Below are 54,894 nucleotides of genomic sequence, written 5' to 3' on the forward strand. Positions count from 1 at the left end.
GCCAATTTCATGTCGGCGAGATTTGGCGGATTGACGCTGGCGCAAGCGGGCGAAGCCTTGCAGCGCGAACTGGAGCGGGAGCGCCATGCCTTGCAGGGCGCGGCCCGCGAACTGGTGGAACGCGGCATCGCGATCTGGTCGCAGGATGCCGACGAGCGGCCCGTATTGATCGTGCGCGGTCAGGCGCATCTGCTGGACGACGGCACTGCCGCCGATCTGGAACGGGTGCGGCAATTGCTCGAACAGCTTGAAGGCAAGCAGGAGATTTCCCGGCTGCTGGAAAGCGCGCTGGCGGGCAGCGCGACCAAAATCTTCATCGGCTCGGAAAACAAGCTCTTTTCCCTGTCGGGTTCTTCGGTCATAGCCGCGCCTTACCGGGGCGGTGACGGCCGGGTGGTGGGCGTAGTCGGCGTAATCGGCCCGACGCGCTTGAACTATGCGCGGGTGATCCCCATGGTGGACTTCACTGCGCAGACGCTGTCGAGATTGATGAGATGAGCGAAGACAAACAGAATATCGAAAACACCGAACTTGTGGACGAACTGCCCGAGGATGCGGCGCCGGCTGGCGACGCGGCGGCGGAGCGGATCGCCGCTCTCGAAAATGAGCTGGCGACCGCCAAGCAGGACGTGCTTTACGCCCATGCGGAAATGCAGAATGTACGGCGGCGGCTGGAAAAGGAACTGGCCGATGCGCGCGCCTATGCATCGACGGCCTTTGCCCGCGATATGCTGTCGGTGGCGGACAATCTGGGGCGTGCGCTCCAGACGATCCCAGCCGATCTGCGTGAGGATGAGAAGTTCAAGGGGCTGGTCGCAGGCCTGGAAGCCACCGGTCGTGAACTGGAAGCCGTATTCGGCCGCAACGGCATCGAGAAACTCGTGTCGGTCGGCCAGCCGCTCGACCCCAACAAGCATCAGGCGATGATGGAAGTGCCCTCCGCCGAGGCGGAACCCGGTACGGTTCTGGTGGAGATGCAGGCGGGCTATACGATCAAGGATCGGCTGCTGCGCCCGGCGTTGGTCAGCGTGGCGAAGAAACCCGACTGATCACCGCATCGGTTGCAAATGACAAGGCCCGCCGGACCCATGTCCGGCGGGCTTTTTGCTGGGCGGGAGCCCGTCCCCGGCGTTGGAACCAGCGCCACCTTCGCAGGAGCATGTGGCTCTTTCGTCATAAGCGATATTAAAAGATATATCGTAATCCTTGACGAGGTCTGATTTTAAGATATATCTCAATACATCGAAAAACAGTTGAGAGATATATGATGCATTTTCATCATGCGCATCGCGGCTTGCGTGGTTTTGGGCGCGGCCATCATCATTTTGCGGGACCGGACGGCTTCGGCCGGGGCGGTTTTAGCGGTCATGGCGACGGACGCTTCGAAGGCGGGCTGTTCGGTGGCGGCCGAGGCGGGCCTTTTGGCGGAGGACGCGGAGGCGGCCGGCGGCGCCTGTTCGGCAACGACGCGCTGAAACTCATCCTCCTGAAGCTGATCGCGGATAGTCCGCGCCATGGCTATGACCTCATCCGCGAGATCGAGGCATTGTCGGGCGAGGTCTACGCGCCCAGCCCGGGCGTGGTCTATCCGACGCTGACGTTGCTGGCTGACATGGACCTGATCGCCGAGCAGCCGGGCGAAAGCAGCCGCAAGCTCTTTGCCATCACAGAGGCGGGGACCGCCCATTTGGCGGAGCATGAGGCTGGCGTGCGGGAGGTCATGGACCGCCTGGGTTCTCTGGCGAAGAGGGCCGAGCGCACCGACGGCGCGCCGATTCGCCGGGCGATGCACAATCTGGGCATGGCGGTCCGGGCGCGGCTGGAAAAGGAAGGCGCCGATGCCCAGACCATGTTCGACGTCGCTTCGCTGATCGATGAGGCCGCCAGCAAGATCGAAAGGCTATAATCCATGACTTTGACCGCAAACGTACCGACCACCAACGCAAGCCGCTATCTCCAGCAGCTATGCAAGCATTGGAGCCACAAGTTCGAAACCGAATTCGACGCGCAAAAGGGCAGGATCGCCTTCCCCATGGGGTCGATCCGGATGGCGGCGGAGGCCGAGACGCTCACCGTCACCATCGAACCGGAGGAGGGCGCCGATATCGAACGGTTCAAGCAGGTGCTGGCCGATCACCTCGACCGCTTCGCCTTTCGCGAAGCCCCCCTGAGTTTCGATTGGCGGTAGATGGGTGGAAAACGGACGTTCCCCGTCCCGCCTGCGGAGGGGAATGTCTTAGATTGGCCATTTCCTGAAATTCCAAATCATCCGCGCAGCCTATGGCTTCATTCCTCCTCGTCCATATGCGCGATTTCCTTGTCGAGATCGCGCAACACGTCGGCGCGGATCTTGTCCGACATCCTCGCGGCGGCAGCAATCTGCGCGCGGGCGGCGATCAGCCCGGCACGGGCGGCGCGATGCGCCTGCGCCGAAATCTGCGCCTCGCAGATGCGGACACGGATATGGCGGCGGCCGTCCGCATCCACGGTCTCGCGGCGATTGACGCTCCTGCCCTCTTCGCAACCGTTGGCGACATCGACATCCGGCACCGTGCGGCGGATTTCCGCTTCGCTGGGAATGGCATGGGACAGGGCACGGCCGTCTTCATCGCGCAAGCGCATCGGCGGCGCAGGAGGAAGCGGCGGGACCGGTGGGACCATGTCAGCGGCGGGCGCTGGAGGAATTGGCGGGACGGCGGGCACCGACGGAACATTGGCGGCGGTGTCCCCTGTGCGCTCATGGGGCGCAGGCTTGGGCGCGGCGGATGGTTCCGGCACCTGGGGAATCGCGATTTCAGTGGCGGAAGCGGGCTGCGCGACGAGATCGGCCAGCCGGCCGAAATTCATCGAGTCGACCTTTTCAGTGATCGCGGCGACCTGCTGCGCCGCCCGGCTGCCCGACGCGGTCAGCGCCAGACCCGACATGGTGACCAGAGCGACCGCCGCCATGCCCCAACTGATCCGGCGTAGCGACATTTCATGGGCAGAGAGCATTTTCAGCCTCCGTTTGAACACGGTGATGGGATTGAGGTGGCAGGCGCCGGCGAAGGGATGTCCCGCTGCAGCCTTCAATATCGCGCGTCCGTAGACAGGGGCCTGATCCTGTCCGTAAAGCGCCAGCACCCGCGCATCACAGGCCTGTTCCTGGTCGGCGCGATAGGCACGATAAGCGATCCAAGCGACGGGATTGCACCAGTGCAGCCCCAGCAGCAGCAGCGCGATCATATTGGCGGCCAGATCGCCACGCTGATGATGCGCACGCTCATGGGCGATCGCCATGGCCCGTTCCTGCGGATCGAAGCGTAGCGCAAAATCGGCGGGCAGCACGATGAAGGGTCGCAATATGCCGAACGCCAACGGTCCTCCGGCCCGTGGGCTGGAAACGATATGAATACGCCCCTCTTCGCCGACCGGCGTCGCGCCGTTCAGGATGAAGCGGCGGAAGCGCACATAGCCGACCGCCTGCACCGTCAGAAAAATGACCAAGCCGAGCAACCAGAACGACGCCCCGATCTCCAGCCAGGGAATGGTCGCTTCGGCGCGCGCCGGCAGTGCGGCCATCGCCGGTGCGGCGTCCAGCAAGGTCGGCAATCCCGCCCGGTCCACCGCCATCTGCAAGGGTGAGCGATGGACAACCTCCTGCGGCAGGGCGGGCAGCATCATGCGTGCCAGCGGCAGCAGCCACAGACAATAGGCCGTCCCCGCCCCCAACCACCGTGCCACCGGTCGCCGCAACAGCATGACGATAGCCATCAGCAGGGTCGTGGCGATCAGCGTTTCAGCGATCCAGACGCTCATGATTTCAATCCTTTCAGGATTTCCTCAAGCTCGGCGATATCTTCCGCGGTCAGCTGGTCCTGGCTGGCGAGATGGGCCACCAGCGGCGAGACACGCCCGCCAAACAGCCGGTTGACCAGCCGTCCCGACTCGCTGGCAACATACGCCTGCCGGGGGACGAGCGGACGATAATAAAAGCGACGGCCATCCTGATCGGCGGCGATGACATCCTTGGCCATCAGGCGGGAGAGCAGCGTCTTGACCGTCTGGACGCTCCAATCGCGGTCGGCGGCGACGCGATCGGCCACTTCGGCCGCCGTTTGGGGCGCGGATTCCCACAGCGCCTCCATCACCACCAGTTCCGCTTCGCTGATCTTTTCGCTCACGACGGGTTCATCCAACCGGGACTCGACAACTACAAATGTAATCGCATCGATTACGTCTGTAGTCAAGACATGGGGCCGGAGTGTCGGCCTGCCTTACAGGTCCGGCTTCCGGTGGAGCGCTATTAACCCTCACAAGCACGGACATGCGGGCTTTTTATACCCTGGCACGCAGTTTGCGACGCTTTCCACATTCCGTTCAACTATCGGGAGGATACAGGCAACAGTCTCCGCCGTATCCTCCCACCCGGTTGTCTCAGGACAGATCAAGCAAGCCCTGTTCCTGCCTTCGCAGGAATGCATGGACGCGTTGTTCAACCGGCATGAAAAAGGCGGCCCGGAGAACCGAACCGCCTTTCCGACAGTCTTTCGGGAAAAGGCTCAGTTGGCCTGGGCGACGCCCTCATCGGCCATCAACTGCTGCAATTCGCCAGCTTCGTACATTTCCATCATGATGTCGCTGCCGCCGACAAATTCGCCCTTCACATAAAGCTGCGGAATGGTCGGCCAGTCGGAAAAGGTCTTGATCCCCTGACGCACGCCCTGGTCCTGGAGGACGTCCACGCTTTCATAGGCGACGCCCAGATGTTCCAGGATCGCGATGGCGCGGCTGGAAAAGCCGCATTGCGGGAAGAGCGGCGTGCCCTTCATGAAAAGCACGACGTCATTGCCATTGACGATATCGGCGATCCGCTGCTGCACGGCGTCGGTCATCTTTTGGTCCATTCCTGTCAGGCGCCGCAGTCTGGCGCACATATTGTCCGATGGCCGTTAATTGGGAACGGCGGTGGTCAGTTGCAAGGCATGAAGCACGCCGCCCATGCGTCCGCCCAGCGCCGCATAGACTGCCCGCTGCTGCGCGACGCGGTTCATGCCCCGGAAACTCTCCGCAACGACGCGGGCTGCATAATGATCGCCGTCCCCGGCCAGGTCGGTGATCTCGACCTGCGCATCGGGGATTGCGGCGCGGATCATGTCCGCAATGTCTTCGGCAGCCATCGGCACGGTGGAATGATCCTGATGCTTATTGGGCTTCGATGAACATGCGGCGGGCAATCACCTGCTGCTCGTCCAGAGCGGCGCGAACGCCCGCTTCGTCGATCTCGATACCGGCCTGGGTCATGTCGCCCAGCAGCTTGCGGATGACATCCTCGTCGCCCGCTTCCTCGAAATCGGCCTGAACGACCGCCTTGGCATAGGCGTCGGTCTCTTCGGGCGTCAGGCCCATTTTCGCCGCCGCCCATTCGCCGAGCAGCCGGTTGCGCCGCGCCTGGATGCGGAACTGCATCTCCTGGTCGTGCGCGAACATGTTTTCAAAGGCCTTTTCACGGTCGTCGAAGGTGGTCATGCCTGTACCCTGTAAAGAAATGGGATCGTTTCGTCCGAAATAGGAGGATCGCGCCGCTTACGCAACGACGGGAACGAGCCAGGGCCGCGTTCCGGCATCCTTTGCCTCGAACTGGCTGATCGTATCCGCCTGTCCCAGCGTCAGGCCGATTTCGTCCAGCCCACCCAGCAAACAATGCTTGCGGAACGGATCGATCTCGAACTGGAAGCGGTCCTGGAACTGGGTCGTGACGGTCTGATGCTCCAGATCGACATGGATCGGATCGCTCTTGGCGACTTCCATGAGCCGATCGATCGCCTCCTGCGGCAGCACCACGGTCAATATGCCGTTCTTGAAGGCATTGCCCGAGAAGATGTCTGAGAAGCTGGGTGCGATCACCACCTTGATGCCAAGGTCGGCCAGCGCCCAGGCGGCATGTTCGCGGCTGGACCCACAACCGAAATTGTCGCCCGCGATCAGGATCGGACTGCCAGTATATTCGGGATCGTCGAAGACGTTGCCCGGTTCCTTGCGCAGCACTTCGAACGCGCCCTTGCCCAGGCCCGAACGGGAAATGGTCTTGAGCCAATGCGCCGGGATGACGATGTCGGTATCGACATTCTTCATCCCGAACGGATAGGCCCGGCCGTCGACGATATTCAGCTTTTCCATCAATGCGCCTGCTTTTCGCCGGGGTGCGTCTTCGAAGCGGTGAGCGTCTCTTCCGCGCGCCCCAGGGTCGCCGCCATGGCGGCACTGGCCAGCGCGCCCAGCGCCAGCAGCCAGAATACTTTCTTCATGCGACCGCCTCTCCCCTTTTTACGCCCATCAATTCGCGCACGTCGGTCAGATGGCCGGTGATCGCCGCGGCGGCGGCCATGACGGGCGAGACGAGATGCGTCCGCGCGCCGGGACCCTGCCGACCCATGAAGTTGCGGTTGCTGGTGGAAGCGCAACGCTCGCCCGCGGGCACCTTGTCCGGGTTCATGCCCAGGCAGGCCGAACAGCCCGGTTCCCGCCATTCGAAACCCGCATCCAGGAAGACGCGGTCCAGCCCTTCCGCCTCGGCCTGGCGCTTGACCAGGCCCGAACCGGGGACGACCATGGCATGTTTGATGCCAGCCGCGATATGGCGCCCCTTGAGCAGATCGGCGGCGGCGCGCAGGTCCTCTATCCGGCTGTTGGTGCAACTGCCGATGAACACATGCTCGATCGCCACATCCTCCAGCCGCTGTCCGGCGGTGAGACCCATATAATCGAGCGACTTCTGCGCGGCAGCCCGCTTGGAGGCGTCCGCGAAACTCTCGGGATCGGGGACCACGCCCGTGACCGGCACGACGTCCTCTGGGCTGGTGCCCCAGGTGACGTTCGGCGCGATGTCGGCGGCGTCGATCACAACGCTCTTGTCGAACACGGCGCCTTCGTCCGTCACCAACGCCCTCCAATAGGCGATGGCTGCGTCCCATTCCGCACCCTTGGGTGCCATGGGGCGTCCCTCCAGATAGGCGATGGTCTTCTCGTCGGGCGCGAACAGGCCGGAACGCGCGCCCGCCTCGATCGACATGTTGGCGACGGTCAGGCGACCCTCGATCGACATATCGCGGAACACCGAGCCGCGATATTCCATGACATAGCCGGTGCCGCCCGCCGTGCCGATCCGGCCGCAGATCGCCAGCGCCACATCCTTGGGCGTGACGCCCGGGCCCAGTTCGCCCTCCACCACGACTTCCATCGTCTTCGACTGTTTCAGCAGCAGCGTCTGGGTGGCGAGCACATGCTCGACCTCCGACGTGCCGATGCCGAAGGCCAGCGCGCCCAAAGCACCATGCGAACTGGTATGACTGTCGCCGCACACCAGCGTCGTTCCGGGCAGGGTGAAGCCCTGTTCGGGACCCACGACATGGACGATGCCCTGTTCCGCATCCGCATCGCCAATGTAACGGATGCCGAATTCGGGCGCGTTCTTTTCCAGCGCGGCCAATTGCTGTGCGCTTTCGGGATCAGCGATGGGAATGCGGTTGCCGGCCGCATCGCGGCGCGGCGTGGTTGGCAGGTTATGATCGGGCACCGCCAGCGTCAGATCGGCCCGGCGCACCTTGCGGCCTGCGAGCCTTAGCCCCTCGAACGCCTGCGGGCTCGTCACCTCATGCACGAGGTGGCGATCGATATAGATCAGGCAGGTTCCATCGGGACGGCGTTCGACGACGTGCGCGTCCCAAATCTTCTCATAGAGCGTGCGGGGCTGTACCATAGCCCCTTCCCCTAGCCCCAGACAGGACGAGGGAAAAGGGGGAAAGCAGCCAATTTTTGCTGTTGGCGCGGATAGCCATGCCGCGATGATGCAAGGTCGGGCAGTCAGACGGCGCGATGATCCTCGACGATGCGGCCGGCGGCGCCGATTTCCGCTTCATGGCTTTCCTCGCGCCATGTTTCGGCGAGCGCTGCACTTTCCCATTCGCGCATGGCGGACAATGCCAGCATACGGTCGACCCAGGCCTTCGCGGCTGGTCCGACCTCCAGTCCATAGGTCCGCACGCGAAACACCACCGGCGCGTAGAAGGCGTCGACCGCCGTGAAGACCGGTCCGGCGAGAAACGGCCCACCGAAGCGGGACAACCCCTCCCCCCATAGTTCGGCAAGCCGCGCGACGTTCCGGTTGAGCGCGGGCGAGGGCAGATGCGGCTCCACCCGCACGCCGACGTTCATCGGGCAATCGTTGCGCAGCGTGGCAAAGCCGCTGTGCATTTCGGCCACGGCGCATTGCGCCCAGGCCCTCGCCCCCTCCGCCTGTGGCCAGACAGCGGGATGGCGATCCGCCAGATAAAGGGTGATGCCCAGCGAATCCCATATGGCGCGGTCGCCGTCGACCAGAACCGGCACCTGACCCGTGGGCGAGAAATCGCGGAAGGCCGCGTAATTCTCTGCCGCTGCAAACGGTTCCACGCGGTCGGTGAAGGCGATGCCCAGCGCTTTCATCAACACCCAGGGGCGCAGCGACCAACTCGAATAATTCCGGTTGGCGGTGATGAGGGTGTAGGACATGCGGCTTCTCCCCTTGCTGAAAGGCGCGCGGAGGATAGGCGCTCGCTCCTCCGGACAAAAGGCGGAACAGCCGAAGCGTTGACAAGCTGACCTTATGAAAAAACGGCCCGGAGCATGACGCTCCGGGCCGTCCAGTCCTTCCACCCTGATCGCGAAGCTTGCACCTCCGCGATCCGGACTTGTCAGCAGCCTTTCGGCGGCAAACTGGTTGCCCCGCTGCCTTTAGGCCGCAAACTGGTTCCCCCGCGGCCTTTAGGCTGCAAACTGATTCCCCTGCGGCCTTTAGGCCGCAAACTGATTCATCGTGTTGTGGACGCCGCCCGCCTTCAGCGCCGCTTCACCCGCGAAATATTCCTTGTGATCATCACCGATGTCGGAGCCCGACATGTTCTGATGCTTGACGCAAGCGATGCCCTGGCGGATTTCCTTGCGCTGGACGCCCTCGACATAACCCAGCATGCCCGCCTCGCCGAAATATTCCTTGGCCAGATTGTCGGTCGACAAGGCAGCCGTGTGATAGGTCGGCAGGGTGATGAGGTGATGGAAGATGCCGGCCCGGGCCGCCGCATCCTTCTGGAAGGTGCGGATCTTCTCGTCGGCCTCAAGACCCAGTTCGGTCGTGTCATAATCCGCGCTCATCAGCTTCGCCCGGTCATAGCCGCTGACGTCCTTGCCTTCCGCCGCCCAGCGGTCGAACACCTGCTGGCGGAAGTTCAGCGTCCAGTTGAACGACGGCGAGTTGTTGTAGACCAGCTTCGCGTTGGGAACGACTTCGCGGATGCGGTCGACCATGCCGGCGATCTGCTCGATATGGGGCTTTTCCGTTTCGATCCACAGCAGGTCCGCGCCGTTCTGGAGCGAGGTGATGCAGTCGAGAACGCAGCGGTCCTCGCCGGTTCCGGAGCGGAACTGGAAGAGGTTCGACGGCAGGCGCTTGGGACGGAACAGCTTGCCGTCGCGGGCCAGAACAACGTCGCCGCGCAGCGTGTTGATGTCCGTGACCTCCTCGACGTCGAGGAAGCTGTTATACTGGTCGCCCAGGTCGCCATCTTCCTTGCTGTAGGCGATCTGCTTGGTCAGGCCCGCGCCCAGCGAGTCGGTGCGGGCAACGATGATGCCGTCGTCAATGCCGAGTTCGAGGAAGGCGTAACGGACCGCGCGGATCTTCGCGAGGAAGTCCTCATGCGGCACGGTGACCTTGCCGTCCTGGTGGCCGCACTGCTTTTCGTCCGAGACCTGGTTCTCGATCTGGATACAGCAGGCGCCAGCCTCAATGAACTTCTTGGCGAGCAGATAGGTCGCCTCGGCATTGCCGAAGCCCGCGTCGATGTCCGCGACGATCGGGACGACATGGGTTTCATATGTGTCGATGTCGTGCTGGATCTTCTGCGCCTTGACCTCGTCGCCGGCTTCGCGGGCGGCGTCCAGGTCGCGGAACATCATGCCCAGTTCACGGGCATCCGCCTGCTTGAGGAAGGTATAGAGTTCCTCGATCAGCATCGGAACGCTGGTCTTTTCATGCATCGACTGGTCGGGCAGCGGGCCGAATTCGCTGCGCAGCGCGGCGACCATCCAGCCGGACAGGTACAGGTAACGGCCCTTGGTGGTGCCGAAATGCTTCTTGATGCTGATCATCTTCTGCTGGCCGATGAAACCGTGCCAGCAGCCCAGCGACTGGGTGTAGTTGGCCGGATCGGCGTCATAGGCGGCCATGTCGCGGCGCATGATGCCGGCAGTGTAGCGGGCGATGTCGAGGCCGGTGTGGAAGCGGTTCTGGAGACGCATCCGGGCGACCGATTCGGCTGCGATGCCGTCCCAATGGCCCTGACCGCCGATGGTGGTGCCGGCCTTCGTGATTTCCTGGCTGTAGGTCATGACTGCTCGATTCCATGAATGTGGTGGTGAATTGATGGCGCTTTTCTAGAAGGGCTTTCGCGGGTGCGGCAGAGGGCGTGAAGTTCAGTTGTAGAACTTTACAAGAATTGCGTGTAAAGTTGTAAAGGCTGCACAGGAGCGTTTGTCGAGATGGCCAAGGATCGTCCGGTTTACATGGGGCCGCGCCTGCGCAGGCTGCGGCGGGAATTGGGCCTGACGCAGGCGGACATGGCGGCGGACCTGGAGATTTCCGCCAGCTATGTGGCGCTGCTGGAGCGCAACCAGCGCCCGCTGACCGCCGACATGCTGCTGCGCCTTGCCCGCACGTACAAGATGGACATGAGCGAGCTGGCGGGCGACGGCGGCGCGGAGCAGACGGCGCGGTTGCAGGCGGTGCTGAAGGACCCGATGTTCGCGGACATCGACCTGCCGGTGCTGGCGACCGGCGATGTCGCGGTCAATTATCCGGGGATCACCGAGGCCTTGCTGCGGCTGCACACGGCCTATCGCGAGGAGCAACTGGCCCTCGCCGATCAGGGGGCGGAACGGCCCGAGGCCGCGGAGGCGCCCGATCCGGTCGCCGAATCGCGGCGCTTTCTGGGGGCGCGGCGCAACAGTTTCCCCTTGCTCGACGATGCGGGGGAGAAGCTGGCGGCGGAGGCCGAGGCGGCGGGCGGGCTGTCCGCCGGGGGATTGGCCGCATGGCTGAAGGCGAAGCATAATCTGCGGGTGCGGCGGCTGCCGACCGAGGTGATGGCGGGATCGATGCGGCGGCTGGACCGGCATCGCGACGCCGTGCTGCTGGACGATGCGCTGGACGGGGCGAGTACCGCCTTCCAGTTGGCGTTGCAGATCGCCTATCTGGAGATGCGGCGCGATTTCGAGGCGCTGCTGAAGGACGGCCAGTTCGCCGGCGAGAGCGGACGGCGGTTGACCCGGCGGGCGCTGGCCAGCTATGCCGCGGCGGCGATCCTGATGCCCTATGGCGCCTTTGCGAAGGCGGCGGAGGCGCGTCGATACGATGTGGAGGCGCTGGCCCGCCAGTTCGGCACCAGTTTCGAACAGACCGCGCATCGCCTGACCACGCTGCAAAAGCCGGGGCAGGAGCGCGTGCCTTTCTTCTTCCTGCGGGTGGACCAGGCGGGCAATGTCAGCAAGCGGTTGGACAGCGCGGGCTTTCCCTTCGCGCGCCATGGCGGTTCCTGCCCACTCTGGTCGGTGCACCATGCTTTCGAACGGCCGCGCGAAGTGCTGACCCAATGGCTGGAACTGCCGGACGGGCAGCGTTTCTTCTCCATCGCGCGGACGGTGACGGCGGGCGGCGGCGGCTGGGGCGTGCCGAAGATCGAGCGGGCGATCGCGCTGTGCTGCGCGGCGGAGCATGCGCACAAGCTGATTTATGCGGCAGGCGAATCTGCCGGTGAGCCGACCCCGATCGGCGTCACATGCCGGCTGTGCCATCGCAGCCAGTGCATGGCCCGGTCCGCCCCGCCGATCGGCCGCGACATGCTGCCGGAGGATTTCCGGCGGACCCATACGCCCTTCGGCTTTGCGGACGGGTGATGGCGGACGGACGATCATGGCGGGTCCGGCGGAGCTGCGCCGGACCCGTCCGCCCCTTTTTTCCCTCAAAACGGCTTTGCCGTCATTTCTGGGCCGTCAGATGATGCCATCCGAGTGGCCATCAATCTCTGGCCATCGATCTAACGCAGATGGGAGCCGGGCAGGTCATGCCTGGGCATGTCATCCTGCGGCAACCGGGTCACGCGGGGCGCCATGCGGTGATCGACCGGCTCATGCACCAGATCGTCGAACAGCGCGCGATAGTGGATCATTGCCCGGCGGAGGTCTTCGGTATCCGCCTCGCCCCGCGCGTGGCGAACCGCGATGTCGTGGGCGGACCGATAATTCTGCACCACCTCGGGATGGTCGACCGACAGGTCGGCGGAACGCTGTTCGAAATCCGATATGGGATAGCCGCGCACCTCCATCACTTCGGTCAGCAACACGTCCGCGCGCGACACCGCGCCCTGCGGATCGTCGACGAACTGCGCCTGCACCCGCACCCAGGCATCGGTGAAGGCATCGGCCTGCCGCGGCGAAAGCGGACGGATGGTGAAGGCGGCGACGCGCTTCTCGCGTTCCTGCAATTCGGCCTCGGCCTTGCGCTGGCTCCCGGTCATTTCAACCGTCCGGCCATATTCGGGGCCGAATTTGGCGCGCAGATTGGCACGGCGGCGATTGGCGGCGACCATCATCGCGATCGCAACCACCAGGACAAGCGCCAGAAGCGCCAAACCCACTTCCAGCGGGGTCAGAGTGACCATGACATCCTTCTCCTCACGGCCCCTTCAAAGCCGCAATCGACGCCCGCCGCCATTGCGGGAACAACCGGTTTTGGCCGGCTTTGTTCCGGCTATGGCGCGGGGGCGTGGGGGAAGAAAGGCTAACCCTCTATAAGATCGAGATAAGCCACCACATCATTGTCCGTGGCGAGGAACAGGCCGTCCTGCATATCCTGCGGCTGTTGCTCGGCAAGGAGCAGCGCCTCGTTCAAGGGGCCGTAGAACAGGGTTGTCGCCGCGCCGCCGCCATCGGCGTCGCTGAGATGATAGAGGCGGACGGTGGCCGAGTTGTAGGTGGTGCGCATCGCGGGATTATCGGCGCGGTGGCGGGGGGGTGCAAGGGGGGCTTTTTGGGTGGATAGGGGACTGTCCCCTTTAAGTGAAAATATACGGAACCTCGTCAGTGGGTGGTGACGCGAAACGAGCATTGCGGAGCTATCGTATGGAATTTCGGCCACAAGACAGGCAGGACCGTTCACGTCCTATGGACGAATATAGCGTTCCTGATGATGAAGAAATGTTCGCATATCTTGATCTTCCGGTCGAATATCCGTTCTCACCGTTTCCAAAAATCGAAATATATTTTGAAAATGGAGATGAGCCGCAGAGCTTGATAGAGGCGCTTTACGATCTTCGGGATCGGCTGCGTAAAGATTTTCACTCCGCAAAAGAGCATCGATCAAGCGATGCATCAACTGCGGCTGAAAATTTCATAAACATTTCTCGCATAATAGTTCAGCTTCGCAAAATTATCGACAGTAAAGGATCGTAAGCCAGCACCGTCAGCTTCGCGGAGGTAATCGAGTGCGCGCGAACGGCAATAAATGGTCGCCTGCTGCTGAGATGCCATAATTAACGACAGGTCGTCGTGCGCCCCACGAACCTTCCACGCATCTCCGCTGCTTACAGAGACCGCTCTCCAACACATATTGGCGCACAAACGCGATCCGGCCTGATGGAGCGTCGGGTGCAAATTCGATCCACAAACGCCCCGCGCCGACGGGCATCGCCGCATACTGCCGAACGTAACGCACAAATTCAGCATCATCGAGCTTTTGACCGTTCCATTCGATGGTCCCGGAGCGTTGAACTTGCACAACATAGCCGTCGCGAAAACCGGTGCCATGATCAACCGGTATGGTCGCTTCACCTCCATCACACGCGGTGAGCGCCAATAGGATAAAGGGAATAGGGACAATCCGCATCACACTATCCTATGGAAGTGAAGGCATGTCCGCTATGAAGAAAGCACAGGCCGGCCCACAATGGCAATTTCTGGTCGTTTTAAGCCAAAAGCCATTCGTCATGGCGGGCTTGGTCCGGCATCCCGCTTTCTTTTCCACGGTCGGTCCGTGAAGAAGCGGGACCCCGGATCAGGTCCGGGGTGGCGGTTGATTGAGGGTTTGATTGCGGGCGAGGGTCCTTCAGCGGCGGTCGGTGATCTTGATCCCGCTGGCCAGCCGGTTCGGGCCGATCCTTACCGCGTCGTCGGTGAAATTGGCGACGAAGCTGCTGCTGCGTTGCAGGCCCGGCACGAAGGAGGCGCTGTTGCCCGTGATGGTGAGGCCCGCGCTGTCCTGTTCGCGGCCCTCGGGCGCCACGGTGATGAAGGCGCTGTAATTGTCCTTGTCCCGGCCCTGCACCATTTCATTGCCGCTGATCGTGCCGCTGGCGCCATTGGACAGGTCGATCATATAGTTGGTGAGCCGTCCGGCGCTGTCGTCGAAACTGTTGCCGGCGATCGTGACGCGGGGCGTGCGGGTTTTCAGATAATGGCCGCCATCGCCCTGGTCGAAGCGCGAGCGGGTGACGCTGAGGCTGCCGTAGCGGCCCACATAGATGCCGTGGGCGCAGGCGAGATCGCGATCGCAGCGGCCGAGATGGCGGAAGGTGGACTTGTCGATGTTGATGGAATGGCCCGGCGCATCGCCGGTCAATATGCCTTCCTCGCTGTTGCGGAACAGGCTGTTGCTGACGGTGAGGTCGCCGCTTTCCAGGCGGATGCCCGCGCCATTGCCGTCGGGCACGCGCAGATTCTGGAAGATGAGGCCATCGATCGTGCTCGATCGGCCGCGCAGCACCAGCGCCGCCTTCTGTTCGCAGGCAACGCCGTCGAGGATCACGCTGCCGGGCTGCTTCGCCCGGATGGTGACGTCGCCGCCCTGTTGCACCGCGCATTGGGCATAGCTGCCCGGTGCGACGATGACCGTGCCCTTGCCGTTGCCGATGGCCCGGATCGCGTCGTTGAGCGTCGCATAGGCCCGCCCGCTTTCCGCCACGGTGAAGGGCGAGGCGACGCCCTGCGCCAGAGCGGTGGCCGTCACGGCGGCGGACAGCAGCAGGATGGTGGAAAAGGCGCGCATATCCAAAGTTATAGGCGCAGCGTGCGGTTCGGCCAAGGCCAAGTCATGGTTAACGAAAACTTGTTCCGCATTGGGACAGGATGGCGGCGGGACATGAGCGGTTGGCGGCGGCACTCTCCCGGGCTAAGCCTTTACCGGCATGTCCCTGGCCCCGCCCCGTCCCTTTCTCGCCTGCCTTGCCCTGCTGGGGGCGCTTTCCCTGCTGGGGACGCTGAGCGGCTGTTCCGACGAGGGCAGCGGGCCGGTGGCGGTGAGCGTCATCGGCACGCCCGCCGATTTCGCCACGCCGCTCGACTATCTTCCCGATCCGGGATCGAAACTGTATCTGGAGGCGACGGCGCAGGGGCTGGTCGCGTTCGATGCCGGGGGGGAGATATTGCCCGCGCTCGCCCAACGCTGGATCGTGCAGGATGACGGGCGCAGCTATATCTTCCGCCTGCGCCGTGCCTTCTGGCCCGACGGGGCGCGGGTGACGGCGAAGGATGTCGGGCGCATCCTGATGTCCCGCATCGACATGCTGCGGCGGCTGGACCCGTACGGACCGCTGGACGCGGTGCAGGATGTGGTGGCGATGACCGGCGAGGTGATCGAGATCCGGCTGGCCACGCCACGCCCCTATCTGCTCCAGATGCTGGCCCAGCCGCAAATGGCGGTGCTGTCGCGCGAGGGCGGGACCGGCCCCTATCGGCGCGTGGCGCTGGACAAGGCGCTGGGCAAGGCGCTGAAGCTGGTGCCGGTCGAGCGGGCGACCAACGAGTCGGGCGACGAACTGCCGGTGCCCGCCTGGCAGACGCGTATCCTGAGGGCTGAGCGGGCGGCGCTGGCGATCGTGCGGTTCCAGCAGGGCGAGGCGGCGCTGGTGCTGGGCGGGCGCTTTGCCGACCTGCCGCTGCTGGTGCCCGCCGGCGTGGATCGCGACGATGTGCGGATCGATCCGGTGCAGGGGCTGCTGGGGCTGGCGGTGACGGGAAACGGCACGCTGCTGGACGATGACGGCGTGCGGCGGGCGATCGCCATGGCCATCGACCGCAGCCAGTTGCCGGTGATGTTCCCGGTCGGCGGATGGGCCACGACCGAACAGATCGTGCCGGGGCAGATCGACCTGCCGGAACCGCCCGCCGTGCCCGATTGGTCCGGCATGGCGATGGCCGACCGATGGGCGCAGGGACAGGCGGTGATGAAGCGGTGGCGCAGCGAGCATGGCGATCCGCCGACGCTGCGCGTGGCGCTGCCCAAGGGGCCGGGCGCGACGATGCTGTTCGGGCTGGTGCGGCATGACCTCAGCATGATCGGCCTCACTGTCGAGCGGGTGGAGATGGCGGCGGAGGCCGACCTGCGGCTGGTCGACGAGGTTGCTGCCTATGACAGCGTGCTCTGGTATCTGGGGCGGATCGGCTGCGCGCGGAAGGTGCATTGTTCCGCGCAGGCGGAGGCGACGTTGCAGGCGGCGAGCATGGCCGGCAGCCTGGACGAGCGGATGGCGCGGGTGGCGCAGGCCGAGGCGCTGATGCAGGCGCATAACGGCTATATCGCGCTGGGCGCGCCGGTACGCTGGTCACTGGTGGCGCGGCGGCTGACCGGGTTCACGGCCTCGCCCCGGGCGCGGCACCCATTGAACCATCTGTTCCGGAGCACCAACTAGAGCATCGCGCGCAAAAGTGGGAACCGGTTTTGCGAAAAACGCGATGCGGCATCAAAAGCCGGTGGCTGGAGGACAGGATGATGGCGATTTCCCAGGAACAGTTCGACCGGATCGTGCGCGACATGCCGGGTTTCGGCCGCGATCCCGCTTCGGTGCGCAAGCGGATCGAGGCGATGGAGGCGTTGCTGGAGGGGCTGTTCGTCATCCCCGGCACCAACCGGCGGGTCGGGCTGGACAGCCTGGTCGGGCTGATCCCGGTGGTGGGCGATTTCGCCACGGCGGCGATGGGCGCATGGATCGTGTGGGAGGCGCGGAACCTGGGCATGTCGAAATGGCAACTCACCCGCATGGCGGCCAATGTCGGCTTCGACACGCTGGTCGGCGCGATCCCCTTTGCCGGGGATATTTTCGACTTTCTGTTCAAGTCCAACACGAAGAACCTGCAAATCATCCGCAGGCATCTGGACCGGCACCATCCCTCGACGGTGATTGTCGAGGGTTAGGCGGGCGGCGCGATCCGGAGCATCGTGCCGGGCTTTACGCCGCCCTGATGCGCGGGGCAGCGCGTGTAGCGCAGCTTGCGGTCCATGCAGAGCCACACTTCACTCAGCCAATTGTCGCGGGTGGCGGTGACGCGCATCATGTCGGCGGTCAGCCCCTTGTTTTCGGCGGCAAAGGCCTCGGCAAAGGCGCGGGCGGTCAAGGCGGGGCGGCGGGCGAGCACCTTCATGTCCGGATAGCGCAGCGCCTGATAATGGCGGCGCGACAGGGCGAAGAAGCGGTCCGGCGTGGTCGGCATGCAGGTGCCGTGCTTCACCCATTCATGCTGGATCAGTTGCACCGACGGGGTCGAGCAGAGATGCTGCTGGATCAGCTTGCGGGACAGCGGCGCGGCGGGCTTGCAATATTGCGGCCATTGCTTGCCATAGCCGTCGGGCCACAGGCCGTGCAGGGTGAAGCCGAAACGGCCATGGCGGCCGCTGCACTGGAAATCATCCTTCCGTCCCGCAGGCCCGGCGCAATATTGCGGCGACCAGCTGATCGCCAGCGTATAACTGCCGATCGGCAGGACGCGGCGGGGTTCTTCCGCGGTCGGGCCTTCGATGTGCGGGCGGGCGATCTGCGCGGGAAGGCGGCACTCGCTGGCCTGCGCCAGCGCGGCGGCGGGAGTGGCGAGCAGACAGAGCGGCAGCACCAGCTTAAGCATAAGCGAAGTCCAGTCCGATGTCGGCGGCGGGGGCCGACTGGGTGAGGCGGCCGACGCTGATATAGGTGACGCCGGTTGCCGCCCTGGCGCGGATGGTTTCGAGCGTGACGCCGCCCGAAGCCTCCGTCGGTACGCGGCCGCCGACCAGCGTGACCGCGCCGCGCAGGGTGGGCGCGTCCATGTTATCGAGCAGCAGATGGGTGGCCCCGGCGGCGAGCGCGGGTTCGATCTGGTCGACGCGATCCACCTCCACGATGATGCTGGCGATGCCGGCGGCGGCGGCGCGGCGGACGGCCTCCTCCACCGATCCGGCGACGGCGACATGATTGTCCTTGATCATCGCCGCGTCCCAAAGCCCCATGCGGTGATTGGTCGCGCCGCCCATGCGGGTCGCATATTTTTCCAGCACGCGCAGGCCCGGAATGGTCTTGCGCGTGTCGAGCAGCGTCGCCCCCGTGCCCAGGATCGCGTCGACATAGGCGCTGGTCATCGTCGCGATGCCGGTCAGATGCTGGACGGTGTTGAGCGCGGAGCGTTCGGCGGTCAGCATGGCGCGGGCCTTGCCCCGGATGCGCATGATGTCGGTGCCCGCCGCCACGCGGTCGCCATCCTGTTTCAGCAGCTCGATCTCCACATCCGGGTCGAGCGCGCGGAAGAAGGCGGCGGCGATCGGCAGGCCCGCCAGCGTCACGGCGTCGCGGCTGTCCATCACCCCGTCGAAGATCGCGTCGGCGGGGATCACCGCTTCGCTGGTGACGTCGCGGCCGTCGGAGCCGAGATCCTCCGCCAGGGTCGAGGCGATGAAAGCGTCAAGGTCGAAGCCGGGGAGCGAAAAAGGGGAAGAATCAGCGGTCATGGCGAGCGATGTGGCACAGTCGCAGGACGGTTGACAGTCCCTGATTAATTATATAGCCTTTTAGCTATATAGATGGAGAGCGATATTTTGCAGCCTGCCGAGCTTGACCGGATTTTCAGCGCCCTCGCCGATCCCACGCGCCGGGCGATCCTCCACCGCCTGGCCAGGGGCGAAGCGACGGTGAACGCACTGGTCGCGCCGTCCGGCCTTCGCCAGCCGACCGTGTCGAAGCATCTGAAGATATTGGAGGAGGCCGGCCTCGTGTCGCGGGGTCGCGCCGCACAGACCCGGCCGGTGCGGCTGGAACCCGCGCCGCTCAAGGCCGCGGCGCAATGGCTGGGCGATTATGAAGCCTTCTGGAACGCCAGCTACGACCGGCTGGAAGCCTATCTGAAAGGAGAGGAAGCATGAGCGACGAACCCCAATCGGTGCGCGAGATTGTCATCACCCGGCTGATCGATGCGCCCGCGCCTCTGGTCTTTGCCGCCCATGCCGATCCGGTGCATGTGAAGCGCTGGTTCGGGCCGGTCGGCTGGCCGCTGACGAAATGCGAGATGGATTTCCGGGTCGGCGGGCGCTTCCGGTTCCAGATGACCAGCAGCGAGGGGGAATTGGGACCGCCCTTTGGCGGCACCTATCTGGAGATCGTGCCCCATGTGCGGATTCGGTACGACAATGGTTTCGAGGCGCCCGGATCGTCGGTGATGGTGACGACGATCAGCTTTGCCGAGGATGCGGAGGGGCGGACATTGCTGACGCACCACACCCTGTTCGAGAGCAAGGCGATGCGGGACGAATATCTGGGCGTCGGCTTCGAGGAAGGGACGAATTCGGGGCTGGACCAGTTGGAAGGGGTCGTGGCGGAACTGGTGGCGGAGGTCGGTGGGGGTTAGGGCCAATCGACATTTAGATGATGACGAGACGAAAATGGTGGTTTTTCGTGACCCGGAGCGGAGCGTACTAAAAGTACGTGAGCACCGGAAGCACGGAAAAGCGCCATTTGCAGGCCGTCAGGGCTAAATGTCGATTGGCCCTAGCCCCTCTCCCCGAAAGGGAGAGGGAAAGACAGGTCAGCGGTTGCCCAGATCGCCCTGCCCGACCGTGCCGCTCGCCATTTCCAGCATCCGGTCGAGGCTCTTTTTCGCGCCAAGGCGCAGTTCTTCGTCCATCTCGATGCGGGGCTGGAGGTCGCGCAGCGCCAGATACAGCTTTTCCATCGTGTTGAGCGCCATGTACGGGCAGATATTGCAGTTGCAATTGCCGTCCGCGCCGGGCGCGCCGATGAAGGTCTTTTCCGGCACCGCCTTCTGCATCTGGTGGATGATGTGCGGTTCGGTGGCGACGATCAGCGTGTCGCCGGGCATGGTCTTCGAAAATTCCAATATGCCGCTGGTCGAGCCGACATAATCGGCATGGTCGACGATATAGGGCGGGCATTCCGGATGCGCGGCGATCGGCGCGTCCGGGTGCTGGGCCTTCAATTTCAGCAATTCGGTCTCGCTGAACGCCTCATGCACGATGCACACGCCCGGCCAGAGCAGCATGTCCCGGCACAGCTTGCGCTTGAGATAGCCGCCCAGATGCTTGTCGGGGCCGAAGATGATCTTCTGCTCCTTCGGGATCTGCGCAAGGATCTTTTCCGCCGACGAACTGGTGACGATGATGTCGGAAAGCGCCTTCACCTCGGCCGAGCAGTTGATGTAGCTCAAGGCGATATGATCGGGATGGGCTTCGCGGAAGGCCTTGAACTGGGCGGGCGGGCAACTGTCCTCCAGGCTGCAACCGGCGTCCATGTCGGGCAGGACGACGATCTTCTCAGGGCTGAGGATTTTCGCGGTTTCAGCCATGAAGCGCACGCCGCAGAAGGCGATCACGTCCGCGTCCGTCTCCGCCGCCTTGCGCGAGAGTTCGAGGGAGTCGCCGACGAAATCGGACAGGTCCTGGATTTCGGGCTTCTGATAATAATGGCCGAGGATGACGGCGTTGCGTTCCTTGCGCAGCCGGTCGATCTCCGCGCGCAGGTCGATCCCCTGCGGGATGGTGGTCATCGCAGTCATGTGCCTCACTCCTCTCGGCCTCCACGCGCACCCCCTCGAGGGCTGCCCCGGCATGGCGTTCAGATGGTGCCGAGAAGTGTGATTTTCGAGTACCGGAGCGCAGCGTACTTCAGTACGTGAGCACCGGAACGAAGAAAATCGCGCTTCGCAGGCCCGTATGGACGCCATGCCGGGGCAGCCCCTAGCGGGACTGTCGCTTGTTGGCCAGTACCTCGTTGATCGGTGTCGTGACGTCCCATTGGTCGCGATTCCTGTCGGTGCGTTCCGGCGGGAAGGTGACGATCACCCGCGCGTCGCCATAGCCGAGCGCCCCAAGCGGCGCGCCGAGCAGCCTGCCGAGCGCAGCGCGGCCATAATCGCGGGCCTGCGCCATGCGTTCGGGCGAGCGGGCCTCCTTTTCGGCGCGGCCCTGCGCATGGGCCGAGGTGCGGCGGCTGAGTTCCTCGCCCGCCTTGCGGGTGACGATGAGACCGTTGGTCTGGACCAGCGTGCGGCGGCTTTCGTCGATATTGGGGCGGCCCGGCTTCACATCGGGCGCGTTGACGATGAGCGTGCGGGTCTTCCCATTCCATTCCAGGTCGCTGGCGTCGATGCCGCTCACATCGATGAAATAATCCACCGAGAAGGGCATTTTGACGACCTGATCGGACTTGAGCCAGCCGAAGCCGCGCACATCCTGCGCCGTGCTCTGGATCGTGCCGGAGAGTTCGGACACCTTGAGGCTGGCGGCGCCCGCGAAACGCTCCGCAATGAGCTTCGTGACGGCGGTGCCGTCATCCTCCACGCTTACCGCATAGTCGCGCTGATAGCGGTGCCAGCCGACCAGCATGGCCGCGCCGACGATCAGGAGCAGCAGCGCGGCGGCGATGGCCCCCGCATGGCGTTTCAACGCAACTGCCATCGCCCATCCCCCGTCGCGGCGGCGATGCCGCGTCCGTCGAGGTCGATGAGATGCGCGAGGACCGAGCGCCCCGCGGCGCTGTGCAGGCGCGGGTCGACGCCCTTGTACATTTCAACGACCATATCGGGGATTTCCGAGGCGCCGTTGCGTTCGAGGAAGCGCACGATCTGGCCCTCGCGCTGCTTGCGGTGGCCCATCATGCCGCGCACGAGGCGTTGGGGACTTTCCACCGGATCGCCATGCGCCGGATAGTAGATCGCGTCGGTCCGGTCGAGCAGCCGCTGCATCGAGGTCATATAGGCCGCCATGTCGCCGTCCGGGGGCGAAACGATGCTGGTGGACCAGCCCATCACATGGTCGCCGGTGAAGAGGGCCTCTTCCTCCAGCAGGGCGAAGCAGAGATGGTTGGAGGTGTGGCCGGGCGTGGCGACGGCGGCGAGCGTCCAGCCCAGGCCGCCAATCCGTTCGCCATCCTTCAGCACCCGGTCGGGGCGGTAGGCGGCGTCGAACGCCGCGTCGGCGCGGGGGCCGTCATCGTCGAGCGTCAGCGGCGCGCAGCCGATGATCGGGGCGCCGGTCCGGGCACTGAGCGGCGCAGCGGCGGGGCTGTGGTCGCGATGGGTGTGGGTGCACAGGATCGCCGTGACCGGGCGGCCGTCGATCGCGTCGAGCAGCGCGGCGAGATGCGCCGGATCGTCCGGGCCGGGATCGATGACGGCAACCTCTTCCACGCCCACGACATAGGTCTGCGTGCCGGTATAGGTGAAGGGCGAGGGATTGGGCGCCAGCACGCGCGCCACCAGCGGGGACAGCCGCATCAGCGTGCCCGTGGGAAGATCGGCCAGGTCGAAGGGAGTTGCCATGTCCATCCCCATGTGCCCATTTTCGGGCGGTTTTCAAGGGCGATCCCCTGCCCTACAGTGCCGGGATGACGGCTTCAGGCGATCTTTGCGAACAGTGGCGGCGGCATCTGGCGCTCGACCGGCGGCGGTCGGTGCATACGGTGCGGGCCTATATGGCGACCGCCGAGCGGCTGGTCGCCTTCCTGGAGGAGCATCGCGGCGAGGCCGTGACGGCGGCGATGCTGGCGGGGGTCGAGCAGGCGGATTTGCGGGCCTTCCTCACCGCCCGGCGGATGGACGGGATCGGCAATGTGTCGGCGGCGCGGGAATTGTCCGCGGTGCGCGGATTCCTGAAGTTCGTGGGCGGCGAGGATGCGCGGGTGCCGTTGATGAAAGGACCAAGGGTGAAGCGCGGGCTGCCGCGCCCGGTGTCGCCGGACGAGGCTGTCGCGCTGGCGGAGGACATTGCCGAAACGGCGCGCGAGCCGTGGATCGGGGCGCGGGACTGGGCGGTGCTGCTGCTGCTTTACGGCGCGGGACTGCGCATCGGGGAGGCGATGGGGCTGAACGGGGCGGTGCTGCCGCTGGGCGAGACGCTGCGGGTGACGGGCAAGCGGGGCAAGACGCGCATCGTGCCCCTGCTGCCCAGGGTGCGGGAGGCGATCGAGGCCTATGTGGCGCTATGCCCCTTCGGGACGGAGAAAGACGCGCCGCTGTTCCGGGGGACACGGGGCGGGCCGCTGTCGCCCGCGCTGATCCGCCGGGCGGTGCAGGGGGCGCGGGGGCGGCTGGGGCTGTCGGACCGGACGACGCCGCATGCGTTGCGGCACAGCTTCGCCACGCATCTGCTGGGGCGCGGGGCGGATTTGCGGTCGTTGCAGGAATTGCTGGGCCATGCCAGCCTGTCCTCTACCCAGATCTATACGCAGGTGGATGCGGCGCATCTGCTGGACGTCTACCGGAATGCGCATCCCCGGGCTTAGAGCGGCCGATCTGATTGAATCAGATCGGCCGCTCTAAGTCTTTTATTTGCTGCGATTTCTTAACCGTCAGATGATGCCATCTGACTGGAAATCGCTCTAGCCACGCGGTTTCCACGTCGCGAGACGCCAGAGATAGAAGACGACCGCGCCGATCACGCAGGCCGTGGCCGCCGGGCCGACATATTTGTCGATGTCGCGGAAATTCTGGCCAAGGACGAAGCCCGCATAGGCGAGGATGATATTCCAGATGAGGGCGCCCCCGGTCGTCCAGAGCAGGAAGCGGACATGGCCCATCCGGAACAGCCCGGCGGGCAGCGAGATCATCGTGCGGAAGGCGGGCATGAAGCGGAACACGAACACGACGATCTGGCCATATTTGCCGAAGATATGGTCGAGCTTTTCGACGTCATGCCATTCCAGCGTGGCCCAGCGGCCATAGCGGTCGACCAGCGGCTTCAGCCGGCCGAAGCCCAGATAATGGCCGATCAGATACCAGAAATAATTGCCGATGGTTGTGCCCACGGTGCCCGCGAAGAGCAGCAGCCCCATGTCCATGCGCCCCTGTCCGACGCGGATGCCGCCGATCCCCATGATGAGTTCGGAGGGGATTGGCGGGAAGACGTTTTCGATCACCATCAGGGCGAAAATGCCCCAATAGCCGCCCGCGTCGATCAGGCGGAGGACCCAGTCGGTCATGATGCGGCGTGGCGGTTCAGGCGGCCGCCCGCGCCGCCAGCCGGGCGTCGATCGCGTCCCAGATCATGCCGCCGGTGTCGGTGCCGTTGAAGGCGTCGATCGAGACGATGCCCGTCGGGGAGGTCACGTTGATCTCCGTCAGCCACTCGCCGCCGATCACGTCGATGCCGACGAAGAGCAGGCCGCGGCGCTTGAGTTCCGGGCCAAGGGCTTCGCAGATTTCCAGTTCGCGCTCGGTCAGCACGGTCTTCGCCGCCGAACCGCCGACGGCGAGGTTGGACCGGATCTCGCCCGCGCCGGGGATGCGGTTGACCGCGCCCGCGACTTCGCCGTCGACCAGCACGATGCGCTTGTCGCCTTCCGCGACGCCGGGAATGAAGGCCTGGACCATGAAGGGCTCGACCCAGGAGGCGTTGAACAGTTCCACCAGCGCGGACAGATTCGCGCCGGACCGCCCGACATGGAAGACGGCGTTGCCCGCATTGCCGTAGAGCGGCTTCACCACGACTTCACCATGCTGGGCGAGGAAGGATTTCACTTCCTCCAGATCGCGGGTGATCATGGTCGGCGGCATGAAGCGCGCATAATCGAGCACGAACAGCTTTTCCGGCGCGTTGCGGACGGAAGCCGGGTCGTTCACCACCAGCGTTTCGGCTTGCACCCGCTCCAGCAGGTGCGTGGCGGTGATGTAGCTCAGGTCGAAGGGCGGGTCCTGCCGCATCAGCACGACGTCGACATCGCGGCCAAGGTCCAGCATTTCCGGCGCGCCGAAGACATAATGGTCGCCCTCCACCTTCTGCACCTTCACAGGACGCGCCTTCGCCAGCACGCGGCCGTCGCGGTAGGTGAGGTCGGTGGCGAGATAATGATAGAGGCGATGCCCCCGCGCCTGCCCCGCCAGCATGATATGGAAGGTCGAATCGCCGCCGATCCTGATCCCCTCCATCGGGTCCATCTGCACGGCGACGGTGAGCGGGTTGAGCTGGGTCATGGGCGTCTTCAGTTCCTTCCGTTGGCGGCCAAAAAACCGGAAGGCAGCCTTACCCCCCGTGCCAGACATTGGCCAGATGGCGCGGCGGACGGCCCGGCGCAAGGAGCATCACGTCGATTCGCATGTCGTCGCCCGGTTTTGCGAGCTGGTGGAAGAGGATTTCCGCCGCCGCCGCGACGCGGGAGAGGCGGCGTTCGTCGATGGCAAGGTCGAGACCGGCGCTGGTGGCGCGGGCCTTGACCTCGACGAAGGCCAGCATATTGCCGCGCCGGGCGACGAGATCGACTTCCCCTGCCGGCGTGCGCATCCGGCGGCCGACGATCTGCCAGCCCTTGAGGCGCAGCCACCAGCCGGCGATGCGCTCGGCCTGGCGCCCACGCCTTTCGGCGGTCTGTTTCTTCACCCCTTGAGTTCCAGCGCGCGGTCGTAAAGGGCGCGGCGGTCGAGGCCGAGTTTCTTCGCCACCTCCCCCGCCGCCTTGGAGACGGGGAGGCGTTGCATCGCTTCGAGCAAGGCCGCGTCGGCATCCTCGGCGCTGGCGGGGGGTGCTTCGCCGGGCGGGCCGACGGTGACGACGATCTCCCCCCTGGGCGGCGCGTCGGCATAACGGGCGGAAAGTTCGGTGAGCGTGCCGGTGGCGGTTTCCTCGAACGCCTTGCTGATCTCGCGCGAGACGGCGGCTTCGCGGTCGCCCAGATGCTCCGCCATGGCGGCGAGGCTTTCCGACAGGCGCGGGCCGCTTTCGTAGAAGACCAGCGTGGCGCGCAGGGCGGCGACTTCGGCAAGGGCGTCGCCGCGCGCCTTCTGCTTGGAGGGCAGGAAGCCCATGAACAGGAAGCGGTCGGTGGGGAGGCCCGAGAGCGTCAGCGCGGCGATCGCGGCGCTGGGGCCGGGCAGCGTCGTGATCCGGCGTCCGGCGGCGCGGGCGTCGCGCACCAGCTTGTAGCCCGGATCGGAGATCAGCGGGGTTCCGGCGTCGGAAAGCAGCGCGACCGATTCGCTCGCCATCCGTTCGATCAGGCGCAGGCGCACCGCTTCGGCGCTATGGTCGTGATAGGGGACCATCGGCCGGTCGGACCCGGCATGGCGCAGCAGCCGTGCGCTGACCCGTGTATCTTCCACGGCGACCACATCGGCCAGCCGCAGGACTTCGGCCGCGCGAGGGGTTAGGTCTCCAAGGTTGCCGATCGGCCCCGCAACGATGTAAAGCCCAGCCTCAAGACGCATAATATCAGTTTCCATAAGGACGCCAGATGACAGAGACGGATGCCCCCCGGCAAGCGGACTTGTTCGCTTCGATGCAACGCGCCGGGCGGATTTTGTTCGCCGCCACCGCACTGCTGGTCGCCGCCTGTCAGTCGATCGTGCCCAAGGGGCCGGGACCGGGCCAGCCCGCCGGCCCCGTGGAGACCGGCCCCGAAGTGACGCAGGGCCTGCCCACCGACACGCTGCGCCATCGCGTCGCGCTGCTGGTGCCGATGAGCGGCCCCAATGCGGGCGTCGGCCAGTCGATCGCCAATGCGACCACGCTCGCCCTGCTGGACACCAAGGCCGACAAGGTGCGCATCACCACCTATGACACCGGCATCGGCGCGGCGGCGGCGGTGAACAAGGCGCTGGCCGACGGCAACAAGCTGATCCTGGGGCCGTTGCTGGCGGAGGATGCGCGGATCGCGGGACCGATCGCGGCGCGGGCCAATGTGCCGGTGATCAGCTTCTCCAACGACACCAGCGTCGCCGGGAACGGCGTCTACATCATGGGCTATAACCCCAACCAGTCGATCGAGCGGGTGGTGGAATTCGCCAAGGGCAAGGGCCTGTCGCACTTCGCCGCACTGGTGCCCAAGGGCGTCTATGGCGAGCGGTCGGGCACGGCGCTGCTGCGCGCGGTGGAGGGCGTGGGCGGGACCGTGGTGTCGATGCAGACATTCGACCGCAACCCGGCCTCGATCACCGCGGCGGTCCGGAAATTGCAGGCTTCGTCCAGCTATGACGCGCTGCTGATCGCGGACAGCGGCAAGGTGGCGATGCAGGTCGCGCCCATCGTGCGGAAGAATGGCGGCGCGACAGCGCGGCTGCTGGGCACGGAATTGTGGAATACCGACAGTGGCCTGGCATCCAGCCCGGTGCTGCGCGGCGCCTGGTTCGCCAGCGTGTCGGACGGGCTCTACAGCCAGCTCGCGACCAAATATCGGGCGCGCTACGGCAATGCGCCGTTCCGGCTTTCGGCACTGGGCTATGACGCGGTGCTGCTGACCGTGCGGATCGCGCGCGACTGGAAGCCGGGCACCACCTTCCCGGCGGCGCGGCTGCGCGATGCGGGCGGCTTTGCCGGAATCGACGGGGCGTTCCGCTTCGGGCGCGACGGGATTGCCGAGCGCGCGCTGGAAGTGTCGGAGATCGGCGCGGGGACCTTTACCGTGGTCGCGCCCGCGCCGCGGGCCTTTGCCGAATGACGATCAGCCCCTGATCCGCCCCATGGGCAGGATCAGGGGCCGGTCGCCCGCGGTTTCGATGCGGGCGGAAATGCCGTAGACGCGAGCGAGATTCTCCTCCGTCAGCACCTCCAGCGGCGCGCCGTCGGCCACCAGTGACCCGCGATCCATCAGCAGCAGCCGGTCGCAATAGCGCGCCGCCATGCCGAGATCGTGCAGCACGGTGACGACCAGCGACCCGGCCTGCGCTTCGGCCTTGAGCAGGTCCATCACGTCGATCTGATGCCCCGGATCGAGCGCGGCCAGCGGCTCGTCGGCGATCAGGGCGGGAGCGCCGACCGCCAGGGCGCGGGCCAGCAGCACGCGGGCGCGCTCGCCGCCGGAGAGTTCGGTCGCCACCCTGCCCTTCAGATGCAGCACATCGGCGCGAGCCAGCGCCGCGTCGATCTGTGCCTCGTCCTCCGCGGACAGGCGCGACAGGGGGCCGAGATGCGGCATCCGGCCGAGGGCCACGAGCCGTTCGACCGCCAGCGGCCAGTGCAGGGTCTGGCCCTGTGGCAGATAGGCGATGCGCCTTGCAACATCCCGCCGGGTCAGACGCGCGCTGTCGATGCCGTCGATCAGGACGGAGCCGCTCTCCCGCTTCACCAGCCCCAGCAGGGCGCGGATCAGGGTCGATTTGCCCGCGCCATTGGGGCCGATGATGCCGACAAGCCGTCCCGGTTCCAGATGAAGGTCGACGCCGTCCAACGCCGAATGACGGCCAAGACGGACGGACAGGCCCTGCGCGCGGATCGTCACCATAGCCGCCGCTCCCGCATCAGGTGGATCAGGAAGACGGGCACGCCCAGCAGCGCCGTCAGCACGCCGAGCTTGAGTTCGCTGCTGGTGGGAATGAGTCTGACGCCGATGTCCGCCAGCGTCAGCAGTACCGCGCCGCCCAGCATCGAGGGCAGCAGGATCGCGGAGGGCGAACGGTCGGTCAGCGGGCGCACCAGATGCGGCACGATCAGGCCGACAAAGCCGATCGCGCCCGATACCGCGACCGCGCCGCCCACCCCGACCGCGACGCCCAGCATCAGGCGCAGGCGCGCCCGCCGCAGATCGATGCCGAGCGCCTGCGCGCCGTCCTCGCCCAGGGTGAGCGCATCCAAGGTGCGCCCGTCCGCGATCAGCAGCGCCGCGCCAACCGCCACGCAGGGGAGCGCGATCCAGACATGGCTGTAGCTCCGGTTTTCAAGGCTGCCCATCAGCCAGCTCATGATCTCCATCGCCGCGAAGGGATTGGGCGAGAGATTGAGCGACAGGCTGATCCCCGCCCCCGCCAGCGTGGCGATGGCAATCCCGGCGAGGATCAGGGTGAGCGGGCTTTCGGCGGGGCCAGCCAGCAGGAACAGCGCGCCGATGCCGATCAGGCTGGCCGCGATGGCGAGCGCGGGAAGGGCCAGCGGGTGAAGCTCCGCGAGGCCGAAATAAAGCGCGCAGACGGCACCCAAGGCCGCGGCATTGGATGCGCCCAGCACCGAGGGTTCCGCCAGCGGGTTGCGCAGATAGCCCTGGAGCGCCGCGCCCGACAGGCCGAGCATGGCGCCGACGATGAGGCCGAGCAGCATGCGCGGCAGGCGCAGGTCGAGGAGGATGGCGCGGGCGATAGCATCGCCGCCGCCGGTCAGCACCGCGAGGATGCGCGGGGGAGAGAGCGGCACGGCGCCGAGGGTGAGGGAGCCGAGGGCGGCGATCAGGGCGAGCGCGATCAGCGCGGGGATCAGCAGCGGGTGCCGGCGGGCGCTCATGGCTTGCGCGCCTCCCGATGCTTGCTACAGCGTCTCCTCCGGCGCTCCGTGCTCCTGCGAAGGCAGGAGTCCAGGCCCGCCGTTTGAACTGGGCTCCTGCCTTCGCAGGAGCACGGTGGTCTATCGGAGCGAATATCAGAGAAGACATGCGGCGTAGAATAATCACCACGGCGCTCTGCGCGCTTACGCTGACCGGCGCCGCGCCCGCGCCGCCCAAGCGGATCGTGTCGCTCAACGTCTGCGCCGATCAATATGTGCTGGCGCTGGCCGATCCGGGGCAGATCGCGGCGCTCAGCCCCTATGGTCATGATCCGGAAGTGTCGGCGGCGGTCGGCAAGGCGCGGGGTTTCCGGACCCTGAAACGTCCCGCCGAGGAAGTGCTGGCGCTCCGGCCCGATCTGCTGGTCGGCTTTCCCTCCGGAGAGGGCGTGGTGGGCGCACCTCCGGGACAATGGCGGACTTTGGGACTGGCGAGCGCGGACAGCTATGCCATGATTCTGGCGCAGATCCGGCAGGCGGCGGCGGCGGTTGGCCATCCCGAACGCGGCGAGGCGATGATCGCGCGGATGAACCGCGAGCTGGCCGCATTGCCCCGTGCGCGGCGCGGCGGGGTGGCGGCCTATTATCAGCGGCGCGGCTATATGACCGGGACGGGCACGCTGGTCGACGACATGATGAAGCGCGCGGGGCTGGTGAATCTGGCGGGGAAGTTGGGGAAACCGGCGCTCTCGCAAGTCTCGCTGGAAGAGATGATCGCGGCGCGGCCGGACTGGCTGATCGTCGAGAGCGGCAGCGAAAAGGTCGTCGATCAGGGGACGGAAATGCTGCACCATCCGATCCTGCGCGCGATCCCGCGCATCCGCGTGCCGCAGGCGTGGACGGTGTGCGGCGGCCCCGCCTATGTCGAGGCCGTCCGCTCCATCGTGGCGCAGATCGATGGCGCCGCGCACAAAGGCGTGGCGCAGATCGACGGCTCCGCGCACAAAGGCGTGGCGCAGGTGAACGCTGCGCCACGCCGTTAGGTGTCCGTCAGAAGCGGACACGCACGCCGCCATAGGCCGAGCGGCCATAAGTGCCATAGCCATAGACCGTGGCATATTTCTCATCGGTGAGATTGTCGATGCGGCCGTAGATTTCCAGATTCTCCAGGATCGGGAAGGAGGCCCGGACATTGGCCAGGGCATAGCCGTCCAGCCGGACCAGGTTGGTCGCGTCGTTGAAGCTGTCGCCCACCATCGTCACGGTCGCGCCGGTCGTGAGGCCGAAGGGCCAGACATAATCCGCCGAGACGCTGACCGCATTGGCCGCGCGGCGCGGCAGGCGGGCGCCGGTGTCGCGGTCGCGCGCATCGACATAGCTGTAGGCGGCCGTGACGGTCAGCGCGTCGACCGGCTTCAGGGTCAACATCGCCTCCACCCCCTTGGCGCGGGTGCGGTCGATATTGTTGTACCCGCCATAGAGGCCGATCGAATAGTCGTAATTGATCTGGTCCTTCGTGACGCGGCGGAAAGCCGTGACGGAAAGGATCGCCCGGTCGCCGCCCAGCCGCTGGTCGAAACCGATATCATAGCTTTTCGACCGTTCCGGGCGCAGGCCGGCATTGCCGACATCGGTGCCGTAAAGCTGGTAGAGCGAGGGCGCTTTGAACCCTTCGCCATAGCTGGCGCGGAAATTGGTCGCGCCGTTGTTGGGCGTGTAGTTCGCATTGGCGCCGAAGGTCGTCGCGCCGCCGAACTGGCTGTGATCGTCATGCCGCACGCCGCCGGTGACGGCGAGCCCAGTAAAGGGCTTCACGACCGCGAGCGCATAGACGCTGTCGATATCGGCCTTGTGGCTTTCGGTCGAACCGAAGCCGGAGAAGTCATAATCCGGCCGCTCATGTTCATAGCCGAAGATCAGCCTGGCCTGATCGACCGGCTGATAGACGCCTTCATATTCGAAGCGCAGATTGGTGCCCGAATAGCCGTAAGGCCCGAACGCGGACGTATAGTCGCGATCCATGCGGAACCAGGTGACGGCCGCGCGATTGGTGAGCCTGCCGTCGAACAGGGCGAGGTTGAGGCCGGCATAGCCGACATATTGATCCGATTTCGCGGTGTCGGCTGTGCTGTCGATCACGCCATTGTCGGTGTCCAGATCGGTATGGATATAATAGCCGCGCAGGTCGAGGCTGAGCGTGTCGGTGAAGGCCAGCTTCAGCTTGGCGTTGGCGGCGATATTCTCGTATCCGTCCTTTTCCGTGCCGTTGGCGGCGGCGGAAATGCCGTCGGTGTTGAAATAGGCGACGCCCACGCCGCCCGAGGCGATGCCGCTGCTGCCCGAAATATCGGCCTTGGCGTTCAATGTATCGCGATAGCCGTAATCGACCGAGGCGTTGCCCGCGAAACCGGCGGCGGGCGTGCCGGTCATGACGTTGACGACGCCGCCGATCGCCTGGCTGCCGTAGACGATCGAGTTGGAGCCGCGCAATATCTCGATCCGCTGGATATTGCCGGTCAGCAGACCGCCGAAATCATACATGTCGCCGATACCGCTGGTGTCGTTGACCTTGACCCCGTCGATCAGCACCAGCGTCTGCGTCGTTTCCGCGCCGCGTAGCGACACGCCGGTCACGCCGCCCAGGCTGCCGCTGCGGTTGAAGCGGACGCCCGGCGTGGTGGCGAGCAGATCGACGACGCTGACGCTCTGGCGGGTGCGGATGGTGTCGGCGTCGATGACGGTGACGGCCTGGCCGACTTCGTCGCGGGGCTGTTCGATGCCGAGCGCGGTGACGATGATCGCGTCATTATCCGCGTCGTCAGCCGCGAGCGCGGGCGTGGCCGCGAGCAGCGCGGCGAGAGAGATGGTGGCTTTCAACATTATGATGTTTCCCTGAGCGCCGCTGCGACTTCATGGCTCAGGGCATCCGCTCGCGCGGTCGGGACAGGGGACAGCCGACGCCAGTGCCGCCCCCGCACCGATGCGGCCCTGCGCCGCTTCGTCGCTCAGACGGAAAACACCGTGCCTTGGCCAACCCCTGGACCAGGGCAAGAGCGACCATGCGCCGGCAGGTCTCCTGGCTCGCGGGTCAATGCGGCGATGCACGCCTTCCCGGACTTGGCGTCCAGTGGCCGGTCTTGCGACCGAAGTGCATCGCGCTCACCGCTTACAGTTGCAGGGACAGCCGCGGAATTGGACGGTTGCCCGTCCGCACCGCATTCCCGTTTTCAGCCCTTTCGGGCACCGGCGCGATCTTCTTTGCGGTCGAGGCTTTGCCCCGTCCGCGCCGCGCGCCATAAGGGAAAGCAGGGCTTCTGCCAAGCGGGTTGAGGAGGGACGGGATGCGATTGCTGGGCGCGGTGCTGGCCGGAGGGCGCTCCAGCCGCTTCGGTAGCGACAAGGCGCAGGCGATGCTGGCCGGGCGGACCTTGCTGGATCATGCGGTGGCGTCCATCGCTCCCCATGTGGAAAGCGTCGTGATCTGCGGGCGCGAGGGCGGGCTGGCGGATCGCCCGGCGCCGGATATGGGGCCGCTGGGCGGGCTGAATGCGGCGCTGCATCATGCGGCGGCGCGGGGCTATGACGCGGTGCTGACGACCGGGTGCGACGTTCCGGTCTATCCCGAAGGGTTGGCGGGAGCGTTGATCGGGGACGGCGCGGCGGTCCTGAAAGGGCAGCAATTAGCGGGGTTCTGGCCCGTTTCATTGGCGGCAGAACTGGACGCGCATCTGGCCGAGGAGAATAACCGCTCCATTTATGGCTGGCTGGAGCGGATCGGCGCGCGGATCGTCGAGCGGCCGGAGTTCGTGCTGCCCAATATCAACCGGCCCGAGGATCTGGAGAGGTTGATCCTCAAGCCTTGACGGCGACGCCCGCCGCGATGTCCGCCGGAACATGGGTGGATGCCACCGCCTCGCCGATCAGCAGCAGGGTCGGGTGTTCGTCGCTGATCGTTTGCACCAGGAAGGCCAGCGCGGAGAGCTTGCCGCGGATCAGCCGTTCATGAGGCAGCGAGACATTGACCGCCACCATCACCGGCGTTTCGGGATCGCGCCCGGCGGCGATCAGCGAGCGGCTGATTTCTCCGGCGGCGGCGCGGCCCATATAGATGCCGAGCGTGCTGCCCGCGCTGGCCAGCGAAGCCCAATCCAGCTTCAACGGCTCGCCAGCCTTGAGATGCGCCGTCACCAGCGTCAGCCCGCGCGCGACGCCACGCAGGGTGAGCGAGGCATGGCCGCTCGCCGCCGCCGCGCTGGCGGTGGTGATGCCGGGGCAGATGCGGAAGCGGATACCGTCCGCTGCCAGATGCGCCATCTCCTCCGCCGAGCGGCCGAAGACCGAGGGGTCGCCGCCCTTGAGGCGCACGACGCGCTTGCCCGCCTTTGCCGCTGCCAGCAGCAGGTCGTTGATGCTTTCCTGTGCCTTCGAATGGCGGCCCGAGCGCTTGCCGACGCTGACCCGTTCCACGCCTTGCGGGATGAGGTCGAGCACGCCCGGCCCGACCAGCGCATCGTAGAAGACGATTTCGGCCGCCGCGATCAGCTTTTCGGCCTTGCGGGTCAGCAGGTCCGGATCGCCCGGCCCTGCGCCGACCAGCCAGACTTCACCGGGGGCGATCAGGTCATTCGGCTGCATGGAGCGTCTCCTGCTGGGCTTGGGCGAGGATATTGGCGATGGCCGGACGGCAGGACCCGCAATTGGTCCCGGCGCCGAGCGCCTTGCCGACGGCGGCCACGTTGACCAGTTGCTGTTCGCGGATCGCCGCGACGATCTGGTTGAGGCCGATGTCGAAACAGACGCAGACGGTCGCGCCCTTATCCGGCTGGCTGCCGGGGCCGCGCGCCGCGAGGACGGAGCCGCCCACCCCTTCGGTCTCCAGTTGCCGGATCAGCCAGTCGCGCGAGGGCAGCAGGCCGGTGCGGGTCACGAACAGCACGCCGTTCAGCCTGCCTTCGCTGATCGTCGCGATGCGCCGGGTGCCGCGCGAGGCGTCCATCGCCTCGACACGGTCGCCCTTGGGCAGGAAGGCATCGAGCCGCGCCGGGTCGCCATTGCCCGCAATCTCATAGAGCGCGCCGCCGGGCACAGTGATCCGCGTCGACCAGAGGCAGGGCAGCTTCACCGGCTCGTCGCCGCGCAGGATCAGGAAGCCCTTCCATTCGGTCGCCACCTTCTCGACGCTGGCCGGGGTGGACTTGAAGCCGGGCTGGCCCGAATGCGGGTCGACCAGCGGACGCGGGAGCAGGCCGGTGCGGCCGCCGCTCGCCTGTTGGTCGGTCCAGTGGATGGGGGTGAAGATTTCCCCCAGGCGCTGGCCTTCGCTGATCGCGACGCGGAAGAGGCTGTTGCCCTGCGCGGTCTGGACGCGGGCCAGATCGCGGTCGGCGATGCCCAGTAACTCGGCATCCTGCGGGTGGATTTCCACCAGCGGTTCCTCGCGATGGCGGGCGAGTTTCGGGGACAGGCCCGTGCGGCTCATCGTGTGCCACTGGTCGCGATAGCGCCCGGTGTTGAGCGTCATCGGCCACTGTTTCAGCGGCTCCTGAATCTCCATCTGCTTCGTCAGCACCAGCCGCGCCTTGCCGTCCGGCGTCGGGAAGCGGCCGTCGGAGAAGGGCCTTTCGCCACCCCAGCGGAACGGTTCCATGGCGTCATAGGCATCATTGCTGATGGTCGCCTGGCGGCGCAGGTTCAGCACGCGCGCGCCATCATTCTGATAGGCGGTGAGGCGCGCATGTTCGCGCCAGATGTCGGCGGGCCGGTCATAGGCAAAGGCGTTGCGCCAACCCATGCGGCGGCCGACTTCCTTGACGATCCACCAGTCGGGCCTGGCCTCCCCCGGCAGCGCGAGGAAGGGCCGCTGGCGGCTGACGGTGCGGTCCGAATTGGTGACGGTGCCGTCCTTCTCCCCCCAGCCTGCGGCGGGCAGGCGGACATGGGCATGGGTGGAACTGTCGGTGTCCGCCATGATGTCTGACACGACGAGGAAGGGAACCGCCTGCAACGCCTCGCGCACGCGGCCCGCATCGGGCAGCGACACGGCGGGGTTGGTCGCCATCACCCAAAGCGCCTTGATCCGGCCTTCGTTGATCGCGCGGAACAGGTCGACGGCTTTGAGGCCCGGCCTGGTCGCCATGGCCGGCGCGGCCCAGAAGCGGCCGACGCGCTCCACATTGTCCGGGGCGAAGTCCATATGGGCCGCCAGCGTCGAGGCAAGGCCGCCGACCTCGCGCCCGCCCATGGCGTTGGGCTGGCCAGTGATCGAGAAGGGCGCCGCGCCCGGCTTGCCGATGCGACCAGTGGCGAGGTGCACGTTGATGATCGCGTTGACCTGATCGGTGCCGCGGATCGACTGGTTGATGCCCTGGCTGAACATGGTGACGGTGCGCGGGGTCGCGGCGAACAGCTTGTAGAACTGTTCCAGCAGCGCGGGGGCGATGTCGCAGGTTTTCGCGGTGGTCCAGAGGTCGTGGCCGCTCCGGATATGCTCCCAGAAGCCTTCAGGCGCATTGACATGCTCAGCGAGGAAAGCGGGATCGGTGACGCCCTCTGCGTCGCACCATGCCAGCAGGCCGTTCATCAGCGCGACGTCGGTTCCCGGCTTCACCGGCAGATGGAGGTCCGCGCCTTCGCAGGTTTCGGTGCGGCGCGGGTCGATCACCACCAGCCTGGTGCCGCGCGCGGCGCGGGCCGCCTGGATGCGCTGATAGACGATCGGGTGGCACCAGGCGGTGTTGGAGCCGACCAGCACGATCAGGTCCGCTTCCTCCAGATCGTCATAGCTGGCGGGCACGACATCTTCACCGAACGCCCGGTTGTGCCCGGCGACGGCGCTCGACATGCAGAGGCGGCTGTTGGTGTCGATATTGGACGAGCCGATAAAGCCCTTCATCAGCTTGTTGGCGACATAATAATCTTCGGTCATCAACTGGCCGGAGACGTAGAAAGCCACACTGTCGGGGCCGTGGCGTTCGACGGTTTCGCGGAACTTCTTCGCGACAAGGTCCAGCGCCTTGTCCCAGCTTGCCCGCTTGGCGCCGATCATGGGCGCAAGCAGGCGGCCTTGCAGCCCCACAGTCTCGCCCAGATGCGTGCCCTTGGAGCAGAGGCGCCCGCCATTGGCCGGGTGCGCCTCATCGCCCAGAATCGTGACCGACCGCGGGCCGGTCGGCGTGGCCGAGATGCCGCAGCCGACGCCGCAATAGGCGCAGGTGGTGCGGATGGCCTGAGTCATGCCCTTACCTCATCTTCCTTGAGAGAGAATTGGGTGGAGGTGCGTGCCGCAAGGGATGACCAGCACACCCCCTCCACCCTGGCCCCTGCCGGCAAGAGCAGGGACCGGAAGCTCATGCCGCCGCCTTGAGCGAGGCCAGGCGGGCGATCAGGATGCGACCGCCTTCCTGTTTGACCTCTATGGTCGGCGTGCAGCCCTCGTCATTGCCCTGCGCCTCGCCTGTTTTCAGGGCGATGTTCCAGTTGTGCAGCGGACAGGCGACGCTGTGGCCGTGCACGATGCCCTGGCTCAGCGGGCCTTTCTTGTGCGGGCATTCGTTGACCAGCGCGAAGACATGGTCGTCACCGGTGCGGAACACCGCGATTTCCTTCTCGCCTGCAATCTGCACCGTGCGGGCGCCACGCTGGGGAATGTCGGCCAGCGTTCCGATGTCGATCCAATCGGTCATGTCGTTCACTCCGCAGCGATGGCGCCAAAGGGCATTGGGGGTTCAAGCGGCTGGTGCAGTTCGCTGTCCGCACCCGCTGCGCGCTGGGCCCAGGGGTCTTCCTGGCTGAAGCTCTGCGAATAGAGGAAGCGGCTGCGGAGCGCCTCGCGGCCCGCTTCGTCTTCCACGATGCGCTGCTTGATATAGTCCACGCCGACCCGCTCGATCCACGGCGCGGTGCGCTCCAGATAGCGCGCCTCCTCGCGATAGAGCTGGGTGAAGGCGGCGCAATAGTCCATCGCCTCCTGCTCGGTCGCGACCTTGCACAGCAGGTCGGTGGCGCGGACATGGATGCCGCCATTGCCGCCGACATGCAGTTCATAGCCCGAGTCCACGCAGACCACGCCGAAATCCTTGATCGTCGCCTCCGCGCAGTTGCGGGGGCAGCCCGACACCGCGATCTTGAACTTGTGGGGCATCCACGACCCCCAGGTCATCCGCTCGATCTTGACGCCAAGGCCGGTCGAGTCCTGCGTGCCGAAGCGGCACCATTCGCTGCCGACGCAGGTCTTCACCGTGCGCAGCGACTTGCCGTATGCGTGACCCGACACCATGCCCGCGGCATTGAGGTCGGCCCAGACGGCGGGCAGGTCTTCCTTCCTGATGCCGAAAATGTCGAGGCGCTGGCCGCCGGTGACCTTCACCATCGGCGCATCATATTTCTCGACCACATCGGCAATGGCGCGCAATTCACGCGGGTTGGTAAGACCACCCCACATGCGCGGAACGACCGAATAAGTGCCGTCCTTCTGGATATTGGCGTGCATGCGCTCATTCACGAAGCGGCTCTGCTGGTCGTCCTGATATTCGCCGGGCAGCGCGCAGAGCAGATAATAGTTCAGCGCTGGGCGGCAGGAGGAACAGCCGTCCGGGGTTGACCAGTGCAGCAACTGCATCACCTCGGGGATGGAGCGCATATTCTGCGCCACGATCTCGCGGCGGACGTCGTCGTGGGTGAAGCTGGTGCATTTGCACATCGTCTTCGGCCCGGACTGGACGTCATCGCCCAGCACCACCGCCAGCAGATTTTCGACCAGACCCGTGCAGCTTCCGCAGCTTGCCGACGCCTTGCAGGTGGCGCGCACCGCATCGAGGCTGCACGCGCCCTTTTCGATGCAGGCGACGACCTGGCCCTTGCTGACGCCGTTGCAGCCGCAGATCTCGGCATCGTCCGAGAGCGCCGCAACGGCCGCCTTAGGGTCCAGCGCGCCCCCTCCCGAGGCGCCAAGAGCCGCATAAGCCTGACCGAAGATCAGCAGATCGCGAATGTCCGCGACATCCTCTTCGCGCTTGAGCATGTCGAAATACCAGCCGCCATCGACGGTATCGCCATAGAGCACCGCGCCGACGATCTTGTCGTCCTTGACGATGACGCGCTTGTAGACGCCGCGGGAGGCGTCGCGCAGGACGATGTCCTCGCAACCTTCGCCGCCGGAGAAATCACCGGCGGAGAAGACGTCCAGCCCCGCGACCTTGAGCTTGGTCGAGGTGACCGAGCCCTTATAGCCCGTATGCTGGTCGGTCAGGCCGTCAGCGAGGCTGCGGCACATCTCCCACAGCGGCGCGACAAGGCCGTAGACATTGCCGTCATGCTCGACGCATTCACCGACCGCCAGGACATCGGGGTCGCTGGTCACCATGTGGTCGTCGACCTTGATACCGCGATTGACCTCCAGCCCGGCTTCGCGGGCCAGAGCGGTCGAGGGGCGGATGCCCACCGCCATCACCACCAGGTTCGCCGGGATTTCGGTGCCGTCCTTGAGGCGTACGCCCTCGACCTTGCCGTCGCCATAAATGGCTTCGGTGTTGGCGCCGGTCAGGATGGTCTGGCCGCGTCCTTCCAGCGCGCTCTTGAGCAACCAGCCCGCCGCTTCGTCGAGCTGCCGCTCCATCAGCGTGTCCATCAGGTGGATGACCGTCACCTTCATGCCGCGCAGAGTCAGGCCGTGCGCGGCTTCCAGCCCGAGCAGGCCGCCGCCGATCACCACCGCGCTGCCGCCGTTATTTGCGGCCTCCAGCATGGTGTCGACATCCTTCATGTCGCGGAAGCTGATGACACCGGGCAGATCCTTCCCCGGAACCGGGATGATGAAGGGGTCCGACCCGGTGGCGATCAGCAGCTTGTCATAGCCGACGGTGCGACCCGAATGGCTCGTGACGGTCTTGGCGGCGCGGTCCATGGCCGTCACCGGATCACCCGCGATCAGCTCGATATTATTCTCGCTGTACCAATCGCGGCTGTTGATGATGATGTCATCGAAGCTCTTTTCCCCGGCCAGAACCGGCGAGAGCATGATGCGGTTATAGTTCACATAGGGTTCCGCGCCGAAGATGGTGACGCGATAGCGATCCTTGTCGCGCGCCAGCAGTTCCTCGACTGCGCGGCAACCGGCCATGCCGTTGCCCACGACAACCAGATGTTCCCGAACATCCTCGGACGGCACGAAGATGTCCTCTTCGTTCGCCGTTTCCGGTCCGTTGTTCTGAAAATCCATCCCTTGACTCCAGAAAAAGAAAAAGGCCGCCATCCGGACCCCTGGGCTTTGAACCCAGAGGTCTGGATGGCGGCCTTGCCATCATTTGCGCTTTGCCGATCCGTCCCTGGACCAGCGCGGCTATGGAAGAAGGACAACCCTGTCCTTTGCATTGCAGCATATTCTTCTGACGATTCGCGTCAAGCGATTCCTCGCGCTGCGATGTATTTTACGCCGATGCCCGCCGCGCCTTATCGCAGACGCAAAAAATGGGCGGCGGCCTGTCACGGGCCGCCGCCTCCTCTCCTACCCGTTCATGCGCGATCAGATGCGGGCGGCGCCGGTCCAGGTCGCACGCCAGCGGGCACGGACCAGCGAGATGCCGAGGAACGCGACCAGGGCCAGCCCCGCGAAGATCAGGAAGCCGGGCGCGAAACTGCCGGTGAACTGCTTGGCGATGCCCAGCGACGAGGCGAGGTAGAAGCCGCCAATGCCGCCCGCCATGCCGACCAGGCCGGTCATGACGCCGATTTCCTGCGCGAAGCGCTGCGGCACGAGCTGGAAGACCGAACCGTTGCCGACGCCCAGCGCCAGCATCGCGGCGACGAAGAAGCCGAGCGCGGAGAAGAGCGTCGGCGCATAGGCAACCCCGGCCAGCGCCAGCGCGGCCATGATATAGACCATCATCAGCGCCTTGACGCCGCCGATCCGGTCGGCCAGCGCGCCGCCCATCGGACGGACCAGCGATCCGGCGAACACGCAGCCCGCCGTGCAATAGCCCGCGACCACCGGGGTCAGGCCGAACTGGTCGGTGAAATAGATCGGCAGCGAGGCGGCAAGGCCCACGAAACCGCCGAAGGTCACCGCGTAGAAGCCCATCAGCCACCAGGCGTCAGCGCTTTTCAGCGGATGGAAATAATCGACCAATTTCTTGGGCGCAGGCGCGTTGGGCGCGTTCTTCGCCATCAGCATATAAATGACGAAGACGATGGTCAGCGGAATGCAGGCCAAGCCCAGCACCGCGTTCCAGCCGAACGCCTTGGCCAGCAGCGGCGCGAACAGCGAAGCCAGCACCGTGCCCGAATTGCCCATGCCCGCAAGCCCCATGGCCTTGCCCTGATGCTCGGCCGGATACCAGCGGCTGGCGAGCGGCAGCGCGATCGCGAAGCTCGCGCCCGCAAAACCCAGGATCACGCCCAGCGCCAGCGTGCCGCCGAAGCTGTTGACGCCCAGGAACCAGGCCGTGAACAGGCCCAGGATGACGATGACCTGGCTGATCGCGCCCGCCTGCTTGCAGCCGATACGGTCGACCAGCAGGCCGTTGACCACGCGCAATATGGCGCCTGCCAGCGTCGGCACGGCCACCATCAGGCCCTTTTCCGCGGGCGTCAGGCCCAGCGTCTTGGAGATGGAAGGCGCCAGCGGCCCCAGCAGCACCCACACCATGAAGGCAAGGTCGAAATACAGGAAAGCGGCGATCAGGGTCGGCGTGTGCCCGGCCTTCCAGAAGCTGGTCTGGCCGGTCTCCCCCTCCCCTTCCGGGCTATCCCAATAAGCAGTTGCCATGATGACGTCCTTCAATCCTTGTGAATTGGACACAAAAAAAGCCGCTTCCGGACCTCGTTCTTCACGAAATCCGGCCAGCGGCTTTGCTGCAAAATCTGAAGGAGAACGCGATCCCAGCCTTGGGAAGGGCTCATCCTGTAAAACGCGCTTCGTCGCGCGACTCTTATGTTATCCCGCGAATCGCTTCATGTTGCAAGGCACAAAATGGGAAGCCGCCAACGGGTCAGAAACCGGCGAGGAAATCCTCGATCCGTTCGGGGTCGAACACGCGGCCATCGAAAAAGCGGTCCGGCCCCAATGTCAGTCCGCCCCGCTTCGACCCCACCGCCAGCGGAGAGGCCACCGCCCCTTCCACCTTCATGCTGGCGCCCGGTATCGCCACGTCGCTGTCGGCCAGCGCGCGGCGGAAAATGTCCGGGCGGAAGACCGATGCGGCCTTGGCGGCGTTGTCCGCGCTATGCTCCACCATCTTCCACCGGACGAGCTGCGAATAGATCCACAGCGCCTGGCTGCGCCACGGAAAGGGCGTCGCCTCGCGCGAGAAGAGCATGAAATCGGGCATGCCCATCGGCGCCATGTCGACACGCGGCACTATCCTGCCGGACAAGGCACGCAGGATAACCTCGGCCGGCTGGTCGACATAGTGCGGTTGCGAGAGCAGATGCGCCAGCGCCTCATGATGCTCCGGCGCGTCGCACCAGGTTGCGGCGCGGGCCAGTGCCCGCAGCAGCCGGTCGACGCTATCGGGATTTTCCTCCAGCCAGGGCGTGCGGAAGGCAAGTATCTTCTCCACCCCCCGCCGCCAGATGCGCTCACCGATCGCCACCGTTTCAGCGAGGCCCGCATCGATCGCCGCGCTGCCCCAGGGTTCGCCCGCGATGAAGCCGTCAATCTCCCCGGCGCGCATCGCCTCCACCGTCAGCGACGGCGGCAGCACCCGCAGCACCACGTCACGGTCCGGGTCGACGCCCGCGCTCGCCAGCCAGTAGCGCAGCATCACCGAATGGCTGGAAAAGCGGTGGACGACGCCGATCACCGGCTTGCGTTTCCACAGGCCGATGGCGGCGGCGAAATCATGCGCCGTGCCCAGCGGATCGTCGAGCCGCGCCGATATGTCGGGGTCCAGCGCCTGCGCGAATTCGCTCGCCATCACCAGCATGTTGCCGTTGACGTTGAGCTTGTAGGGGGCGGAGAGCGGCGCGGCCTGCTGGCTCAATCCCAGCGTCACGGCGACGGCGAGCGGCGCCAGCATATGCGCCGCCTGCACCTGCCCGAACACCAGCCGGTCGCGCAACGTCGCCCAGCTCGTCGTGCGGACGAGGTCCAGATGCAGCCCCTCCTCCTCCGCGAAGCCCCTTTCCCGCGCCACCGCCAGCACGGCGGCGTCGGTCAGCGGCAGGAAGGCGATGCGCAGGTCGGTCGTCATCACACTCCTCCCAACAAATCGCTGGCCGTGATGAGGGCCTGGGCGACATCCACGATCTTCTTCCCCTGATTCATCGCGCTCGACCGCAGCAGCGCATAGGCCTCCGGCTCGCCAAGGCCCCGCTGGCTCATCAATATGGATTTGGCGCGGTCGATGATCTTGCGGTCGGACAGCGCCGTGCGCGCCTCGTCCAGTTCGCTCTGGAGCCGGGCGAAGGCGTTGAAGCGCCGCACCGCCAGTTCCAGCACCGGCTTCACCCGTTCCTTGCGCAGCCCGTCGACGACATAGGCGGAGACGCCCGCGTCGATGGCGGCGCCGATCATGGAGTCGTCCGACTGGTCGACGAACATGGCGATGGGCCGGGCCAGCGCGCGGCTGACGGTCAGCATCTCCTCCAGCGTGTCGCGGCTGGGGCTGCCCAGGTCCATCAGCACCACGTCGGGTGCCATGCGTTCCACCCGCGCGACGAAGCCGCCGCGCGGCGGGACGATGTGAATATCGTCATAGCCCGCCTCGCGCAGCCCTTCTTCCAGGACCGTCGCACGCAGGCCGCTGTCGTCGATGATGACGATTCGCATGGACCCCACCTTTTTGCCACTCACTGACCGCGATGCTGCGCCGCGTCAATCAGGCGCGCCATGCAGCGGTTGCCAGACACGGCCTGCCCCTGTATCAAGGCGCGGCGTTTCCCGGAGGACCCCATCATGGACAAGCATCTGATCGCAAAGCCCAATTGCTCTGCCGTCAGGAAAGTTTTCGTCCGTGCCCTCCATCACCATTTCCCAACTCAACTGGTCCACCCCTGACGGCATTCCCGTCCTTTCGGACCTGAATTTCCGTTTCACGACCGAACGACTCGGCCTTGTCGGGCGCAATGGCGTCGGCAAGTCGACCTTGCTTGGGCTGATCGCCGGAACCGGGATGCCTGGCAGCGGCATGGTGCAGGTCGATGGCAGCGTGGCGACGCTGCGCCAGACGGTGCAGGTCGCGCCGGAGGAACGGATCGCCGACCTGTTCGGCGTGCGCGGCGAGATCGCCCTGCTTGGCAAGGCGGAGCGCGGCGAGGCCGATATGGCGGAACTGGAGGCCTGCGACTGGACGCTGCCCGGGCGGATCGAGGAAGCGCTGGCGGCCGTTGGGCTGGCGGCCGACGCCGATACGCCGCTGCTCCAGCTATCCGGTGGCCAGCGCAGCCGCGCGGCACTGGCAGCGGCAGTGTTTGCGCGGCCCGACTTCCTGCTGCTGGACGAGCCGACCAACAATCTGGATGCGGAAGGACGCGCCGCCCTGGTCGACCTGCTTGGGGGATGGAAGGCGGGCGCGATCGTCGCCAGCCATGACCGCGCCCTGCTGGAGGCGATGGAGGCGATCGCCGAGCTGACGAGCCTGGGCATCCGTCGCCATGGCGGCAACTGGACCGCCTATCGCGAGCGCAAGGCGATCGAACTGGCCGCCGCCGGACAGGCGCTGGAACAAGCGGAGCGGCGCGTGAAGGACATCGCCCGCCGGACACAGGTCGCGGCCGAACGCAAGCAGCGCCGTGACGCCGCCGGCGCGCGCAAGGGCGCGAAGGGCGACATGCCGCGCATCCTGATCGGCATGCGCAAGAACCGGGCGGAAGGCTCCGGCGGAGAGGCCGCACGGCTGGCGGAGCGGCTGGGCCGCGATGCGGCAGCGGCGGCACAGGCCGCGCGCGGGCGCATCGAGATCGTCGAGAGCCTGACCGTCGCCCTGCCCCCCACCGGCGTGTCGGCGGACCGACCGATCGTGCGGCTGGAGGATGTGACGGCGGGCTATCGACCCGACGCGCCGGTCCTGCGCGGGTTCAGCCTGCGCGTCTCCGGGCCGGAACGGATCGCCATCACCGGCCCCAACGGCGCGGGCAAATCGACGCTGTTGAAGCTGATCGCGGGCCAGTTACCGCCCTTGTCCGGCACGGTGCAGCTATCGGTGGACTGCGCCCTGCTCGACCAGCGCGTCGGCCTGCTCGACCCGCAGGCCAGCATCGCCGGCAATTTCGCACGGCTGCATCCGCAGGCAAGCGACAATGCCATACGCGCGGCGTTGGCCCGTTTCCGCTTCCGGGCCGATCTGGCGCTGCAAAAGGTGGGGACATTGAGCGGCGGGCAGCTTCTGCGCGCGGGCCTTGCCTGCGTGCTGGGTGGAGACAGCCTGCCACCGCTGCTGATGCTGGACGAGCCGACCAATCACCTCGATCTCGATTCCATCGCCGCCGTCGAACAGGGTCTTGCCGCCTTCGACGGGGCGCTGATCGTCATCAGCCATGACACCGCCTTTCTGGAAGCGATCGGCGTCACGCGCAAGGTCAGGCTGGGATAGACGATCCGCTCAATGCGCGGCCGAGCGGTCGACCGTTCCGGTCGGGCGCGGGGCGAGCCACACCACCGCAGCGGCCAGGAACAGCACCAGCGCGGCGATGAAGAAGACATGGTCCATCGACACCACCTGCGCCTGCGCATCGACCAGATTGGCCACCATCTGCCGCGCCTGATCCGGCGAAAAACCACGGCTCGTGAGGTCGGCGATGGTCGTATCGGCGTTGAGCCTGCCGACCATCTCGTTGCGCGATATGCGCTGTCCGTCACCCCAGCCGGTCAGCACGAGAGAGGTGGAAATGGCAACCGCCAGCGTGCGCAGGAAATTCTGCATACCCGCGGCCGAAGCCGTTTCTTCCGGCCGGACGGACCCCAGGGTCAGCGTCGTCAGCGGGATCATGAAGAAGGGCATGCCGAAACCCTGGACAAGTTGCGGCAAGGCGATCGTCCAGAAATCCGCATCGGTGGTCCAGTGCGCCCGCCATAGCGTCATGAGGCCGATCCAGACGACCGCGCCGGAAATCATGATGCGCACGTCGGCCTTGCTGACCAGCCGCCCGGCAATCGGCGCCACGAAGATGGCGCTCATCGCCGTGAATGCGGTCGCGAGGCCCGCCCAGGCGGCGGTGTATCCCATCGAAATCTGCAACCATTGCGGGATGACGACGATGCCCGCGAAATAGGCGCCGAAGCACAGCGCCAGCGTGAACACGCCGGAGGTGAAGCCGACATGGCGGAACACGCGCAGGTCGACGATCGGATGTTCCTCCGTCAGTTCCCAGATGATGAAGACGCAGAAGCCGATCGCCGCCAGCACCGCCAGCATGACGATCAGCGGATCGCCGAACCAGTCGCGGTCACGGCCGATGTCCAGCATGATCTGGAGGCAACCGATCCAGAAGACCAGCAGCGCCAGGCCGATATAGTCGATGGGCAGCTTCACCCGGACCGTCTCCACCGGCCGCAGCAGCACCAGCGCGGAAAAGACGCACAGCACCGCGATCGGCAGGTTGATGAAGAAGATCCAGTGCCAGCTCCAATTGTCGCTGATATAGCCGCCGACGATCGGCCCCATGGCCGGGCCGAGGAGCGTCGTCATCGCCCACAGCCCCATGACGCGGCCGCGCTGATCGGGAGGGAAGATGCGCATCAGCAGCGTCTGCGACATCGGCATCAGCGGCCCGCCGCACAGGCCCTGGCCGATGCGGCACGCCACGATCATGCCGAGGCTCATCGACAGGCCGCACAATAGCGAGAACAGGCCGAAACCCACCATGCCCAGGATGAACAGCCGCACCGCGCCGAAGCGCTGCGACAGCCAGCCGGTCAGCGGCACGCAGATCGCCTCCGCCACGGCATAGCTGGTGATGATCCAGGTGCCCTGATCGGCCGAAATGCCCAGATTGCCGGCGATATGGGGCACCGACACATTGGCGATGGTGAGGTCGAGCACGACCATGAAATTGCTGAGCGCCAGCGTCAGCCCCGCCAGCAGACGGTGACGGGGCGACAGAAGCGAGAATGTCTCGGCAGGGCGGCTCACCAGCGGGCTTCCTTATTGGCCGGAAAGGTCGATCTCGGCTTCCATGGAGAGGCCGACCCGCAGCGGATGTTCGGCCAGTTCCCTGGGATCGAGCGCGATGCGCACGGGCAGGCGCTGCACCACCTTGATCCAGTTGCCGGTGGCGTTCTGCGCCGGGATCAGCGCCATGGAGGCTCCGGTGCCGCCGGAGAAGCCGACGACCTTGCCATGATAGACGACGCCGCTGCCATAAAGGTCCGACGTGACCGTGGCGGGCATGCCGACCTTGACCCGGCCGAGCTGGCGTTCCTTGAAATTGGCGTCGACATAGACCTGGGTCAGCGGCACGATGCTCATGATCGGCGTGCCCTGCGCGACGCGCTGGCCGACCTGCACCTGCCGCCGCGTCACCACGCCGTCGATCGGCGCGCGGATGACGGAACGGCCAAGGTCGAGCCGGGCATTGTCCAGCTTCGCCTTGGCGGCCAGCACGGCGGGATCGGTGTCGACGGTCGATCCGCGCACCAGCGCGTCGTTGGCGGCAAGCTGCCCACTGGCCGCGCCGCGCGTCGCTTCCGCCGTCGCCACCCCGGCCTTCGCCAGATCGAGCGCCGCCTGCGCGGCCGCATAGCCCTTGCGCGCGCTGGTCAGTTCCTCGCCCGAGACGGCGCCGTTCGGCGCCAGCGCCTCGCGCCGCCGCAGGTCGATGCGGGCCTTGTCGAAATCGGCCTGCGCCGTCGCGAGCTGGGCGCGGGCCTGGTTGATGTCGGCGGCGCGGGCATCGACCTGCGCGGCCAGCGATCCGCTGGTCGCCACGGCCTGGCGGAAACGGCGCTTCGCCTCGGCAAGGTCGGCCTCCGCCTGCGCCACGGCGATGCGGGCGTTGGTGGGGTCGAGCTTCACCAATATGTCGCCGCGCTTCACCGCCTGGGTGTCGGTCACCAGCACCTCGACCGCCTGGGCGGAGATCAACGGCGTCACCTGGGCCACTTCCGCGTTCACATAGGCATTGTCGGTACTGACATGGTTGCGGCCGACGAGCAGATACCAGGTCGCATAGACCGCCCCGACGAGCAGCACCGCCAGCGCGAGGCGCACCAGCCATTTCCTGCGGGTTTCCTGCCGCTGCATGGCGGCATCGGCCGCGTTTTCGGCCTGGCTCGCTTCGGCGGTGAATTCGGGCTTGGCGTCAGCCATGGGGGACATCCTTGGGCAACTGTTGGGCGTCGCTGGCGGCAAAACCGCCACCCAGCGCACGTATGAGGGCAATGTCGAGCGTGAAGGCGCTGGCCTCCAGCTCCGCGACGGTCTGGCGGGCGGCGAGAAGCTGGTCCTCGACATTCAGCACGTCAAGATAGGTGCTGAGCCCGCCTTCATAGCGCTGGCGGGCAATGCCATAGGCCTCTTCCGACGCCGTCAGAGCGGCGCGCGCGTCGGCCAGTCGCTGGTCGAGCGTACGGCGTCCGGTCACCGCGTCGGCCACCTGCTGATAGGCGCCGAGCACGGTCTTGTCGTAGGAGGCCACAGCCTCGTCATAGGCGGCCCGCACGCCGCGATACTGACCGCTGAGCGCGCCGCCGTGGAAGATCGGCAGGCTGACCGCCGGTCCCGCATTGCCGAACAGCGAATCCTTCTTGAACAGCGTGTCCGTGAAGGGGCTTGGTCCCCCGACGAACTGGCTGCCCTGAAGCAGGGTCTGGTAACCCAGCGACTGCACGCCGATCAGCGCGCTGAGGCGGATGGCGGGGAAGAAATCGGCGCGCGCCACCTTGATCCGCCTGGCCGCCGCCTCCGTCCGGGCCAACGCCGCCGCGATATCCGGACGGCGGGCGACCAGATTGGTGGTGACATCGGCGGGCAGGCCGAGCGGCCCCGGCTTGCCCAGTTGCGGCCGGGCGATGGCGAGACCCCGATCAGGCCCCGCGCCGATCAACGCGGCGATCTGATGCTGGCGGACCGCGATCGCCTGCTGCGCCCCGGCAAGCTGTGCCTTGGCGGAGGAAACGGTGGCATCGGCCCGCCGCTCGCTGCCACGCGTCTCCAGCCCGTTGGCGCGGCGGTCCGCCACCAGTTTCTGGCTGGCGGTGCGGATTTCCAGGGCGCGGGCCTGAATATCACGCTCGTCGTAGAGTTTGGCAAGGTCGGCATAGGCGTCAGCCACGCCGGTCGCCAGCGCCAGCCGCGCCTGCCGCGCGTCGATGCGCGCCGCCTGCGCCTCCGACGTGGCGGCCGCCAGCGCAGCGCGATTCTTGCCCCACAGATCGAGATCGAAGCCGAAATTCAGCGCCACCTGCCCGGTGCCCAGCCAGCCCTTGGGCACGAATTCCTTGGGCATGCCCATATTATAGCTGGATTTGGTGACGCCGGTCTTCGCGTCGAGATCGACCGAAGGCAGCAGCGGCGCCCCGGACTGCTGCACGACCGCATTGGCCTGGGCGAACCGGGCAGCGGCGATGGTCACATCGGGCGACCCCTTCAGCCCTTCCTCGATCAGCGCGTCGAGCTGCGGATCGCCATAGGCCTTCCACCAGCCCTCCGACGGCCATTGCGCCACATTGTCGGCGGCGAGGCTCTGCTGCGCGGCGATGCTGTCGGGCGCGCGCACGACCGGCTGGGGGCCGAGGTCAGGCACGGCGGCGCAGGCGGACAGCAGCAGCAGGGGCGCGGCAGGCTGGAAAAGGGGAGAGCGTTTGAAGGGACGACTCACGGACATATCAAACCGTACCAAAGAGTATGAAAATGGCCTTTGCGCCCGTTGCGAATCCTTGTCAACTGAAATGACGTACTATATGGTACGATTTTATGACACCGTCCGACACCCCTTTGATGAGCCGCCGGGAGGCACGCCGGCGCGACCGGCGCAAGGCGATCATGGAGGTCGCGGCGCGGTCTTTCCTGACCCATGGCTATGCGGCCACCACCATGTCGTCGATCGCCGCCGAACTGGGCGGATCGAAGGGTACGCTGTGGAGCTACTTCCCCTCCAAGGAGGCACTGTTCGCCGCCGTTCTGGATGAAGCGACCACCGCCTATCGCGCGCAACTGGCCGAACTGCTCGACCCCTGTGGCGATCTTCGGACGACATTGGAACGGCTGGGGCTCAACCTGCTGCAGAAGGTCACCTCGCCCACGGCGATCGCACTGAACCGGCTGGTCTTGTCGGAAGCGGCGCGCTTTCCCGAAATCGGAGCGATCTTCCACGAATATGGGCCGCTCCATACGCGCCGTCTGATCGCGGAATTCCTGGAGCGTGCCATGACCCGCGGCCTGTTGCGGACCGCCGATCCCCTGCTGTCCGCGCGCACCTATACGGTGCTGCTGATGTCGGGCTGTCACCAGATGCTGATGCTGGGCCTGATCCCGCAGGCAACGCAGGAACAGATCGCCGCCGATGTCGCCGTGGCGCTCGATTGCTTCATGCGGACCTATGCGCCCGACCCGGTGGCGCCGCGCGCGCGTTAACCATTTCTTTGCGCGCCCGTCCTACCCTGCGCGCCGCAGGAGGTGGGACGTCATGCAATTCTGGAAGCGCGATGCGATTCGCCGGACCGAGCAGGAAGAGGCCTTGGAAGCCCCGCGAACGGGGCGGCGGCTGCGCCTGTTGCTGATCGATGAGGACGCCACCTCCCGCGCGGTGGTGGCGCGGCGGCTGTCGCATCTGGGCTATGACGTGGCGCTTGCCGAAACCGGCTTTTCCGCGCTGGGCATGCTGGTGACGCGGCCGGCGGACATCATCCTGATCGACATGGGGCTGACCCTGCTGCCGGCCATCGCCACCATGCGCAAGATCCGCGCGGCGGGCCTTGGGACCAGCGCCTGCTTCGTGATGATCGGCGGACGGCAGGACAGGGTTTCCGCCGTCGAGGCGCTGGAGGCCGGCGCCGACGATCATGTGGTGAAGCCCTATGATTTCGACCTGCTCGACGCGCGGCTGCGGCATCTGTGCGCGCGGGCGGAGCAGATGGGCGAACTGACCCGGCACAATGCAGAACTGGACGCCCGCATCGCGCGCCGCGCGCTGGAACTGGGCGAAACGCGCGACGCGCTGGCGGAGATGCAGGCGGATCGGGCGCGTCTGGTATCCTCGATCCAGGCGCTGCACGACGAGATCGCGCGGCTCAACGCCGCACGCAACTGACCCGCTTCAGTTCACCCCAGCCCCTTTTTTCACTTCAACCATTGGGTGGCGGCAAACCAGCCGCCAATCCCCGCCGCCATGGCCACGCATACCCCGACCACCCCCCAGAAGGCCCAGGGTTGATGGGCATAGGGGATTCCGTCCACATTCATGCCGAGCAGGCCGGTCAGGAAGGTCAGCGGCAGGAAGACCAGCGCCACGACGGAAATGATCAGCGCCTGCCGGTTCATCTGCTCGGCGCGCAGGTCGGTCAGCTCTTCATGGGCGAGCGCCGATCGTTCGCGCACCGCTTCCAGTTCCTCGGCCATGCGGGCGCAGCGGTCGGCGGCTTCCTGCAAGTGCAGCCGGTCGTCGGGCTCCAGCCAGGGCGTGTCGGCGGCGGACAATCTTTCCAGCGCCTGCCTTTGCGGGGCGATGAAGCGGCGATAGCTGATCGCCGTCGCCCGGATTTCCGACACGCGCCGCCGCGCCTCGGCCGGGCCATGTTCCGTCAGCGCGCTTTCGATCTCGTCCAGGCCGTCGCCCAGTTCCGCGACCTCCGGATCCAGCGCTTCGGTGATCTGCTGCGCGAAGGCGGCGATCAGGTCGCCCGGATCGCGGATGAGGCCGCCCAGCATCTGCCGCCTGACCGGCTCCATCGCGGCAAGCGGGCGGTAGCTGACGGAGATGACGCGCGCCTGCTCGGCCCACAGGCGGATCGAGACGAGCGGGTCGCCCACATCCTCCTCCGTCGCGCCCAGCCCGCGCAGGTTCACCAGCGCGCCATGCGCCATCAGCGTGCAGCGCGGCCGGGTTTCCTGCGCCAACAGCGCGGACAGCGCGGCTTCGGGCATATGGTCGCAACGAGCCGCGACAGCGCGGGCATCCTCCCGCCAGCCATCGGCATGGACCCAGCTGAAGGGCGCATCCTGCGTCCGTGCGCAGAAATCCTCCAGCGAGATTTCATGCGCCTTGCCACCGTCGAAGAGGAAGACCCGGCTCATGCCATCGTCTCCAGCCAGAGCGACAGGCCCTCGCCCGGTGCTTCGGGCTTGACCGCAGCCGGAATACGCACCGCGTCGGCCCGTGCGCGGTCGAGGATCGCCGCAGGCACATCGGGCGCATGGTAGATGCGGTCAGCCTCCCCCAGCAGACGCGCGGCGCGCAGGGTCAGGTCGTCGGGATCGGAGGACAGCAGCCGGATGGTTTCCAGCCGGTCGGCGGCGGCATCCGCATTGTCGGCAAGCCAATCGGGCATGGCGTCGACGGCCTTGTCGGACAGCGGGTCGATCGGCCCGCCCGCCGCCAGCCCGGCGTCGATCCCCCGCCGCCGCGCCGCCGCCTCCGGCCAGCGGGCCCGGATGGCATCGCGTGCCTCGTGGAGGGCGACGGCCAGATTTCCCAGTCGCGCGGGCAGCAAGGCTTCGATCCGCTGGCGCAGCGCCTTGGCCAGCCCTGCCGAGGCGCCGCCCGTACCGATGGCGATCAGCACCGGATCACGGTCAATGATGGCGGGCAGGGTGAAATCGCACAGATCCGGCCGGTCGGTCGCGTTGACGAGGATACCCCTGGCCCGAAGCCTGGCCACGGTCGCCGCATCGCCGTCCGACACGATGGCGAGCGCCGCCTCTTGCGTCTCACCCACGACACGCGCGCCCGCCCGCTCCAGCAGACGGCGCTTGGCGTCCGCAGCCTCGCCTTCGCCGGTCAGTATCACGGGCTTGCCCGTCAACCGCAGGAAGACGGGCAGGCTTTGCATCAGCTATTCACCCAGTCCGGGATGCTGTCCCCGTTGATCAGCGCCTCGATCGGCGGACGGGCGCGGACCACGGCCCATTTGTCGCCCGACACCAGCACTTCGGGGGTCAGGGCGCGGCTGTTATAGGTACTCGCCATGGTCGCGCCATAGGCGCCCGCGGTCATGAAGGCGACCAGGTCGCCCGCGCCCACCACATCCATGTCGCGGTGCATGGCGAAGGTGTCGCCCGTCTCGCAGACCGGGCCGACGACATTGGCGGCGGCACGGCTACCCTTGGGATGGACGGCGCGGATGTCGTGCCAGGCGTCGTAGAGGCTGGGCCGCAGCAGGTCGTTCATCGCCGCGTCGACGATCACGAACGGGGCCTGCGCGCCCTGCTTCACCCGCACCACCTGCGACAGCAGCACGCCCGCATTGCCGACGATCAGGCGGCCCGGCTCGAACATCAGGCGGACGTTCCAGCCCTGCGTCACCTTCGTCACCATCGCGCCATAATCGGCAGGGCTGGGCGGCAAGGGCTGCGAAGGATCATAGGGCACGCCAAGCCCGCCGCCGAGGTCGGCGGTGCGGATGTCATGGCCTTCGCCGCGCAGCTTCTCGATCAGCGCGCCGACCTTGATGAAGGCGGCTTCCAGCGGATTGAGGTCGGTGAGCTGGCTGCCGATATGCACCGCCACGCCCTGCACGTCGAGGCCGGGGAGGTCGCGGGCGGCGGCATAGCTGGCCAGCGCGCGGTCATAGGGGATGCCGAACTTGTTCTCCGACTTGCCGGTGGAAATCTTGGCATGGGTGCCCGCGTCGACATCGGGATTGATGCGATAGGCGACCGGAGCCTTCCTGCCCATCGACAGCGCCACTTCGGACAGCATCTCCGCTTCCGGTTCGCTCTCCAGATTGAACTGGTAGATGCCCTGCTCCAGCGCGATGCGCATTTCGTCCGCCGTCTTGCCGACGCCGGAGAAGACGATGCGGTCGGCCGGAATGCCCGCCGCGATGGCGCGCAGCAATTCGCCCGCCGACACAACGTCCGCGCCGAGGCCCAGCTTGGCCAGGGTCGCCAGCACGGCGGCGTTGGGATTGGCCTTCACCGCGAAGGCGATCAGCGGATCGGCAAGCTGCGACAGCCCGTCGCGGAACACGCCGACATGGCGGGTCAGGGTCGCGGTCGAATAGATATAGACGGGCGTGCCGACCTGCGCGGCGATCTCCGCCACCGGCACCTGCTCCACAAGCATCGCGCCGTCGACATAGTTGAAATGGTCCAAGTCAGTCTATCCTAGAGAAATTTGAGCGCCGAAAACCAACGCCAAAACCTTAACGAGGCTCGCTCTCGGGCGGCAGATCGAATTCGTCCTCGCCGCGCACCTTCGATTGGGTCAGCAGTTCGACATTCCGTTCCGGCCGCGCCTGGATCGAAGGCGCGGTGAGCTGGGCCGCCGTCGGTGCCGTGGCCGCGCCTACGGGCACGGCGGGCAATTTCTGCCCCGCGACGGGTTTGAGCGGCTGACGGCCGCCGCAGGACGCAAGCGCCAATGCCAGCCCGGCCAGCGCAACTCCCCTGGCAATCCGTGCGATCGTCACGTCTTCGGCCCTTCCAAGTCCTTGCGCGCCTCGGCGATCCGCGCCCGCACCTGATCGGGGGCGGTGCCGCCATGGCTCTTGCGGCTGGCGACCGAGGCATCGACCGTCAGCACCGCATAGATACGCTCATCGATCCGCGCATCAATGGCCTTCAACGTCTCGATGGGCAGATCGGCGAGCTGCACGCCGGCCACCTCCGCCGCCGCGACCGCGCGGCCGGTGATATGATGCGCCTCGCGGAAGGGAATGCCGCCTTCCCGCACCAGCCAGTCGGCAAGGTCCGTCGCGGTGGCGAAACCACTCTCCGCCAGGCCGCGCATCCGGTCGGTACGGAACGTCACGGTCTCGATCATGCCGGTCATCGCCGCGATGGAGAGGCCCAGCAGGTCGTGCGCCTCGAACACCGGCGGCTTGTCGTCCTGCATGTCCTTGGAATAAGCGAGCGGCAGGCCCTTCATCGTGACGCAGAGCGCGTTCATGCAGCCCATGATCCGCCCGGCATGGCCGCGCACCAGCTCGGCGGCGTCGGGGTTGCGCTTCTGCGGCATGATCGAGCTGCCGGTCGAATAGGCGTCGGGCAGCTTGATGAAGCCGAAGGGCTGGCTCGCCCAGATGATGAATTCCTCGGCCAGGCGCGAGAGGTGCAGGCTGCACTGGGTCGCCGCCATCAGATAATCGAGCGCGAAGTCGCGGTCGGACACGCTGTCGAGGCTGTTGTCGGTCGGCTTGGCGAAACCGAGCGCCGCCGCCGTCGCATGACGGTCGATCGGGAAGCCGGTTCCGGCCAGCGCAGCCGCGCCCAGCGGACATTCGTTGAGCCGCGCGCGGGCGTCGGCAAAGCGGCTGCGGTCGCGGCGGACCATCTCATAATAGGCCATGAGGTGATGGCCCAGCGTCA

At 66.1% G+C, this 54,894-nt stretch carries 58 protein-coding genes and 1 riboswitch (2 of these 59 cut by a window edge); of the genes, 17 read left to right on the top strand and 41 right to left on the bottom strand.

Translation table 11 applies throughout. From position 1 onward, the window contains the following. The 4 genes from hrcA to YP76_RS01110 form a co-directional block, all read left to right on the top strand. On the top strand, window positions 1–498 hold the final stretch of the coding sequence (hrcA, locus tag YP76_RS01095; protein WP_046761775.1) for a heat-inducible transcriptional repressor HrcA. Its footprint begins 546 nt before the window's first position; only the last 498 of its 1,044 coding nucleotides appear in the window; the start codon falls outside the window, past its left edge; it ends in the stop codon at window positions 496–498. Next, the gene (gene grpE / locus YP76_RS01100; protein ID WP_046761776.1) at window positions 495–1,049 is read left to right on the top strand and encodes a nucleotide exchange factor GrpE; all 555 of its coding nucleotides are present in this window, start codon (window positions 495–497) and stop codon (window positions 1,047–1,049) included. The genes hrcA and grpE overlap by 4 nt, the downstream gene beginning before the upstream one ends. A gap of 215 nt (window positions 1,050–1,264) precedes the next feature. After that, the gene (locus tag YP76_RS01105) at window positions 1,265–1,906 is read left to right on the top strand and encodes a PadR family transcriptional regulator (RefSeq protein ID WP_046761777.1); all 642 of its coding nucleotides are present in this window, start codon (window positions 1,265–1,267) and stop codon (window positions 1,904–1,906) included. 3 nt (window positions 1,907–1,909) lie between these two features. Further along, entirely contained in the window at window positions 1,910–2,188 is a 279-nt protein-coding gene (locus YP76_RS01110) for a DUF2218 domain-containing protein (RefSeq protein WP_046761778.1), read from the top strand. 98 nt (window positions 2,189–2,286) lie between these two features. Here YP76_RS01110 and YP76_RS01115 read toward each other — a convergent pair whose 3' ends face one another. From YP76_RS01115 to YP76_RS01155, 10 genes are all read right to left on the bottom strand, one after another. Continuing rightward, on the bottom strand, window positions 2,287–3,798 hold the full coding sequence (locus tag YP76_RS01115; protein ID WP_046761779.1) for a M56 family metallopeptidase: 1,512 nt from the start codon (window positions 3,796–3,798) through the stop codon (window positions 2,287–2,289). Further along, window positions 3,795–4,163 (bottom strand): BlaI/MecI/CopY family transcriptional regulator, encoded by a 369-nt coding sequence (locus tag YP76_RS01120; protein WP_046761780.1) that lies wholly within the window; start codon window positions 4,161–4,163, stop codon window positions 3,795–3,797. Before YP76_RS01120 ends, YP76_RS01115 begins: the two co-directional genes overlap by 4 nt. 378 nt (window positions 4,164–4,541) lie before the next feature. Then, entirely contained in the window at window positions 4,542–4,874 is a 333-nt protein-coding gene (grxD, locus tag YP76_RS01125) for a Grx4 family monothiol glutaredoxin (RefSeq protein WP_046762549.1), read from the bottom strand. A 57-nt stretch (window positions 4,875–4,931) separates the two neighbouring features. Beyond that, window positions 4,932–5,165 (bottom strand): BolA/IbaG family iron-sulfur metabolism protein, encoded by a 234-nt coding sequence (locus YP76_RS01130; protein ID WP_046761781.1) that lies wholly within the window; start codon window positions 5,163–5,165, stop codon window positions 4,932–4,934. Between the two features lie 19 nt (window positions 5,166–5,184). Further along, on the bottom strand, window positions 5,185–5,508 hold the full coding sequence (locus YP76_RS01135; RefSeq protein WP_046761782.1) for a DUF1476 domain-containing protein: 324 nt from the start codon (window positions 5,506–5,508) through the stop codon (window positions 5,185–5,187). 57 nt (window positions 5,509–5,565) lie between these two features. Then, window positions 5,566–6,159 (bottom strand): 3-isopropylmalate dehydratase small subunit, encoded by a 594-nt coding sequence (gene leuD, locus YP76_RS01140; protein ID WP_046761783.1) that lies wholly within the window; start codon window positions 6,157–6,159, stop codon window positions 5,566–5,568. Next, window positions 6,159–6,287 carry a hypothetical protein gene (locus YP76_RS29000; protein WP_269748601.1) on the bottom strand — a complete coding sequence of 43 codons (129 nt, stop codon included), beginning with the start codon at window positions 6,285–6,287 and terminating at the stop codon, window positions 6,159–6,161. The genes leuD and YP76_RS29000 overlap by 1 nt, the downstream gene beginning before the upstream one ends. Then, entirely contained in the window at window positions 6,284–7,738 is a 1,455-nt protein-coding gene (leuC, locus tag YP76_RS01145; RefSeq protein WP_046761784.1) for a 3-isopropylmalate dehydratase large subunit, read from the bottom strand. The genes YP76_RS29000 and leuC overlap by 4 nt, the downstream gene beginning before the upstream one ends. A 104-nt stretch (window positions 7,739–7,842) precedes the next feature. Further along, window positions 7,843–8,529 (bottom strand): glutathione S-transferase family protein, encoded by a 687-nt coding sequence (locus YP76_RS01150; protein WP_046761785.1) that lies wholly within the window; start codon window positions 8,527–8,529, stop codon window positions 7,843–7,845. A gap of 282 nt (window positions 8,530–8,811) precedes the next feature. After that, window positions 8,812–10,404: an isocitrate lyase gene (locus YP76_RS01155; RefSeq protein WP_046761786.1), complete on the bottom strand. Its 1,593-nt coding sequence runs from the start codon at window positions 10,402–10,404 to the stop codon at window positions 8,812–8,814. 150 nt (window positions 10,405–10,554) lie between these two features. Here YP76_RS01155 and YP76_RS01160 point away from each other — a divergent pair, with 150 nt between their 5' ends. Further along, window positions 10,555–11,967: a helix-turn-helix domain-containing protein gene (locus YP76_RS01160; RefSeq protein WP_046761787.1), complete on the top strand. Its 1,413-nt coding sequence runs from the start codon at window positions 10,555–10,557 to the stop codon at window positions 11,965–11,967. A 140-nt stretch (window positions 11,968–12,107) separates the two neighbouring features. Here YP76_RS01160 and YP76_RS01165 read toward each other — a convergent pair whose 3' ends face one another. After that, complete coding sequence (locus YP76_RS01165; protein ID WP_198147405.1) at window positions 12,108–12,731, bottom strand: type 2 periplasmic-binding domain-containing protein; 624 nt, start codon at window positions 12,729–12,731, stop codon at window positions 12,108–12,110. A gap of 119 nt (window positions 12,732–12,850) precedes the next feature. Continuing rightward, the gene (locus tag YP76_RS01170) at window positions 12,851–13,054 is read right to left on the bottom strand and encodes a hypothetical protein (RefSeq protein WP_046761788.1); all 204 of its coding nucleotides are present in this window, start codon (window positions 13,052–13,054) and stop codon (window positions 12,851–12,853) included. Window positions 13,055–13,152: 98 nt separating this feature from the next. Here YP76_RS01170 and YP76_RS27530 point away from each other — a divergent pair, with 98 nt between their 5' ends. Further along, window positions 13,153–13,521 carry a hypothetical protein gene (locus tag YP76_RS27530; protein ID WP_232307415.1) on the top strand — a complete coding sequence of 123 codons (369 nt, stop codon included), beginning with the start codon at window positions 13,153–13,155 and terminating at the stop codon, window positions 13,519–13,521. Window positions 13,522–13,531: 10 nt separating this feature from the next. Here YP76_RS27530 and YP76_RS27535 read toward each other — a convergent pair whose 3' ends face one another. Further along, window positions 13,532–13,954, bottom strand: a complete 423-nt coding sequence (locus YP76_RS27535; protein WP_157035632.1) for a hypothetical protein — start codon at window positions 13,952–13,954, stop codon at window positions 13,532–13,534. A gap of 219 nt (window positions 13,955–14,173) precedes the next feature. Next, window positions 14,174–15,112, bottom strand: coding sequence for a right-handed parallel beta-helix repeat-containing protein (locus tag YP76_RS01175; RefSeq protein ID WP_046761789.1), 939 nt, complete (start codon window positions 15,110–15,112; stop codon window positions 14,174–14,176). Window positions 15,113–15,251: 139 nt separating this feature from the next. Here YP76_RS01175 and YP76_RS01180 point away from each other — a divergent pair, with 139 nt between their 5' ends. Together YP76_RS01180 and YP76_RS01185 are read left to right on the top strand one after the other, a co-directional pair. Then, a complete protein-coding gene (locus YP76_RS01180) occupies window positions 15,252–16,754 on the top strand; it encodes an ABC transporter substrate-binding protein (protein ID WP_046761790.1) in 1,503 nt (500 codons plus the stop codon). A gap of 80 nt (window positions 16,755–16,834) precedes the next feature. Further along, window positions 16,835–17,257, top strand: coding sequence for a DUF4112 domain-containing protein (locus YP76_RS01185; RefSeq protein WP_046762551.1), 423 nt, complete (start codon window positions 16,835–16,837; stop codon window positions 17,255–17,257). Here the strand turns inward: YP76_RS01185 and YP76_RS01190 are convergent. Next, entirely contained in the window at window positions 17,254–17,961 is a 708-nt protein-coding gene (locus tag YP76_RS01190; protein WP_046761791.1) for a ribonuclease T2 family protein, read from the bottom strand. The two genes, YP76_RS01185 and YP76_RS01190, sit on opposite strands and share 4 nt — an antisense overlap. Next, window positions 17,954–18,817 (bottom strand): carboxylating nicotinate-nucleotide diphosphorylase, encoded by an 864-nt coding sequence (nadC, locus tag YP76_RS01195; protein WP_046761792.1) that lies wholly within the window; start codon window positions 18,815–18,817, stop codon window positions 17,954–17,956. Before nadC ends, YP76_RS01190 begins: the two co-directional genes overlap by 8 nt. Window positions 18,818–18,889: 72 nt before the next feature. Here nadC and YP76_RS01200 point away from each other — a divergent pair, with 72 nt between their 5' ends. Next, entirely contained in the window at window positions 18,890–19,228 is a 339-nt protein-coding gene (locus tag YP76_RS01200; RefSeq protein WP_046761793.1) for an ArsR/SmtB family transcription factor, read from the top strand. After that, window positions 19,225–19,710, top strand: a complete 486-nt coding sequence (locus YP76_RS01205; protein ID WP_046761794.1) for an SRPBCC domain-containing protein — start codon at window positions 19,225–19,227, stop codon at window positions 19,708–19,710. The genes YP76_RS01200 and YP76_RS01205 overlap by 4 nt, the downstream gene beginning before the upstream one ends. A 177-nt stretch (window positions 19,711–19,887) precedes the next feature. On the opposite strand, the gene nadA is transcribed toward YP76_RS01205, so the two are convergent. From nadA to YP76_RS01220, 3 genes are all read right to left on the bottom strand, one after another. Continuing rightward, window positions 19,888–20,874 (bottom strand): quinolinate synthase NadA, encoded by a 987-nt coding sequence (gene nadA / locus YP76_RS01210; protein WP_046761795.1) that lies wholly within the window; start codon window positions 20,872–20,874, stop codon window positions 19,888–19,890. A 181-nt stretch (window positions 20,875–21,055) separates the two neighbouring features. Then, a complete protein-coding gene (locus YP76_RS01215) occupies window positions 21,056–21,775 on the bottom strand; it encodes a DUF4230 domain-containing protein (protein WP_046761796.1) in 720 nt (239 codons plus the stop codon). Continuing rightward, window positions 21,760–22,638, bottom strand: a complete 879-nt coding sequence (locus tag YP76_RS01220) for an MBL fold metallo-hydrolase (RefSeq protein ID WP_046762552.1) — start codon at window positions 22,636–22,638, stop codon at window positions 21,760–21,762. The genes YP76_RS01215 and YP76_RS01220 overlap by 16 nt, the downstream gene beginning before the upstream one ends. Before the next feature lie 65 nt (window positions 22,639–22,703). Here YP76_RS01220 and YP76_RS01225 point away from each other — a divergent pair, with 65 nt between their 5' ends. Then, a complete protein-coding gene (locus tag YP76_RS01225; protein ID WP_046761797.1) occupies window positions 22,704–23,600 on the top strand; it encodes a tyrosine recombinase XerC in 897 nt (298 codons plus the stop codon). Window positions 23,601–23,696: 96 nt separating this feature from the next. Here YP76_RS01225 and YP76_RS01230 read toward each other — a convergent pair whose 3' ends face one another. Genes YP76_RS01230 through rsmI form a run of 4 tightly spaced genes read right to left on the bottom strand, consistent with a single transcriptional unit; the run spans window position 23,697 to window position 26,514 of the window. After that, window positions 23,697–24,296: a DedA family protein gene (locus tag YP76_RS01230; protein ID WP_046761798.1), complete on the bottom strand. Its 600-nt coding sequence runs from the start codon at window positions 24,294–24,296 to the stop codon at window positions 23,697–23,699. 16 nt (window positions 24,297–24,312) lie between these two features. Further along, a complete protein-coding gene (gene gshB / locus YP76_RS01235; RefSeq protein WP_046761799.1) occupies window positions 24,313–25,287 on the bottom strand; it encodes a glutathione synthase in 975 nt (324 codons plus the stop codon). A gap of 49 nt (window positions 25,288–25,336) precedes the next feature. Then, the gene (locus YP76_RS01240; protein ID WP_046761800.1) at window positions 25,337–25,690 is read right to left on the bottom strand and encodes a YraN family protein; all 354 of its coding nucleotides are present in this window, start codon (window positions 25,688–25,690) and stop codon (window positions 25,337–25,339) included. Continuing rightward, complete coding sequence (rsmI, locus tag YP76_RS01245; protein WP_408640416.1) at window positions 25,687–26,514, bottom strand: 16S rRNA (cytidine(1402)-2'-O)-methyltransferase; 828 nt, start codon at window positions 26,512–26,514, stop codon at window positions 25,687–25,689. The genes YP76_RS01240 and rsmI overlap by 4 nt, the downstream gene beginning before the upstream one ends. 26 nt (window positions 26,515–26,540) lie before the next feature. Here rsmI and YP76_RS01250 point away from each other — a divergent pair, with 26 nt between their 5' ends. Continuing rightward, window positions 26,541–27,743 (top strand): penicillin-binding protein activator, encoded by a 1,203-nt coding sequence (locus YP76_RS01250; RefSeq protein ID WP_046761802.1) that lies wholly within the window; start codon window positions 26,541–26,543, stop codon window positions 27,741–27,743. Window positions 27,744–27,746: 3 nt separating this feature from the next. On the opposite strand, the gene YP76_RS01255 is transcribed toward YP76_RS01250, so the two are convergent. Both YP76_RS01255 and YP76_RS01260 read right to left on the bottom strand, forming a co-directional pair. After that, window positions 27,747–28,526, bottom strand: coding sequence for an ABC transporter ATP-binding protein (locus tag YP76_RS01255; RefSeq protein ID WP_046761803.1), 780 nt, complete (start codon window positions 28,524–28,526; stop codon window positions 27,747–27,749). Further along, a complete protein-coding gene (locus YP76_RS01260; protein ID WP_046761804.1) occupies window positions 28,520–29,515 on the bottom strand; it encodes a FecCD family ABC transporter permease in 996 nt (331 codons plus the stop codon). Before YP76_RS01260 ends, YP76_RS01255 begins: the two co-directional genes overlap by 7 nt. Before the next feature lie 146 nt (window positions 29,516–29,661). Between YP76_RS01260 and YP76_RS01265 the strand changes: the two genes are divergently transcribed. After that, entirely contained in the window at window positions 29,662–30,537 is an 876-nt protein-coding gene (locus YP76_RS01265) for an ABC transporter substrate-binding protein (RefSeq protein ID WP_046761805.1), read from the top strand. A 7-nt stretch (window positions 30,538–30,544) separates the two neighbouring features. Here the strand turns inward: YP76_RS01265 and YP76_RS01270 are convergent, their stop codons facing one another. After that, the gene (locus YP76_RS01270) at window positions 30,545–32,374 is read right to left on the bottom strand and encodes a TonB-dependent receptor plug domain-containing protein (RefSeq protein WP_046761806.1); all 1,830 of its coding nucleotides are present in this window, start codon (window positions 32,372–32,374) and stop codon (window positions 30,545–30,547) included. Window positions 32,375–32,543: 169 nt separating this feature from the next. Continuing rightward, window positions 32,544–32,757, bottom strand: a riboswitch (cobalamin riboswitch). Window positions 32,758–32,835: 78 nt separating this feature from the next. Here YP76_RS01270 and mobA point away from each other — a divergent pair. Then, window positions 32,836–33,357 (top strand): molybdenum cofactor guanylyltransferase, encoded by a 522-nt coding sequence (gene mobA, locus YP76_RS01275; RefSeq protein ID WP_046761807.1) that lies wholly within the window; start codon window positions 32,836–32,838, stop codon window positions 33,355–33,357. Here mobA and cobA read toward each other — a convergent pair. From cobA to YP76_RS01310, 7 genes are all read right to left on the bottom strand, one after another. Next, a complete protein-coding gene (gene cobA / locus YP76_RS01280) occupies window positions 33,347–34,129 on the bottom strand; it encodes a uroporphyrinogen-III C-methyltransferase (protein WP_046761808.1) in 783 nt (260 codons plus the stop codon). The genes mobA and cobA overlap by 11 nt on opposite strands. Further along, complete coding sequence (locus YP76_RS01285) at window positions 34,116–36,728, bottom strand: nitrate reductase (RefSeq protein WP_046761809.1); 2,613 nt, start codon at window positions 36,726–36,728, stop codon at window positions 34,116–34,118. Before YP76_RS01285 ends, cobA begins: the two co-directional genes overlap by 14 nt. A gap of 112 nt (window positions 36,729–36,840) precedes the next feature. Next, window positions 36,841–37,176: a nitrite reductase small subunit NirD gene (gene nirD, locus YP76_RS01290; RefSeq protein WP_046761810.1), complete on the bottom strand. Its 336-nt coding sequence runs from the start codon at window positions 37,174–37,176 to the stop codon at window positions 36,841–36,843. Between the two features lie 5 nt (window positions 37,177–37,181). Then, window positions 37,182–39,710 carry a nitrite reductase large subunit NirB gene (nirB, locus tag YP76_RS01295; RefSeq protein ID WP_046762553.1) on the bottom strand — a complete coding sequence of 843 codons (2,529 nt, stop codon included), beginning with the start codon at window positions 39,708–39,710 and terminating at the stop codon, window positions 37,182–37,184. A gap of 303 nt (window positions 39,711–40,013) precedes the next feature. Then, window positions 40,014–41,255: a nitrate/nitrite transporter gene (locus YP76_RS01300; protein WP_046762554.1), complete on the bottom strand. Its 1,242-nt coding sequence runs from the start codon at window positions 41,253–41,255 to the stop codon at window positions 40,014–40,016. A gap of 223 nt (window positions 41,256–41,478) precedes the next feature. Further along, a complete protein-coding gene (locus tag YP76_RS01305; protein WP_046761811.1) occupies window positions 41,479–42,681 on the bottom strand; it encodes a CmpA/NrtA family ABC transporter substrate-binding protein in 1,203 nt (400 codons plus the stop codon). Beyond that, window positions 42,681–43,259, bottom strand: a complete 579-nt coding sequence (locus YP76_RS01310) for an ANTAR domain-containing response regulator (protein ID WP_046761812.1) — start codon at window positions 43,257–43,259, stop codon at window positions 42,681–42,683. Before YP76_RS01310 ends, YP76_RS01305 begins: the two co-directional genes overlap by 1 nt. Before the next feature lie 184 nt (window positions 43,260–43,443). Here YP76_RS01310 and YP76_RS01315 point away from each other — a divergent pair, with 184 nt between their 5' ends. Beyond that, window positions 43,444–45,021 carry an ABC-F family ATP-binding cassette domain-containing protein gene (locus tag YP76_RS01315; protein ID WP_046761813.1) on the top strand — a complete coding sequence of 526 codons (1,578 nt, stop codon included), beginning with the start codon at window positions 43,444–43,446 and terminating at the stop codon, window positions 45,019–45,021. A 9-nt stretch (window positions 45,022–45,030) separates the two neighbouring features. Here YP76_RS01315 and YP76_RS01320 read toward each other — a convergent pair whose 3' ends face one another. The 3 genes from YP76_RS01320 to YP76_RS01330 are packed head-to-tail and all read right to left on the bottom strand — an operon-like array spanning window position 45,031 to window position 49,252. Next, on the bottom strand, window positions 45,031–46,560 hold the full coding sequence (locus YP76_RS01320) for a DHA2 family efflux MFS transporter permease subunit (RefSeq protein ID WP_046761814.1): 1,530 nt from the start codon (window positions 46,558–46,560) through the stop codon (window positions 45,031–45,033). Between the two features lie 12 nt (window positions 46,561–46,572). After that, entirely contained in the window at window positions 46,573–47,736 is a 1,164-nt protein-coding gene (locus YP76_RS01325) for an EmrA/EmrK family multidrug efflux transporter periplasmic adaptor subunit (protein ID WP_046761815.1), read from the bottom strand. Next, on the bottom strand, window positions 47,729–49,252 hold the full coding sequence (locus YP76_RS01330) for an efflux transporter outer membrane subunit (RefSeq protein ID WP_046761816.1): 1,524 nt from the start codon (window positions 49,250–49,252) through the stop codon (window positions 47,729–47,731). Before YP76_RS01330 ends, YP76_RS01325 begins: the two co-directional genes overlap by 8 nt. A 113-nt stretch (window positions 49,253–49,365) precedes the next feature. On the opposite strand from YP76_RS01330, the gene YP76_RS01335 reads away from it, so the two are divergent. Beyond that, window positions 49,366–50,001 carry a TetR/AcrR family transcriptional regulator gene (locus YP76_RS01335; RefSeq protein ID WP_046762555.1) on the top strand — a complete coding sequence of 212 codons (636 nt, stop codon included), beginning with the start codon at window positions 49,366–49,368 and terminating at the stop codon, window positions 49,999–50,001. Between the two features lie 52 nt (window positions 50,002–50,053). Further along, a complete protein-coding gene (locus YP76_RS01340) occupies window positions 50,054–50,677 on the top strand; it encodes a response regulator transcription factor (protein ID WP_046761817.1) in 624 nt (207 codons plus the stop codon). A gap of 29 nt (window positions 50,678–50,706) precedes the next feature. Here the strand turns inward: YP76_RS01340 and YP76_RS01345 are convergent, their stop codons facing one another. The 5 genes in view from YP76_RS01345 to argH are tightly spaced (at most 49 nt apart) and all read right to left on the bottom strand, a layout consistent with a single transcriptional unit that may run on beyond the window. Further along, on the bottom strand, window positions 50,707–51,660 hold the full coding sequence (locus YP76_RS01345; RefSeq protein ID WP_046761818.1) for a zinc transporter ZntB: 954 nt from the start codon (window positions 51,658–51,660) through the stop codon (window positions 50,707–50,709). Then, window positions 51,657–52,415, bottom strand: a complete 759-nt coding sequence (locus YP76_RS01350; protein ID WP_046761819.1) for a precorrin-2 dehydrogenase/sirohydrochlorin ferrochelatase family protein — start codon at window positions 52,413–52,415, stop codon at window positions 51,657–51,659. Before YP76_RS01350 ends, YP76_RS01345 begins: the two co-directional genes overlap by 4 nt. Next, on the bottom strand, window positions 52,415–53,680 hold the full coding sequence (lysA, locus tag YP76_RS01355) for a diaminopimelate decarboxylase (RefSeq protein ID WP_046761820.1): 1,266 nt from the start codon (window positions 53,678–53,680) through the stop codon (window positions 52,415–52,417). The genes YP76_RS01350 and lysA overlap by 1 nt, the downstream gene beginning before the upstream one ends. A 49-nt stretch (window positions 53,681–53,729) precedes the next feature. Continuing rightward, a complete protein-coding gene (locus YP76_RS01360; RefSeq protein WP_408640417.1) occupies window positions 53,730–53,996 on the bottom strand; it encodes a hypothetical protein in 267 nt (88 codons plus the stop codon). Further along, window positions 53,993–54,894, bottom strand: the 3' portion of a protein-coding gene (argH, locus tag YP76_RS01365; protein WP_046761821.1) for an argininosuccinate lyase. Its footprint extends 478 nt past the window's final position; the window shows 902 of its 1,380 coding nt (coding positions 479–1,380); the start codon falls outside the window, past its right edge; its stop codon occupies window positions 53,993–53,995. Before argH ends, YP76_RS01360 begins: the two co-directional genes overlap by 4 nt.

This window comes from Sphingobium chungbukense (genome assembly GCF_001005725.1).
GTDB classification, from domain to species: domain Bacteria; phylum Pseudomonadota; class Alphaproteobacteria; order Sphingomonadales; family Sphingomonadaceae; genus Sphingobium; species Sphingobium chungbukense.

Excerpts from the sequence above, each read along its gene's own strand:
- YP76_RS01110 (WP_046761778.1), top strand. The coding sequence starts at position 1,910 with ATGACTTTGACCGCAAACGTACCGACCACCAACGCAAGCCGCTATCTC.
- rsmI (WP_408640416.1), bottom strand. The coding sequence starts at position 26,514 with ATGCGTCTTGAGGCTGGGCTTTACATCGTTGCGGGGCCGATCGGCAAC.
- YP76_RS01175 (WP_046761789.1), bottom strand. The coding sequence starts at position 15,112 with ATGCGCGCCTTTTCCACCATCCTGCTGCTGTCCGCCGCCGTGACGGCC.
- YP76_RS01135 (WP_046761782.1), bottom strand. The coding sequence starts at position 5,508 with ATGACCACCTTCGACGACCGTGAAAAGGCCTTTGAAAACATGTTCGCG.
- YP76_RS01260 (WP_046761804.1), bottom strand. The coding sequence starts at position 29,515 with ATGAGCGCCCGCCGGCACCCGCTGCTGATCCCCGCGCTGATCGCGCTC.
- YP76_RS01350 (WP_046761819.1), bottom strand. The coding sequence starts at position 52,415 with ATGCAAAGCCTGCCCGTCTTCCTGCGGTTGACGGGCAAGCCCGTGATA.
- YP76_RS01285 (WP_046761809.1), bottom strand. The coding sequence starts at position 36,728 with ATGACTCAGGCCATCCGCACCACCTGCGCCTATTGCGGCGTCGGCTGC.
- YP76_RS01335 (WP_046762555.1), top strand. The coding sequence starts at position 49,366 with ATGAGCCGCCGGGAGGCACGCCGGCGCGACCGGCGCAAGGCGATCATG.
- YP76_RS01170 (WP_046761788.1), bottom strand. The coding sequence starts at position 13,054 with ATGCGCACCACCTACAACTCGGCCACCGTCCGCCTCTATCATCTCAGC.
- YP76_RS01225 (WP_046761797.1), top strand. The coding sequence starts at position 22,704 with ATGACGGCTTCAGGCGATCTTTGCGAACAGTGGCGGCGGCATCTGGCG.
- cobA (WP_046761808.1), bottom strand. The coding sequence starts at position 34,129 with ATGCAGCCGAATGACCTGATCGCCCCCGGTGAAGTCTGGCTGGTCGGC.
- leuC (WP_046761784.1), bottom strand. The coding sequence starts at position 7,738 with ATGGTACAGCCCCGCACGCTCTATGAGAAGATTTGGGACGCGCACGTC.
- grxD (WP_046762549.1), bottom strand. The coding sequence starts at position 4,874 with ATGACCGACGCCGTGCAGCAGCGGATCGCCGATATCGTCAATGGCAAT.
- grpE (WP_046761776.1), top strand. The coding sequence starts at position 495 with ATGAGCGAAGACAAACAGAATATCGAAAACACCGAACTTGTGGACGAA.
- YP76_RS01215 (WP_046761796.1), bottom strand. The coding sequence starts at position 21,775 with ATGGCAGTTGCGTTGAAACGCCATGCGGGGGCCATCGCCGCCGCGCTG.
- YP76_RS01250 (WP_046761802.1), top strand. The coding sequence starts at position 26,541 with ATGACAGAGACGGATGCCCCCCGGCAAGCGGACTTGTTCGCTTCGATG.
- YP76_RS01150 (WP_046761785.1), bottom strand. The coding sequence starts at position 8,529 with ATGTCCTACACCCTCATCACCGCCAACCGGAATTATTCGAGTTGGTCG.
- YP76_RS01345 (WP_046761818.1), bottom strand. The coding sequence starts at position 51,660 with ATGAGCCGGGTCTTCCTCTTCGACGGTGGCAAGGCGCATGAAATCTCG.
- YP76_RS01265 (WP_046761805.1), top strand. The coding sequence starts at position 29,662 with ATGCGGCGTAGAATAATCACCACGGCGCTCTGCGCGCTTACGCTGACC.
- YP76_RS01205 (WP_046761794.1), top strand. The coding sequence starts at position 19,225 with ATGAGCGACGAACCCCAATCGGTGCGCGAGATTGTCATCACCCGGCTG.
- nadC (WP_046761792.1), bottom strand. The coding sequence starts at position 18,817 with ATGACCGCTGATTCTTCCCCTTTTTCGCTCCCCGGCTTCGACCTTGAC.
- leuD (WP_046761783.1), bottom strand. The coding sequence starts at position 6,159 with ATGGAAAAGCTGAATATCGTCGACGGCCGGGCCTATCCGTTCGGGATG.
- YP76_RS01160 (WP_046761787.1), top strand. The coding sequence starts at position 10,555 with ATGGCCAAGGATCGTCCGGTTTACATGGGGCCGCGCCTGCGCAGGCTG.
- YP76_RS01340 (WP_046761817.1), top strand. The coding sequence starts at position 50,054 with ATGCAATTCTGGAAGCGCGATGCGATTCGCCGGACCGAGCAGGAAGAG.
- nadA (WP_046761795.1), bottom strand. The coding sequence starts at position 20,874 with ATGACTGCGATGACCACCATCCCGCAGGGGATCGACCTGCGCGCGGAG.
- YP76_RS01325 (WP_046761815.1), bottom strand. The coding sequence starts at position 47,736 with ATGGCTGACGCCAAGCCCGAATTCACCGCCGAAGCGAGCCAGGCCGAA.
- YP76_RS01200 (WP_046761793.1), top strand. The coding sequence starts at position 18,890 with ATGGAGAGCGATATTTTGCAGCCTGCCGAGCTTGACCGGATTTTCAGC.
- nirD (WP_046761810.1), bottom strand. The coding sequence starts at position 37,176 with ATGACCGATTGGATCGACATCGGAACGCTGGCCGACATTCCCCAGCGT.
- YP76_RS01105 (WP_046761777.1), top strand. The coding sequence starts at position 1,265 with ATGATGCATTTTCATCATGCGCATCGCGGCTTGCGTGGTTTTGGGCGC.
- gshB (WP_046761799.1), bottom strand. The coding sequence starts at position 25,287 with ATGACCCAGCTCAACCCGCTCACCGTCGCCGTGCAGATGGACCCGATG.
- YP76_RS01180 (WP_046761790.1), top strand. The coding sequence starts at position 15,252 with ATGTCCCTGGCCCCGCCCCGTCCCTTTCTCGCCTGCCTTGCCCTGCTG.
- YP76_RS01155 (WP_046761786.1), bottom strand. The coding sequence starts at position 10,404 with ATGACCTACAGCCAGGAAATCACGAAGGCCGGCACCACCATCGGCGGT.
- YP76_RS27535 (WP_157035632.1), bottom strand. The coding sequence starts at position 13,954 with ATGCGGATTGTCCCTATTCCCTTTATCCTATTGGCGCTCACCGCGTGT.
- YP76_RS01185 (WP_046762551.1), top strand. The coding sequence starts at position 16,835 with ATGGCGATTTCCCAGGAACAGTTCGACCGGATCGTGCGCGACATGCCG.
- YP76_RS01115 (WP_046761779.1), bottom strand. The coding sequence starts at position 3,798 with ATGAGCGTCTGGATCGCTGAAACGCTGATCGCCACGACCCTGCTGATG.
- YP76_RS01270 (WP_046761806.1), bottom strand. The coding sequence starts at position 32,374 with ATGTTGAAAGCCACCATCTCTCTCGCCGCGCTGCTCGCGGCCACGCCC.
- YP76_RS01310 (WP_046761812.1), bottom strand. The coding sequence starts at position 43,259 with ATGCGAATCGTCATCATCGACGACAGCGGCCTGCGTGCGACGGTCCTG.
- YP76_RS01190 (WP_046761791.1), bottom strand. The coding sequence starts at position 17,961 with ATGCTTAAGCTGGTGCTGCCGCTCTGTCTGCTCGCCACTCCCGCCGCC.
- YP76_RS01300 (WP_046762554.1), bottom strand. The coding sequence starts at position 41,255 with ATGGCAACTGCTTATTGGGATAGCCCGGAAGGGGAGGGGGAGACCGGC.
- YP76_RS01220 (WP_046762552.1), bottom strand. The coding sequence starts at position 22,638 with ATGGCAACTCCCTTCGACCTGGCCGATCTTCCCACGGGCACGCTGATG.
- YP76_RS01330 (WP_046761816.1), bottom strand. The coding sequence starts at position 49,252 with ATGTCCGTGAGTCGTCCCTTCAAACGCTCTCCCCTTTTCCAGCCTGCC.
- YP76_RS01305 (WP_046761811.1), bottom strand. The coding sequence starts at position 42,681 with ATGACGACCGACCTGCGCATCGCCTTCCTGCCGCTGACCGACGCCGCC.
- YP76_RS01230 (WP_046761798.1), bottom strand. The coding sequence starts at position 24,296 with ATGACCGACTGGGTCCTCCGCCTGATCGACGCGGGCGGCTATTGGGGC.
- nirB (WP_046762553.1), bottom strand. The coding sequence starts at position 39,710 with ATGGATTTTCAGAACAACGGACCGGAAACGGCGAACGAAGAGGACATC.
- YP76_RS29000 (WP_269748601.1), bottom strand. The coding sequence starts at position 6,287 with ATGAAGAAAGTATTCTGGCTGCTGGCGCTGGGCGCGCTGGCCAGTGCC.
- YP76_RS01165 (WP_198147405.1), bottom strand. The coding sequence starts at position 12,731 with ATGGTCACTCTGACCCCGCTGGAAGTGGGTTTGGCGCTTCTGGCGCTT.
- YP76_RS01255 (WP_046761803.1), bottom strand. The coding sequence starts at position 28,526 with ATGGTGACGATCCGCGCGCAGGGCCTGTCCGTCCGTCTTGGCCGTCAT.
- mobA (WP_046761807.1), top strand. The coding sequence starts at position 32,836 with ATGCGATTGCTGGGCGCGGTGCTGGCCGGAGGGCGCTCCAGCCGCTTC.